The sequence below is a fragment of the Paenibacillus polysaccharolyticus genome (assembly GCF_900102085.1).
In the GTDB taxonomy this organism is placed as follows: domain Bacteria; phylum Bacillota; class Bacilli; order Paenibacillales; family Paenibacillaceae; genus Paenibacillus; species Paenibacillus polysaccharolyticus.
Genome location: NZ_FMVM01000024.1, coordinates 1 through 57,671, shown reverse-complemented (window position 1 = coordinate 57,671; position 57,671 = coordinate 1). Strand labels below are relative to the sequence as shown.

At 47.1% G+C, this 57,671-nt stretch carries 45 protein-coding genes, 1 rRNA gene and 1 riboswitch (1 of these 47 running past the window's edge); of the genes, 33 read left to right on the top strand and 13 right to left on the bottom strand.

The genetic code is table 11. The annotated features are described in order from the left end of the window. The 6 genes from BLQ13_RS25750 to BLQ13_RS25715 form a co-directional block, all read left to right on the top strand. Positions 1-182, top strand: partial view of a response regulator transcription factor gene (locus BLQ13_RS25750; protein ID WP_090924565.1) — the final stretch only. Its footprint begins 517 nt before the window's first position; the window shows 182 of its 699 coding nt (coding positions 518-699); its start codon lies beyond the left edge, outside the window; it ends in the stop codon at positions 180-182. Beyond that, the gene (locus BLQ13_RS25745; protein ID WP_090924564.1) at positions 175-1,281 is read left to right on the top strand and encodes a HAMP domain-containing sensor histidine kinase; all 1,107 of its coding nucleotides are present in this window, start codon (positions 175-177) and stop codon (positions 1,279-1,281) included. Before BLQ13_RS25750 ends, BLQ13_RS25745 begins: the two co-directional genes overlap by 8 nt. Positions 1,282-1,360: 79 nt before the next feature. Beyond that, a complete protein-coding gene (locus BLQ13_RS25740) occupies positions 1,361-2,230 on the top strand; it encodes a M15 family metallopeptidase (RefSeq protein WP_090924563.1) in 870 nt (289 codons plus the stop codon). A 53-nt stretch (positions 2,231-2,283) separates the two neighbouring features. Further along, on the top strand, positions 2,284-2,925 hold the full coding sequence (locus tag BLQ13_RS25735; protein ID WP_090924562.1) for a VanZ family protein: 642 nt from the start codon (positions 2,284-2,286) through the stop codon (positions 2,923-2,925). Between the two features lie 977 nt (positions 2,926-3,902). Beyond that, the gene (locus BLQ13_RS25720) at positions 3,903-4,310 is read left to right on the top strand and encodes a hypothetical protein (protein WP_090924560.1); all 408 of its coding nucleotides are present in this window, start codon (positions 3,903-3,905) and stop codon (positions 4,308-4,310) included. A 12-nt stretch (positions 4,311-4,322) separates the two neighbouring features. After that, entirely contained in the window at positions 4,323-4,637 is a 315-nt protein-coding gene (locus BLQ13_RS25715; RefSeq protein ID WP_090924559.1) for a hypothetical protein, read from the top strand. 116 nt (positions 4,638-4,753) lie between these two features. Here BLQ13_RS25715 and acnA read toward each other — a convergent pair whose 3' ends face one another. Continuing rightward, the gene (gene acnA, locus BLQ13_RS25710; RefSeq protein ID WP_090924558.1) at positions 4,754-7,468 is read right to left on the bottom strand and encodes an aconitate hydratase AcnA; all 2,715 of its coding nucleotides are present in this window, start codon (positions 7,466-7,468) and stop codon (positions 4,754-4,756) included. A gap of 665 nt (positions 7,469-8,133) precedes the next feature. Between acnA and BLQ13_RS25705 the strand changes: the two genes are divergently transcribed. From BLQ13_RS25705 to BLQ13_RS25635, 14 genes are all read left to right on the top strand, one after another. Beyond that, complete coding sequence (locus BLQ13_RS25705) at positions 8,134-9,132, top strand: amidase domain-containing protein (protein ID WP_420848969.1); 999 nt, start codon at positions 8,134-8,136, stop codon at positions 9,130-9,132. 138 nt (positions 9,133-9,270) lie between these two features. Beyond that, entirely contained in the window at positions 9,271-10,371 is a 1,101-nt protein-coding gene (locus tag BLQ13_RS25700) for a D-alanine--D-alanine ligase (RefSeq protein ID WP_090924556.1), read from the top strand. A gap of 59 nt (positions 10,372-10,430) precedes the next feature. After that, complete coding sequence (locus BLQ13_RS25695; RefSeq protein WP_090924555.1) at positions 10,431-10,754, top strand: hypothetical protein; 324 nt, start codon at positions 10,431-10,433, stop codon at positions 10,752-10,754. Between the two features lie 193 nt (positions 10,755-10,947). Beyond that, entirely contained in the window at positions 10,948-11,949 is a 1,002-nt protein-coding gene (uvsE, locus tag BLQ13_RS25690; RefSeq protein ID WP_090924554.1) for a UV DNA damage repair endonuclease UvsE, read from the top strand. Positions 11,950-12,058: 109 nt separating this feature from the next. Further along, positions 12,059-12,922, top strand: coding sequence for an inositol monophosphatase family protein (locus BLQ13_RS25685; protein ID WP_244159478.1), 864 nt, complete (start codon positions 12,059-12,061; stop codon positions 12,920-12,922). Positions 12,923-13,215: 293 nt separating this feature from the next. Continuing rightward, the gene (locus BLQ13_RS25680) at positions 13,216-13,533 is read left to right on the top strand and encodes a hypothetical protein (RefSeq protein WP_244159477.1); all 318 of its coding nucleotides are present in this window, start codon (positions 13,216-13,218) and stop codon (positions 13,531-13,533) included. A gap of 269 nt (positions 13,534-13,802) precedes the next feature. After that, positions 13,803-15,128 carry an SGNH/GDSL hydrolase family protein gene (locus tag BLQ13_RS25675; protein WP_090924552.1) on the top strand — a complete coding sequence of 442 codons (1,326 nt, stop codon included), beginning with the start codon at positions 13,803-13,805 and terminating at the stop codon, positions 15,126-15,128. Positions 15,129-15,564: 436 nt separating this feature from the next. Further along, positions 15,565-17,352 carry a sensor histidine kinase gene (locus BLQ13_RS25670; RefSeq protein WP_090924551.1) on the top strand — a complete coding sequence of 596 codons (1,788 nt, stop codon included), beginning with the start codon at positions 15,565-15,567 and terminating at the stop codon, positions 17,350-17,352. After that, the gene (locus BLQ13_RS25665; protein ID WP_090924550.1) at positions 17,327-18,880 is read left to right on the top strand and encodes a response regulator transcription factor; all 1,554 of its coding nucleotides are present in this window, start codon (positions 17,327-17,329) and stop codon (positions 18,878-18,880) included. Before BLQ13_RS25670 ends, BLQ13_RS25665 begins: the two co-directional genes overlap by 26 nt. A gap of 256 nt (positions 18,881-19,136) precedes the next feature. Continuing rightward, a complete protein-coding gene (locus BLQ13_RS25660) occupies positions 19,137-20,426 on the top strand; it encodes an ABC transporter substrate-binding protein (RefSeq protein ID WP_090924549.1) in 1,290 nt (429 codons plus the stop codon). A gap of 139 nt (positions 20,427-20,565) precedes the next feature. Continuing rightward, positions 20,566-21,468 carry a carbohydrate ABC transporter permease gene (locus tag BLQ13_RS25655; RefSeq protein ID WP_090924548.1) on the top strand — a complete coding sequence of 301 codons (903 nt, stop codon included), beginning with the start codon at positions 20,566-20,568 and terminating at the stop codon, positions 21,466-21,468. 2 nt (positions 21,469-21,470) lie between these two features. Further along, entirely contained in the window at positions 21,471-22,310 is an 840-nt protein-coding gene (locus tag BLQ13_RS25650) for a carbohydrate ABC transporter permease (RefSeq protein ID WP_090924547.1), read from the top strand. Between the two features lie 191 nt (positions 22,311-22,501). After that, positions 22,502-23,686: a rhamnogalacturonan acetylesterase gene (locus tag BLQ13_RS25645; RefSeq protein WP_090924586.1), complete on the top strand. Its 1,185-nt coding sequence runs from the start codon at positions 22,502-22,504 to the stop codon at positions 23,684-23,686. A 910-nt stretch (positions 23,687-24,596) separates the two neighbouring features. Beyond that, on the top strand, positions 24,597-24,992 hold the full coding sequence (locus BLQ13_RS25635) for a sensory rhodopsin transducer (protein ID WP_090924545.1): 396 nt from the start codon (positions 24,597-24,599) through the stop codon (positions 24,990-24,992). 141 nt (positions 24,993-25,133) lie between these two features. Here the strand turns inward: BLQ13_RS25635 and BLQ13_RS25630 are convergent, their stop codons facing one another. The 4 genes from BLQ13_RS25630 to BLQ13_RS25615 form a co-directional block, all read right to left on the bottom strand. Further along, positions 25,134-26,288, bottom strand: coding sequence for a Ger(x)C family spore germination protein (locus BLQ13_RS25630; protein WP_090924544.1), 1,155 nt, complete (start codon positions 26,286-26,288; stop codon positions 25,134-25,136). Next, positions 26,288-27,763 carry a spore germination protein gene (locus BLQ13_RS25625; RefSeq protein ID WP_090924543.1) on the bottom strand — a complete coding sequence of 492 codons (1,476 nt, stop codon included), beginning with the start codon at positions 27,761-27,763 and terminating at the stop codon, positions 26,288-26,290. Before BLQ13_RS25625 ends, BLQ13_RS25630 begins: the two co-directional genes overlap by 1 nt. Continuing rightward, positions 27,738-28,853 carry a GerAB/ArcD/ProY family transporter gene (locus tag BLQ13_RS25620; protein ID WP_090924542.1) on the bottom strand — a complete coding sequence of 372 codons (1,116 nt, stop codon included), beginning with the start codon at positions 28,851-28,853 and terminating at the stop codon, positions 27,738-27,740. The genes BLQ13_RS25625 and BLQ13_RS25620 overlap by 26 nt, the downstream gene beginning before the upstream one ends. Before the next feature lie 128 nt (positions 28,854-28,981). Further along, positions 28,982-29,917: a DMT family transporter gene (locus tag BLQ13_RS25615; protein WP_090924541.1), complete on the bottom strand. Its 936-nt coding sequence runs from the start codon at positions 29,915-29,917 to the stop codon at positions 28,982-28,984. Between the two features lie 159 nt (positions 29,918-30,076). On the opposite strand from BLQ13_RS25615, the gene BLQ13_RS25610 reads away from it, so the two are divergent. Further along, the gene (locus tag BLQ13_RS25610) at positions 30,077-31,468 is read left to right on the top strand and encodes an aminotransferase-like domain-containing protein (RefSeq protein WP_244159476.1); all 1,392 of its coding nucleotides are present in this window, start codon (positions 30,077-30,079) and stop codon (positions 31,466-31,468) included. A 68-nt stretch (positions 31,469-31,536) separates the two neighbouring features. Here BLQ13_RS25610 and BLQ13_RS25605 read toward each other — a convergent pair whose 3' ends face one another. After that, on the bottom strand, positions 31,537-32,853 hold the full coding sequence (locus tag BLQ13_RS25605) for a glutamate-1-semialdehyde 2,1-aminomutase (protein WP_090924540.1): 1,317 nt from the start codon (positions 32,851-32,853) through the stop codon (positions 31,537-31,539). Between the two features lie 186 nt (positions 32,854-33,039). Beyond that, positions 33,040-34,080, bottom strand: a complete 1,041-nt coding sequence (locus tag BLQ13_RS25600; protein WP_090924539.1) for an LCP family protein — start codon at positions 34,078-34,080, stop codon at positions 33,040-33,042. 228 nt (positions 34,081-34,308) lie between these two features. Between BLQ13_RS25600 and BLQ13_RS25595 the strand changes: the two genes are divergently transcribed. The 4 genes from BLQ13_RS25595 (at position 34,309) to bcp (ending at position 37,476) form a co-directional block, all read left to right on the top strand. Continuing rightward, the gene (locus tag BLQ13_RS25595) at positions 34,309-35,355 is read left to right on the top strand and encodes an ABC transporter ATP-binding protein (protein WP_090924538.1); all 1,047 of its coding nucleotides are present in this window, start codon (positions 34,309-34,311) and stop codon (positions 35,353-35,355) included. Between the two features lies 1 nt (position 35,356). Beyond that, positions 35,357-36,151: an ABC transporter permease gene (locus BLQ13_RS25590; RefSeq protein WP_090924537.1), complete on the top strand. Its 795-nt coding sequence runs from the start codon at positions 35,357-35,359 to the stop codon at positions 36,149-36,151. 4 nt (positions 36,152-36,155) lie between these two features. Then, on the top strand, positions 36,156-36,941 hold the full coding sequence (locus BLQ13_RS25585) for an ABC transporter permease (RefSeq protein ID WP_090924536.1): 786 nt from the start codon (positions 36,156-36,158) through the stop codon (positions 36,939-36,941). 64 nt (positions 36,942-37,005) lie between these two features. After that, complete coding sequence (gene bcp, locus BLQ13_RS25580; RefSeq protein WP_420848968.1) at positions 37,006-37,476, top strand: thioredoxin-dependent thiol peroxidase; 471 nt, start codon at positions 37,006-37,008, stop codon at positions 37,474-37,476. Between the two features lie 113 nt (positions 37,477-37,589). On the opposite strand, the gene BLQ13_RS25575 is transcribed toward bcp, so the two are convergent. The 6 genes from BLQ13_RS25575 to BLQ13_RS25550 all read right to left on the bottom strand — a co-directional run bounded on the left by BLQ13_RS25575 (position 37,590) and on the right by BLQ13_RS25550 (position 43,677). Continuing rightward, the gene (locus tag BLQ13_RS25575; RefSeq protein WP_090924534.1) at positions 37,590-38,714 is read right to left on the bottom strand and encodes a GerAB/ArcD/ProY family transporter; all 1,125 of its coding nucleotides are present in this window, start codon (positions 38,712-38,714) and stop codon (positions 37,590-37,592) included. A 25-nt stretch (positions 38,715-38,739) separates the two neighbouring features. After that, entirely contained in the window at positions 38,740-39,849 is a 1,110-nt protein-coding gene (locus BLQ13_RS25570; RefSeq protein WP_090924533.1) for a GerAB/ArcD/ProY family transporter, read from the bottom strand. 19 nt (positions 39,850-39,868) lie between these two features. Beyond that, entirely contained in the window at positions 39,869-40,105 is a 237-nt protein-coding gene (locus BLQ13_RS25565; protein ID WP_090924532.1) for a hypothetical protein, read from the bottom strand. 6 nt (positions 40,106-40,111) lie between these two features. Then, complete coding sequence (locus BLQ13_RS25560; RefSeq protein WP_090924531.1) at positions 40,112-41,311, bottom strand: Ger(x)C family spore germination protein; 1,200 nt, start codon at positions 41,309-41,311, stop codon at positions 40,112-40,114. Between the two features lie 20 nt (positions 41,312-41,331). After that, positions 41,332-42,846, bottom strand: a complete 1,515-nt coding sequence (locus BLQ13_RS25555) for a spore germination protein (RefSeq protein WP_090924530.1) — start codon at positions 42,844-42,846, stop codon at positions 41,332-41,334. A 174-nt stretch (positions 42,847-43,020) separates the two neighbouring features. Continuing rightward, positions 43,021-43,677: a DedA family protein gene (locus BLQ13_RS25550; protein WP_090924529.1), complete on the bottom strand. Its 657-nt coding sequence runs from the start codon at positions 43,675-43,677 to the stop codon at positions 43,021-43,023. A 339-nt stretch (positions 43,678-44,016) separates the two neighbouring features. On the opposite strand from BLQ13_RS25550, the gene BLQ13_RS25545 reads away from it, so the two are divergent. The 8 genes from BLQ13_RS25545 to BLQ13_RS25505 all read left to right on the top strand — a co-directional run. After that, on the top strand, positions 44,017-45,234 hold the full coding sequence (locus BLQ13_RS25545; RefSeq protein WP_244159474.1) for a polysaccharide deacetylase family protein: 1,218 nt from the start codon (positions 44,017-44,019) through the stop codon (positions 45,232-45,234). A gap of 104 nt (positions 45,235-45,338) precedes the next feature. Beyond that, positions 45,339-46,331 carry an AAA family ATPase gene (locus BLQ13_RS25540; protein WP_090924527.1) on the top strand — a complete coding sequence of 331 codons (993 nt, stop codon included), beginning with the start codon at positions 45,339-45,341 and terminating at the stop codon, positions 46,329-46,331. Beyond that, positions 46,328-47,713, top strand: a complete 1,386-nt coding sequence (locus tag BLQ13_RS25535) for a DUF58 domain-containing protein (protein ID WP_090924526.1) — start codon at positions 46,328-46,330, stop codon at positions 47,711-47,713. Before BLQ13_RS25540 ends, BLQ13_RS25535 begins: the two co-directional genes overlap by 4 nt. After that, positions 47,655-50,318 carry a DUF4129 domain-containing transglutaminase family protein gene (locus tag BLQ13_RS25530; protein ID WP_139168947.1) on the top strand — a complete coding sequence of 888 codons (2,664 nt, stop codon included), beginning with the start codon at positions 47,655-47,657 and terminating at the stop codon, positions 50,316-50,318. The genes BLQ13_RS25535 and BLQ13_RS25530 overlap by 59 nt, the downstream gene beginning before the upstream one ends. Positions 50,319-51,226: 908 nt before the next feature. Further along, positions 51,227-52,765, top strand: a complete 1,539-nt coding sequence (gene guaA, locus BLQ13_RS25525) for a glutamine-hydrolyzing GMP synthase (RefSeq protein WP_090924524.1) — start codon at positions 51,227-51,229, stop codon at positions 52,763-52,765. Between the two features lie 173 nt (positions 52,766-52,938). Then, a complete protein-coding gene (locus BLQ13_RS29120; RefSeq protein ID WP_167375849.1) occupies positions 52,939-54,810 on the top strand; it encodes a flagellin N-terminal helical domain-containing protein in 1,872 nt (623 codons plus the stop codon). 386 nt (positions 54,811-55,196) lie between these two features. After that, positions 55,197-55,296, top strand: a riboswitch (purine riboswitch). 187 nt (positions 55,297-55,483) lie between these two features. Next, positions 55,484-56,860 (top strand): NCS2 family permease, encoded by a 1,377-nt coding sequence (locus tag BLQ13_RS25510; protein ID WP_090924523.1) that lies wholly within the window; start codon positions 55,484-55,486, stop codon positions 56,858-56,860. A gap of 647 nt (positions 56,861-57,507) precedes the next feature. Then, a 16S ribosomal RNA gene (locus BLQ13_RS25505) occupies positions 57,508-57,671 on the top strand; the annotation flags it as partial.

Sequence of the window (57,671 nt, the reverse complement as noted above, 5' to 3'; positions counted from 1 at the left end):
ATCCCAAACAGGTATTCAGCACAGAAATCATTTTTGAAAAGGTATGGGGCGAGGCTTATTTCGAGAGCGGTAATACCGTCATGGTACATATTCGAACACTGCGCAAGAAACTCGGAGAAGATGTGAATAAGAACAAGTTCATCAAAACCATCTGGGGTGTGGGGTACACGTTCAATGACTAAACGGAGAAGTTTTCGCACAACGATGATTATGATGCTTGGTCTGAGTATGTTGGCTTCTGGCGTCGTAACATTTATCGTGTATAAGCTGTTGCAGATGTACTACGCAGGGGTGAGGCGGGAAGACCCGCTGGCGGAATATCGCAATATCATGAGAAGTATTGGCGATTTATATGTCTTTATGCTGCTCTTCATCCCGCTTGCGATTTTATTTTTCTACTTGTTTACCAGGCGCTATGTCACGTATTTCAAAGAGATTTCCGCGGGCATTAATCACTTGGCTAACGGGGATTTTGATCATCAGGTACAGATTGTGGCCAAAGACGAATTGGGTACGATTGCGGAAAGCGTCAATATGGCGAGCCAGAAGCTGCGAGAAGCGGTGAAACGAGGGGATTTTGCCGAGAACAGCAAAGACCAGCTCATCGTAAACCTTGCGCATGATCTGCGCACACCGCTGACCTCCGTACTGGGATATCTGGATTTGCTGATGAAGGATGAGCAGTTGACAGAGGAACAGGCGCGGCATTTCATCGCGATTGCGTTCACCAAGTCCCAGCGGCTTGAGAAGCTAATTGATGATCTGTTTGAGATTACACGAATGAACTACGGCATGTTACCTGTACGCAAAACGAGGCTGGACCTAAGCGAGCTGTTGAAGCAGATGAATGAGGAACTTTATCCTGTTTTTGAAAAAAACAATCTGGTCACCCGTTTACATATCGATAACGATCTTACCGTATCCGGAGATGGGGAGCTGCTCGCCCGTGTGTTCGAGAATCTGCTAATTAACGCTGCCAGACATGGCAAGGACGGGATGTACGTTGACATCAAAGGATTTCACGATGGAGGTCAAGTTGTCATTCAGGTGACGAACTATGGGGGACATATTCATCCCGATGATCTGCCGCACATCTTCGACATGTATTACACCGGAGATCGGGCACGGACCGTGCAAGAGGGAGGTACGGGGCTTGGACTGTTTATCGCACGTAATATCGTGGAGCAGCATGAAGGTATAATATCGGCTGTAAGTGATGTGGTGCACACGATGTTTGAGGTTCGTCTACCTGTTTTCCAGCAGGTTTCTCATGAAACTTAAGAAAAATTTAAACATTGCCCTGCGTTTTCTTTAAATTGTTTTGTCTATCCTTGAATCATGAGAGGAAGGAGGAACAATCATGAAAAAGTGGGGCTTTCTACTATGCATCATTTTGATTGGATATATCGTAACGCAATCAACGGCAGCTTTACAGCAAAAAGAGGGGGTGCCGATTGTTATTTTGGATACCGATGAGAAGTACAGGGGGTACCATGAAGCTACAACTCAAGATATGAAACAGCAAATACATAAAGGCAATCTTGTTTTGGTCAATTCCAAACATCCGATTCACCCGGAGGGTATTCGCTCCGATGTTGTATATGTAGCTGATGAAGAAGACTTGCTTCAGGGTTATGGCATCATGGATCAGACGTTGATGCTGTCCCGTGAGGTCACAGCAAAATTTCAGAAGATGGTTGAGGCTGCGGGTAAAGAGGGAGTGCGCTATTTCCTGATGAGCAGCGGGTACAGAGATTTTGAGAAGCAGGACGAGCTGTATCGGCAAAAGGGTTCAGACTACGCTTTGCCTGCAGGCTACAGCGAGCACAATCTGGGTTTATCCCTGGATATAGGTTCAAGTCTGGCCGCGATGAGCGAAGCTCCTGAGGGGGCATGGCTGGAGAAGAACGCGTGGAGATACGGTTTTATTTTGCGATATCCGAAAGATAAAGTGAACGTGACCGGTATTCAGTATGAACCCTGGCATTTCAGATATGTTGGCATGCCGCATAGTGCAGTGATGTACAAGAACCATATGGTTTTGGAAGAATATCTGGAGATGTTAAGAGAAAAGAAGGATGTAAGCGTCGACCTGGACGGCGTTACATATGATATCCATTATTATCAGGTGTCTCAGGATGCGAAGATATATCTGCCAGAGAATGATGCCTATGACATCTCCGGTGATAATATGCAAGGAGTTATTGTTACGGTTGATAAATCATCTTGATGATGAGTATCAACCTAAGAGGACGGCCTGACGGAGGAGGAGGGAGAGACAGCATGAGACAGAACAAGCCGGACGAGCAGGTTAGGCAACAGGGTCAAAAAAATCACCCAAAAATCAAACTTTTTGATGACAACCAACGTCATAAGAATCATAGTCCCCATCGCAATGGGATCAACCCCAGTCCGCTTCGAATCGTCTGGATTGCCCTATTCGTGGTCTACCTCTATATGCTAACCAAGCTGATTTTATTTAAAGGAGGGCCCATGGATGTAGGGCTGGTATGGGACAGACTGATGGCATTACTGCGTCAACCAGATCTGATTCATACACGAACTGTAAATCTGACGCTTTTTCAGGAGATCAAACGAGACTGGCATAGTCTCTCCGTTCATCACCGATCAGGAACAGCCATTCATTTGGTGGGTAATATTCTTGCATTTGTACCGTTTGGTGTATGGATTACAGGTCTGGTACGCCATTCTTTTTTCGCCGGGATTCATGTGCTGTTCCTATCCCTTTTACTTAGCCTGGGGTATGAAGTGACACAGTTGCTGACGGGGATGGGCATCTTTGATGTGGATGATCTTATGCTGAATACACTTGGTGGAATGATCGGATATGTGTTGTATATCGTGTTACTGATATTGAACAGGCTATTCACTGGAGGAAGATCGAGAGTAGTGGTGAATAATTAAGCGAATGAGTGATCGTGATAACTGTGGAAGAGAGGCCCATGTTTCGTGGCCTGCCTAAGGAGGGATTACACTGATTATTATCGCTGTGCTGTTGATTAGTGCAGGGTTTATGTTTCTGGTATATCCGCAGAGTACAACAGGTGCCACAGATCAGCAAATCAAGGATCGTCGTTTTCTAGCGAGGTGGATAGGAGCACCTTTGATCGTCATGTCGTGTTTATTTCTGATGATGGGAACCATGCAACTGTTCGATCAATCCTCACATTATATCGGGCATTAAGCAAATCTCCCTATGAACGCACAGCTTGTAGCGATGCGTGAGAGGGAGTTTTTTTATAAAGACACGAAGGTGGCGGGGATTTTTAAAAACCCTGGAAACTCGAAAACCAAAAACCAAAAACCAAAAACCAAAAACCAAAAACCAAAAACCAAAAACCAAAAACCAAAAACCCAAACCCAAACAACCTAACCCTATAGTTATCAATGTTCTGTCTCTCTCGTAGCGCTAACGATCATGACAGAGCTTATTGGGCTGATTTAGCCAGCTTATAACTTCTAACGATCACCAGGAACGTTATTTGGCTGGATTTCAGCTGGAACTAAGATAAATCGAAGGAATATACTTCAATAGCGTTCCTACGGATCGTTAGAATTTCACAAGTCCTATTTGGCGCCCAATAAGGCTCCTCATGATCGTTAGAGTCGTTAGCATTTTGGCTGACGGTGTCATTGACATTGATTTCTTAACTTCAGAAACGTTCCTGCGACGGATACAATTTTGCTTTGTTCGCCAGTGGGGATTTTCACCTTAAAGTTACACTCTAGAGCATTGATTTGAGTAGTTTTTAGCGGAGCATTTTGTGATACTTCTTCAACGTTTAGTTGCGAGACACCAATGAGATGCTCATTTCTTATCTTAAAGAAAAGCCGATTCACCTATTACCTGTTTGTTCACTATACTTGGAGGAGGGCTCGCTTTGATTGTGTTAGCTAAACAGCTTGCCGGAAGAATGAGAGCGCTGATCGCTATCGAAAGTGAGATCGCAGACGCAACACATAGACAAGAAGAGGAACAGGCGATACAAGCGTTGGAAAAGGAGAGATCCACACAGATTCGTAGCTTCACACGTGATGAATTATTGGTTATCAAAACGGTTATGAATATTGGCCGATGCGAAAGAGGTTATCGTTATTATGCCAACTCAGAGAACACAGATTATTATGAGATCATTCACCTGCCCATTGAGTTGAACGAGCATGAGTTGATGCAGAAGTATTCATATTATCTGGTACATAAAACAGAACACGAGCTTGCAGATAGAATTGATTATTATACGGCTGTTTCTGAACAACTGAAGGAAGGTATGGCTATTCTGAAACTCTAGGAGGCAGATCGGATGATTATGAAAATTTCGTATTGCACCCCTGACGGTTTCTATTATTATGTCCCTGACCAGCATGCAGAGCAGATCGAAGCGTGGAGAAATGAATTTTCTGATTTTCTGCAAAGCATTGAAGGTAAACATCCGTTCACTCAATATATGGAATCGATTAATTTCGATGATGAACTGGAATATGGGGTGTTTATTCGCAGTTACGGCGGGGATGATTTTATGGATTGGATCAACGTCGAAAAGTTGAAAAGCAGGGGAATCTATCGTATTCCTGCACCGCTGGATGATTCAGAGGTGGGAATCAGGATTGATTTTTGAGTAGATTGGGGTCCCAACTCAATAAATCAAAAATCAAAAGCCCCGCTTCATCGTGCAGCCTGCACGATGAAGCGGGGCTTTGCTATTTCATTTTATCCCATGAAAGATTAAGGGGATTACGCTTTTTTCATCATTTGACGCAGTACCGTTTGCAGGATACCACCGTTGTGATAGTAATCCACATCAACCATACTGTCCAGACGAGCGATAACAGGGAAGTCGAACTGTGTACCGTCTTCACGAGTTACGGTTACTTTCAATTCTTGACCTGGTTTCACATCGTTGCTCAGACCTGTGATGTCAAACGTCTCACGTCCGTTCAGGCCGAGGCTGGACCAGCCGTGACCTTCCTGGAATTGCAATGGCATAACGCCCATACCTACCAAGTTACTGCGGTGGATACGCTCGAAACTTTCCGCGATAACGGCTTTGACGCCGAGCAAGAACGTTCCTTTGGCTGCCCAGTCACGGGAGCTTCCTGTACCATATTCTTTACCTGCGATAACGATCAGGTTCTGTCCTTCATCCTGATACTTCATGGAAGCATCGTAGATGGACATCTCTTCGTCTGTTGGCAAGTATTTCGTAATACCGCCTTCAGTTCCTGGAGCTACCTGGTTACGAATACGGATGTTGGCGAATGTACCACGCATCATGACTTCATGGTTACCACGGCGTGAACCGTAGGAGTTGAAGTCTTTGCGCTCTACGCCATGCTCTTTCAGATACAATCCAGCTGGACTGGACGGAGCAATGTTACCTGCTGGTGAAATATGGTCCGTTGTTACGGAGTCACCCAGCAATGCCATTACACGTGCAGCGCGGATATCGGAGATATCGTTCAGCTTGTCACCAAGCTCTTGGAAGAATGGCGGGTTCTGGATATAAGTGGAGTTCGGGTCCCACTCGTACAGTTCGCCTTCCGGTACAGCAATTTGGTTCCAACGCTCATTGGCAGTAAATACGTTCTCGTACTTGTTGCGGAACATCTGTGCATTCAGGGAGCTTGCAATCGCATCCTTGATCTCTTCGGAGCTAGGCCAGATGTCTTTCAGGAATACAGGTTGATTATTTTGGTCGTGACCGATTGGATCGGTTTCGAAGTCAATATCAACTGTACCTGCCAGTGCGTAAGCAACAACCAGCGGTGGAGAAGCCAGATAGTTGGCTTTTACTTGTGCGTGTACACGGCCTTCGAAGTTACGGTTACCGGACAATACAGCCGCTACAGTCATATCGTTGGCAGCAATCGCTTCACTCACTTCATCCGGCAGTGGACCGGAGTTACCGATACATGTTGCACAGCCGTAACCGGCTACGTTGAATCCGAGTTGGTCGAGATAAGGGATCAGACCTGCTTTTTCCAGATACTCGGTAACGACGAGGGAACCTGGAGTCAAGCTGCTTTTCACATATCCTGGTTTAGTGAGACCAAGTTCAACCGCTTTTTTCGCGAGCAAACCAGCACCGACCATAACGCTAGGGTTGGATGTATTCGTACAGCTTGTGATCGCCGCGATGACTACAGCTCCAGCTTTCATCTCAGTAGTGGAACCGTCAGGGTGCTTCACAGGCACTTTTTGTTCAATCTTCTCATCGCTCAGTCCATATCCGCCTTTGTCGACAGGAGTACGGATGATGCTGTTGAAGCTTTCTTTCATTTGAGTCAGCTCGATACGGTCTTGTGGACGTTTTGGTCCTGCAAGACTTGGTACAACGGAGCCGAGATCCAGTTCAATTACATCCGTGAATTCTGGATCAACGGTGCTGGAAGTACGGAACATGCCTTGAGCTTTGTAATAAGCTTCAACCAGTTCTACTTGCTCGTCGGAACGTCCAGTGCTGCGCAGGTAGTTCAACGTTTCGCTGTCTACCGGGAAGAAACCGATCGTTGCGCCGTATTCCGGTGCCATGTTGGCAACTGTTGCACGGTCAGCAAGACCGATGTTGGCAAGGCCTGGTCCGTAGAACTCAACGAATTTGCCGACAACGCCTTTTTTACGAAGCATTTGAGTAACGGTGAGCGCGAGGTCAGTTGCTGTTGCGCCTTCGCTCAGGCTACCTGTCAATTTGAAACCGATAACGTCTGGTGTTACAAAATAAAGCGGTTGGCCAAGCATACCTGCTTCGGCCTCGATACCACCTACACCCCAGCCGACAACGCCGAGACCGTTGATCATAGTGGTGTGGGAGTCTGTACCCACGAGGGAATCCGGGAATACAACCGTTTCGCCATCAACTGTTTTGGTTGCAGCCACGGAAGCAAGATACTCCAGGTTAACCTGGTGAACGATCCCTGTGGATGGCGGAACAGCACGGAAGTTATTGAATGCCGTTTGTGCCCAACGAAGGAAGCGGTAACGTTCTTCGTTACGCTCGAATTCAACTTTGATGTTGTAATCGAGTGCATCACTGGTTCCGAAAGCATCAACCATAACGGAGTGGTCAATAACGAGATCAACGGGAACGAGCGGGTTGATCTGTTTTGGATCTCCGCCTGCTTTTTTTACAGTGTCACGCATTGCTGCAAGGTCAACAACAACCGGTACACCCGTGAAATCCTGCAATACGATCCGCGCAGGGATAAACGGAATTTCCTTATTATTATCACGGCCTTCAGCCCAGCCAGTCAGTTGTTTAACGTGTTCTTCGGTGATAGCACGTCCGTCGTATTGACGAATCGCTGCTTCAAGCAGAACTTTAATCGAGAAGGGAAGCTTGGAAAGGTCGCCGTGGCCGCCTTCCTGAAGAGCGTCAAGACTGTAGTAGCGGTAAGACTTGCCTCCAACCTCAAGCGTACGAGCGGCGGAGAAATGGTTCTTGGCTGACATACATGTACCTCCTTAAAATGTGTCGGTGAGATGAAGAAAACGTTCATTTCTAAATGAAGAACAGGCCTTCACCGTTCCGTGTTCTTGTTCAGTGGTTTCATCAGATGAAACATAATTTCAAAATCATAACTTTGTTCTAAGTATACCGTTTTCACATCCGTACGTAAAGGGCTTTTTGCCTGTTTAAGCAAGCGTTTGAAAGGATGAAGGCGTTTTCTACATTCTGGTATGAGCGTGGATGATTTTGATCTTTTCAGGTCACAGATTTAGCTGCGTTATTTGAGCTGTGCACATACAACCGAGGTTCCTTTCATATGAATAATAGGAGTTTACTGTATCGATTGAGCAGTAAGGAGAGTATTCATAGGATTAGCGAATTGCATTTATCCAAACTTAGATGTAAAACATTGAATTTATTTAATTTGAACTGCTTCAATTACACAGTAACGGAGAGGACAGAAAAAACCTGGAAAAGCGAAGCGGTCGCCTTTATCACCGGATTTTTACCTTGAAAAAGGGAATCTAAAAAATCTGGGGATAACAGCGATTGTAAGGTTATTCTGTCATCGGAGTGCTCCGTGTAAACATGCTTTAGTTCAATTTATATAAATGAAGTGCATCCACAGGTGATCCAGACTGAACTCATGCCAAAGGGGGACACAAGCTTGGAACGCGAATGGAAGAGTGCCTTATATACGTACGTCAACCAGTACAATCGCTGTGAGATCGATTACCGTCCACAGACGAGTGAACGGATCGTAACCGATCCCGAATTTGTGGTGGAACGGGGAGAACGCATGGCAAGGCTGGATGAATGGTATCGCAAACGGCGCGCCGTACCTCTTCGCAGCGAGACCAGCGCCAAGCTTGTGCGTACACTCATTGATGGATCTGAAGAAGCGGTGGTGGAAGTGCAACTGTACAGCAGGTTGTTCTATGAGAAGAGTGGCATCACTCACCGGGAAGATCGGATCGAACGGGAGCGATTAACCTTTTTGCGCGAAAATGGCCATTGGAGTATAGCGCGTGTGGAACGAGAAGTGCCGGAGCGCCGTCCAGCGGGGGAAGGACGGCCGTATCAACAAGCTGATTTTGTACAGGCGGTGAATCGACCGCTTCTGAATCGGGAAGTATTGGGTCAAGGCAGAAGTGCCAAAAGGCATATATATCGTCGGGATCTGGCTGTGGCCTACGCAGATCGATGGTGGAATGCGGGTAATCCGGCGTATGAAGAATTCGATGTGGACTGCACGAATTATGTGTCCCAGTGTCTCTTTGCAGGGGAAGCACCCATCCACTATACTGGTAGAAGAGAAGCGGGCTGGTGGTATAAAGGGTATGTGAACGGCGCGGAAATGTGGAGTTATAGCTGGGCTGTGTCCAACAGTCTGGCAAGATATCTATCGGGTAGCAGCTGGGGGCTGACGGCCACCGAGGTGGATCGTCCTGAGCAGCTTATGCTCGGAGATGTCATTTTCTATGATTGGGACGGCGATGGAAGGTTCCAGCACAGCACGGTTGTTACCGCTTTTGACGCGGGGGGAATGCCGCTGGTGAACGCACATACGGTGAGCAGTCGCCATCGTTACTGGGATTACCGGGATTCCTATGCCTGGACGGAGCGGACGGTATATCGACTTTTTCATATCGCGGACGAATTTTAACAGGGAAAGATTTGCGAGATTCGGTGACGCAGACAGCCCGTTCCGTGTAAAATAAGAACAGAGACCGGAAGCAGCAGGACAATAGCCTGTAACGGCTGCGCAGATAGCATCACGTACAGATATAATCGGAGGTTACGCATGAGTATGGATAAATTAAAAGTAGGCGTCGTATATGGCGGAAAATCAGGTGAGCACGAGGTATCGCTGCAAACGGCGTTTGCTGTAACAAATGCATTTGATTACGAGAAGTATGAACTGGTTCCTTTTTATATCTCCAAGCAGGGGACATGGAAAAAAGGAGCCGTGATGAATGAACCTTTTGCACGTATTGAAGATCTTAAACTGGAAAACTTTGCGGGCGGCACACAGGACGCACTGAACGCATTATTCGCACGATTGTACGGTGGAGCGGAGGCACTGGACATTATGTTCCCGTTGCTTCACGGCACGTTTGGTGAAGATGGCACGATCCAGGGTATGTTCGAGATGGCGGATATGCCGTATGTTGGCGCAGGGGTGCTAGCTTCGGCAGGCGGCATGGACAAAGTAGTTATGAAAAAACTGTTCGCTCAAGCCGGGATTGACCAGTGTGCCTTCACGTATTTTAACGCGACACAATGGAAACAGACGGAACACGAAATGATCGTACAGGTCGAAGACCAGCTGGGTTACCCGTGTTTCATCAAACCGGCTAACCTTGGCTCTAGTGTAGGCATTTCCAAAGCGCGTAACCGCGATGAACTGAAAACAGCGATTGAGTTTGCACTCCGGTATGATACCAAAGTAGTCATTGAGGAATTTGTGGAAGCACGTGAGGTTGAAGTTAGTGTGCTCGGAAATGATGAACCGATGGCTTCGGTTCCAGGCGAGATTGTATCCTCTGGTGAGTATTACGATTATGCAGCCAAATACATCGATGGCCAGTCCCAGATGCTGATTCCTGCACCGCTCGACCCTGAGGCAGCAGATCGCATTCGTGAAGCGGCTTTGCAGGCGTTCCGTGCCATTGAGGGTAACGGTATCTCTCGCGCAGATTTCTTCATTCGCAAGTCGGATGGAGCGCTGCTGATTAACGAAGTGAACACGATGCCTGGCTTCACCCCGTACAGCATGTACCCGCTCTTGTGGCGCGAGACAGGTGTGTCATATGCTGAATTGCTGGATCGCATGATCGAACTGGGACTGGAGCGGTATAACCGCAAACAGGCACTGAATTACGAAAACGGCGTTCAGGCATAGCCTGGACGATCCGCTATCCAAGCTAGATTTCCACTATCAGGAGATTGGGAGGAATGTGCATGGGATTTCAGACAGAGTTTAATTCCGTATGTAAATTCAAGAGCGAACAAGAGTTATTTGAACTGCTGGAATACGGCCGCGGCAAAATGGTCAAACAAGGCTTTCGGGTATTTCCTACCGGGCAGAAGGTCATTGCTTACACTCCGGACAATGTAGCGGTGGCTATTGTGAAAATTGTGGCTTCCATTGCGGAAATCAATTTTCAGAACCAAGAAGTAACGGAAGTAGAGATGCAGCTTATTCGCAAGCTGACCGAGGAAGAATCACGCATCCAGACGGCGCTTGCCGATGAGATGTTCTTTGGGGAACAGGCTGAGGGTTAGAGTCTACCGTTGGGTACAATCATAGAGCCTTATAGGGTTTATCTCCTGTAAGAGAGCGATCGGCCGGATTTGCAATCACGGGATTACGCTCCCCTGTTTAGGGTAAAACTTGGTTATATACCATGTCGGCTTAGCTTCGCGGCTGTCTTCAGTCGTGCAAGTCTGTCCGTCCTAAACAGAGAGGAAGAAATTCATGCTTGTACGTTTCGGTTACGTGGCGATGTCGGTGCTGGTGGAGAATGCTTCGCCTTCCAAGACGATGACAATGGCTAGTTTTAATAAAATCGGCGACAGGGAAGCGGCGATTCGCAAGCTGGAACGCATTGCAGCCGAGAACCTGCACAATACCTTACGTTTGCTCCGGCACAATAAAGGAAGTCATATTCATGTATATCGCTTTTCTTCGAAATTAATTCCACTGGCTACCCATGAAGATTTGAGTGACTGGGACCCGTTTCCGGCACTGAAACCGGATTTCGAAGCCATTGGCGACTTCGTGAAGGAAAATCAGATGCGCGTATCCTTTCATCCAGATCATTTTACCGTACTAAGCACCCCTCGCGAAGAGGTGTTGCGTAACTCGATGAAGGATCTTCGTCATCATGTCCGAATGCTGGATGCCATGGGCCTCAATGCGACAGCGAAGAATAATATTCATATTGGTGGTGCATACGGGGACAAGCCTTCAGCTGCACGGCGTTTTGAAGAAAATTTCCTGAAGCTGGATCGGGATATTCAGGAGCGACTGACGCTTGAAAATGATGATAAAACGTTCAATTCACCTGAGACACTCGCGGTATGTCAGAACATTGGGTTACCGATGGTGCTGGATATTCATCACCAGTGGGTGAATAACGAAGGCGAGCAGCCATGGGAGCTGTGGCCGGATATTTTAAAGACCTGGCAATCACCGCTTGCCCAGGCCGATGCACCTCCAAACCAGCCATTAGTCCCCAAAATCCATGTATCCAGCCCGAAGAGCGAAAAGGACCCTCGTGGTCATGCGGATGGAGTGGAAGTTGAGCCCATACTTGATTTTCTGCGCCATATTGCAGCGGATACACCGGCCCTTGATGTCATGATTGAGGCGAAGCGCAAGGATGAAGCCCTGGTGCAGCTGATGCAGAAACTGGCCTTTTATCAGGATGAAGGTGTTGAATGGGTGGACGAGTCCACGGTACGAATTCATCCGTGAAGCCAAAAGGGGCTTGGACAGCAAGAAACTTTACGAATGCTCAGACGTATACTTCTAACAAGTATTTTTAACTTTTTCGTAGATTGATATAGAAAGTAGAGTGAACGCTTTGAGTGAAAAGGAAAAGGTACCTTATGTCGTGACAAGCAAAAGCTATACTGCCGTTGCCATTAATGCTGCGTCCAAAGCGGGCGAGTGGATCAAGAGCCGTCTGGGTACGGTAAGTGAACTCGGAACGAAGTATTCTCCTCAAGATCTGGTGACCGAAGTGGATAAAGGGGCAGAGCAGATGATTCGGCGCCTGATTCTGACCCATTTTCCAGACCACGCCATTCTGGGGGAAGAGGGAGTTGAACCGGGGCCGGAAGCTTCAGCAAGAGCGCTGAAAGAGGCAGCAGAGGAAGAGTACCTCTGGATTGTTGATCCGGTGGATGGAACGACGAACTTTGTGCACGGATTCCCATTCTATTCAGTTTCCATTGCGCTTGCACATAAGGGCGAAGTAATTGTGGGTGTCATCTACGATCCTTCCCGTGACGAATTATTTGTTGCGGAAAAGGGAAAAGGAGCCTATGTGCACGGAAACCGGATGACAGTATCGGGTGAGGAAACACTAACGCAGAGCCTCGTGGCGGTAGGCTTCCCGGCGGATACAACGTTTGCGTTGCCACTGAATATGGCCGCTGTTCAGGCCCTTGCTCCGCAGGTGCGCAATCTGCGTGCAGGTGGTTCTGCTGCCATTCATCTGGCTTATGTTGCTGCTGGGCGCCTGAGTGCTTATACGGAAGTGGGGCTCAAGCCGTGGGACATTGCCGCAGGTGCGCTACTCGTTGCGGAATCCGGTGGTAAGGTGACGGATACGATCGGAACACCATATACGCTTGCTGTGAACCACATCGTTGCCAGCAATGGCAAGATTCATGAGGCGTTGACGGATGTACTTAAAGAAGCTAAGGCTACCGGACTGGAGTAATCTGAAGGCAGCTTTGGTTTGGTATAAGTTACTTATATAATTTGAACTATTCTTTTACACGTTAACGAAGGGGACAGAAAAAACCTGGAAAAGCGAAGCGTTCGCCTAAAAGCTTTCTGCAAGAAAGTTGCATCGGAAGCATACGCTTATCACCGGATTATCCCCTTTGGAAAAGGGAATTCAAAAAATCTGGGGATATAACAGCTACCCTCAAGGTTATTCTGTCATCGGAGTGGACTGTGTAAAATCTTTAGTTTAACTTATATACTATTATATCAAAGGAGCGAATAACGATGGATGAATCCAAAGAACTGGAACGACGGCTTAGCGACATGCTGACGGAAGGAGATATGGAAGCGTCCGGTGATGCTGAAGAGCAAGAACGTCAGCTCATTCCTCCGAAGTACGAGGTGCGTATTCAGACAGAACGAGATCCGATTGTGGAGGAAACGTTAAAGTTTCGTACGATGGCTCGTGAACTGGATGATCGATATGACCGGTATTTGGATCGTGCTGCCGGACTGAAATCGAAGGCGGACGGCGGACTGAAGTCAGGTCAGCGTGCAGATCGAGAGCAAGTTAGAAATTCAGTATCGGATAGCGAAGCGTAACATACAGGAAACATATGATCATTAATGGACATACCATCATAAGGATATACATTCTCAATAGGATTGCTCTCATACGATAGAGACGGATTCTAACAATAATAGACTTCCCGGCATAGGGAAGTCTATTATTTTGCGCGCACATTTAGGCAAGAGGACAAAGCTATATTTGAAGTGATAGAATAGAGGTACACAAGCATATGTCATCGGAATGAATGGTGTACTATATAATCGTGTAAATGCTGGATTTAACTAAAGGAGTGTTCACAAGAATGAAGCGTAAACGTATTTGGAAAAACACCGCCGCAGGGCTGAGTGCCAGCATGCTGGCAGGTATGCTGCTACTTACGCCGTCCACATTACCGGCACATGCTGCCGATGCCAAAACGGGCGTATTACCTGTGGCTTCAAATGAAGCATCGCTTACGGCAACCAAGAAAGATGCTACTGCGGTAACCAAAGAGTTCCGGATCGTCACATTGGGTGATTCTATTACCGTAGGATATGAGCCAAAAATGACTACGTTGCCTTACGGTTACGTTGAGCGTTTGCAAGAACAAGGCTTGCTCCATGGGCGCACACAAGTAGATAACTTCGGCATCGCTGGACTTAAAACGAGCGGTTTGAAGAACTTCACCGATGCGATTAAGGAAGGCAAGACGCTGACTTCTGAAGCCATTCAACCGAGTCTGCCTGATCCAAGAGCAGGACAGATCGGAGCTAATACGGCTGCGATCCGTGAAAGCATTGCACAGGCTAATCTCGTTGCGATGACGATTGGCGGCAATGATGTTTCGGAGCTCCTTGGTACAGCGACTATGATGAGCGACCAAGAGCTGCAAGAGAAAGTGAAAGAGCTGCTATCAACGTATACAACCAATGTTACTACTATTATTAATGATATTCATGAGATTAATCCATCTGCCCGGATTGTTATTGCTGACCAGTATCAGCCGATGCCGGAAGTAGCCGGCAAAGAGCTGTATACCAAGCTGATGCAGGCTTCCCAGGGATTCACACAAACGATTGATGGCATTGCTGCTCAGTTCACAGCTAAGGGTGCTGATGTGAAAGTAGCTCATGTAGCCAAAGATTTTGTGGGCGGTGAAGGCACGATGACACATATGATCAAAAATCGTGATTTCCACCCGAATCAGCTTGGATATGCTGCTATTGCTGAAGAGTTTGCGAAAACAATCTGGGGCGACTACACGAAACTGACCGCGCCAGATGCAGGCCAGCCGATGAACATCATCGTGAGTGGCAAGATGTTGAACACACCATATAAACCGGTTATTCGTAACGGCAAAAACTTCGTCGCGATCCAGGATATCGTAAATGCGGTGGGTGCCAAAACCGTTTGGGATAACAAAACGTCAACGGCAACCATTACCTACGGTGACCGCACAGTAGCTGTGAAGATCGGAGCGAATGCCGTGAAAGTGAACGGCGCATCCGTTGCAGTGGACACTCCGGCCTTCCTGAACAAAGTAGGCAAAGAAGCCAAAACGTATGTACCTGTGGCTATGGTAGCCGAAGGTCTGGGCTTTGATGTGCAGTATATCGCGAAGCTCAAAACGGTATTTGTAAATCCATAAAGTTTTTAATAGGGTTAAAAGTGATAAGGTGAACTCGTAAGGAGTGACCTTTATTCCAAAGATATCATTAGTGGCGAGGAGGGACTTGTTCCTGACTCGCCATTTTTTTGTTTTTGTGCTATACCTAACATTGCTCTCCTGAGTAACGCAACTCTCCTAGCATTATAATTCACTCACACGCTAACCAACGTTGCCACGCAGATAAACAAGTTCCACTAAAAAGTGTTATAGTCAGCTATCTTGATGATTGTATACCTTCTCAGATGACCCAAAATGTTGTATAAATATGACTTGTCATCCGACCATGGATGTGTAAATATGAAAATAACTTACAAGTAAACTGCATATGCAATCCAATTCAGACCCTTATCAGCTTCATCGTAGGCCGGTATCCCTCTAATCCAGCAACCCTTCGCCAAGCAAAGGAGAGCTCCGAGTGAGTAAATTTAAAAACGCTTTCACCACACTACCCATTCACCACAAAACGATGTTGCTGATTGGATTTTTAATGCTGATCAGCTTTGCTTTCTACGTATCTGTCATGCAGTACGTGTTGAATATTTATGACCGTCAGATCTACGAGAAGTCATCGCAAGTACTGAATATGTCTTCGGTTGGCATCGAGAACAAGCTACGCGAGTTATCCAATCTGTCCTTCAAAGTAATGTCGGATGAGCCGCTGCAACAGTATCTATTGCAACTGGAGAAGGCGGAGACCGGATATGAGCGGAATAGTCTTCGTAAAAAGATTACAAACCGACTCGTTGCCTACGCTGGTTCCGAGAAATATGTGTACTCCATGATCTTTATCGACAATGATAACAATGTCATGGCGGCAGGTAATCGCGAAGGCATCTCAGGGACGAAGCAACAGGAACTGATTTCGCTCGGTGAGCAGTATGCCGGTTCCAACGTATGGCTGGCAAGTGGAGATCAACAGGCGAGGTTGCTGTCGGTCAGACAGGTGAAGTCCTTTACAGGTGGATCATTTACGCTGGAAAAGCTGGGGACCCTGATTATCCGTGTACGGCTGGATCGTATCGTACAGGATCAGATGCAGGAACCGGCAGAGGACTCACAGTTGCTGATCGTTGATGGGACGGAAGTCATCTACCCAACCGAATCGACCGTAAGCAAATCCGAAATTGCGGAAGAAATGAAGCGGACTCAACCTTACGGAATTGCCACGTTGGAGCAGGGCAAATATTTTGTTGCAAGAGCCCATTCATCCTATACCAGCTGGAATTATTTATATACCACGCCATTTGATCAGATGTTCAAACAGATTCAATTTGTCAAACAGTTAGTCATGGTCATTTTTATTATGATCTTTCTGGTGGCCCTTGTGATTGGAGCTAAATTCTCTCGCAGCATCACCCATCCGATTGCTCAATTAATCAAGAAAATGCGTAATATTGAAAAAGGGGATCTGGATAAACTTGAGGAAGCAGCCCTTGGCAACATTCCCGTATCTCCGCAAAATGAAGTCGGACTGTTACATCGAACGTTCAAGATGATGTTACAGCGGATTCGAGAGCTGATTGATGAGAATTATGCGAAGCAACTCGTCATTCGTGAAACAGAGTTGAAAGCGCTTCAAGCGCAGATCAACCCGCACTTTTTATATAACACGCTTGAATCCATTAACTGGCTTGCCAAAGTGCAGAAACAGCATCAAATCTCCGAGATGGTCGAAGCGCTTGGCTTCCTGCTACGTAGCTCGGTCAATATGTCCGAGAAGTGGATCACGCTAGAACGGGAGCTGGACATCGTGCGTAGCTACGTTACTATTCAGCGTACCCGGTTCGAGGAAAGACTTGATTTTGACATGCATATTGCGCCTGAGGTCGGAACAGCTCGAATTCCCAAGTTAACATTACAGCCGCTTGTAGAGAATGCCATTCACTATGCACTTGAACCAAGCATCGAACCTTGCCAGATTCGAATCCGTGCCAGAGCAGAAGGGGAGCATATTCGGATCGAGGTGGAGGATAACGGGCCGGGCATGACCTCCGAATTTATGGAACGTTTACAGGAAGGTCAGATTCAGACCAGAGGACAGGGCATAGGGCTTACGAATATTCAGGAACGTCTAAGGTTGACCTTTGGCGATGAAGGCACCATGAGCATAAATAGCAAGCCTGGATCAGGAACTGTAGTATCGATCAGCATACCTTGGATCAGAGAGGACGATGACGATGTACAAAGTGATGCTCGTAGATGATGAACGTGTCATACTGGAGGGGATATCTCAGGTGGTTGACTGGGCAGCTGCTGGGACAGAGCTTGTAGATACGGCCAGAAATGGAGTGGAAGCACTGGGCAAAATCGAAAGCGTCAAACCCGATATCATCATTACTGACATTTCCATGCCGGGTTTGGATGGACTGGGGCTGATCGAGAAGGCGTCCGAGGCATATCCCGCGGTACGATTTATTATGTTGTCCGGCTACAAGGAGTTTGAATATGCTCGCAAGGCGATGCAATATGGGGTTAAGCACTATCTGCTGAAACCCTGTAACGAGAATCAGATTCATGATGCCCTGGTTGAGCTCTTGCAGGAGCGTCAGGATGCGCAGGTGAAAGAACATGTTGCAGGAGAGATCAAGCAGCGTCTGCAGCGAGTACTTCCCCATGTGAAGGAACAGTTTCTGCTGGAGTTCATGACCAATCGTACGTATGGACCTGTGGATTTGGCGTATTATCAGGATCTGTTTAATATGGAGCTTCAACAGAATAGCGTCCGTTTACTGTTGCTTCGGATTGTGGATGAGCTTGATTACAGCCATTTATTTGCGATTAAAAATATAGCGGCTGACCTGCTTCCGGGTGTACTGTTAAGCACAACGATTGAAGGCAAGCTCTTGATTGTACTAGCAGAACCAGCAGATGTGCATATGTTGCAGGAGCGGATTGAAGCGGTTCGCCAGACGTTTACCCGTCTGTACAGATTAGAGCTGACGGCTGCGCTCAGCGAAGCGGATCATATGACTCAGTCCCGGCGGTTGTTCCGCGAGGTGATGCAGTACTTGAATCATCGCTTTTTCATTGGAGAGGGCAAACTTATAACCAAGAATGATGTGGTGCTGGCAGGGGAGTGTGACGGTGTGAATGTGGAGCAGGATGCCGAGCAACTGTGCCAGTTAATTAAATCGGGGAATACGGAGGAGGCTGCGTCCGAGGTACATCGTCTGTTCGAGCAACTGGCAGACCAAAAGCTGGATATTGAGGTGACACGTGCTTATGTGGTGCAGTTATACTCTGCCATGATTCAAGTCTGCCCGCCAGAGGAGGCAACAGATTTCACGCAGCGGATGGCGGAACTGACGCATATGGATACGCTAGCTGATTTAAATACATTTGTAGCAGACAGTGCTACCCGTTTAACTGCTGGTTATTATAAAAATTACATCAGTCGTCAATCATCGGCAGTGGAGAAAATGATGGACATCGTGGACCGTCACTATGGTGAGGCTGACCTTTCCCTGAGCGGAGTAGCACATCAAATGTTATATATGAATCCAGACTATCTCGGCAAAATTTTCAAAAAAGTCACCGGCGAAAATTTCTCCAATTACGTTAATCGTCTTCGCATCGAACGGGCGTGTGAACATATCCGTAGAGGCGGGGATGTGAAGGTGTTTGAGCTGGCCGAATTGTTCGGTTTTGGAGGTAACTCGCAATATTTCAGTCAGGTATTCAAAAAATGGACCGGCATGACGCCTACGGAATACCGCAGATTCGGCATCTAACAGGGGATTAGAAATGGCAAAGCTATGATAATACGAGGTCATACCATATCTCAAGAGGAGGATAACCGGCGCTTGGAGCGTCAGGGATGTCCTCCTCTGTTTTTTGAACCAACAAGACGGTTTTGTGTATTCAACTTGGATCGTACTTTTGCGAAAATGACAATATCAAGTTTGTGAAAGCGTTATCAGAATATCATTAACAAGATGGAGATAACCCGTTCACAATACCATATCAGCATAAAAAGGGGAGATTGGCATGGTGAAAAAGGCAATATTCCTGATGATGGCTGCGTTACTTGTGTTTACAGCAGCGTGTAGCTCAGGTGGAGGCAGCGAACAGGGGTCCGGGAGCAAGGGTGATTCGGTAAATCTTCGTATCGCATGGTGGGGCTCGGATACACGGCATGAATATACACAGAAGGTCATCGACCTATATAAAACGAAAAATCCAAACGTCAAAATTGATGTGGAATATGCTTCTTTTGACGACTACTGGAAAAAGCTCGCCCCGCAAGCCGCAGCCAACCAGCTGCCTGACATTATTCAGATGGATATTTCCTATATCAGCCAATATGCACAGAACGGTCAGCTTGAAGATCTCGCACCGTATCTGGGCAATCAGATCAAGGTGGATGATGTGGCTGAGAATGTCATCAGCACAGGTGTAATTAACGGCAAGCAATATGGTGTACCTGCCGGGGTTAACGTACTAGGGTTCCAATATGATCCTGCGTTGCTCAAGAAAGCTGGCGTAGATGCCATGCCTGAAAATCTGACATGGGAATCTTACGAAGCGCTTGGTAAACAAGCAGCAGAGAAGGGACTGTATCTGGATGGTGGCGTAGCTCCGGATATCTTCTTCCACTATTTCCTGCGTACCAAAGGCAAATCGCTCTACAACCCGGAAGGAACCGGGCTTGGATATGATGACGATGCTCTGTTCGTAGAGTTCTTCGGATTAATGCAACGCATGATCGAGCAGAAGGCAGCGCCATCACCGGATGTGGCTAACCAGACGAAAGGCATCATTGAAGAGTCGGATCTGGTCAAGGAAAAAGGCATCGGTGTATGGCAATGGTCGAACCAGTTTGTCGCTCTGCAACAGGTAGCTAACCGTCCGCTTGCCTTTGCACCAATGCCGGGACCGGATATGGAAAAAGGACTTTATATGCAACCAAGTATGTACTGGGGTGTAACGTCCAACTCCAAGGTGAAGGAAGAAGCAGCGAAGTTCATTGACTTCTGGGTGAATGACGAAGAAGCGAACAAACTGATCAAAGGGGAGCGCGGTGTACCGATCTCCGGAAAAATCAAAGAGGCTATTGCTCCTGAACTGAGCGATGCAACGAAACAGGTATTTGAATTCGTGGCATCGATGGAGCCGAAAGCTTCTCCAATGAGCCCACCACCACCGGTTGGATCACCTGAGGTAATCTCCTCCTTGGCGGATGTAGTGGAAGAGCTGAACTTTGGCAAAATTACAGCCGAACAGGCAGCACAGACCTTCCGCAAAAATGCAGAATCCGTGCTTGCCAACAACAAATAACAATTGAATGATGGCTTGCTCGTCCCGCTTGCAGGGATGGACGGGAACCGGGCTGCTCGCTGAAGGCGAGGGCCTTTCCCCGTCCTGTCTGCAACATGAAGACGGTAGCAAGCTGATCCATGAAGGAGGTACGTTCCACTTGAGGCAGTATTCTTCATTGCGCAGAAACTTGACGGGATATGCTTTTATCAGCCCATTTATTATTGGTTTTCTTGGATTTACGCTCATCCCGATGTTCGTTTCTCTCTACATGTCGTTTACGAGTTATAACCTGTTCACCTCTCCCAAATGGATCGGGATGGACAACTATACCAAGATGTTTTTTGATGATCCGAAATACTGGAATTCGGTTAAGGTTACGTTTTTATATGTATTCATCGGGGTGCCGTTAAGGCTGATCTTTGCCCTCTTTGTCGCAATGATTCTGAACACGGGCTCTCGTATGGTGGGAACGTATCGTACATTGTACTATCTACCTTCCATCATCGGCGGTAGCGTGGCTGTATCCATTATGTGGCGTAACCTGTTCAGTAACGAAGGTGTCATTAACAGTGCGATGACCGCCATCGGCATTGGGCCGATCAGTTGGTTCGGTGACCCGGATGCGGCGCTTGTGATGCTGATCTCCCTGTCCGTATGGCAGTTCGGTTCATCGATGCTGATCTTCCTGGCAGGACTCAAAAACATCTCTCCCGAGATGTATGAGGCTGCAGGGGTAGATGGCGCGAATCCGGTTCGGAAGTTTTTCAGCATAACGCTACCCTTGCTCAGTCCAATCGTGCTGTTCAATCTGATCATGCAGACGATCGGTGCATTTATGACCTTTGTGCCTGCGTACATCATCTCCAAAGGGGAGGGCGGCCCGATGGATGGTACGATGCTGTACTCGTTATATCTGTTCCGTCAGGCGTTTATGTTTAACAACATGGGTTATGCTTCTGCCATGGCTTGGGTGATGTTGATCATGATTGGTGTGCTTACAGCGGCTGTGTTCCTGACATCCAAGTTCTGGGTATTTTATGAATCCGAAGGAGGGAAGTAATCATGGTGTGGAGAAATGTAAAATGGCCAATCTATCACCTATTCGTTGCCGCACTTGCCCTCCTGATGCTCTACCCGGTGCTGTGGATGTTATTCAGTTCTTTCAAGGAGAGTCGTACGATCTTTGTAACGGCAGAAAGCCTGTTTCCGACCGAATGGATCTGGTCCAACTATGTGGACGGCTGGAAAGGAACGGCTGGAAGGCCGTTTATGGACTACATCACCAATTCACTGATCATAGTGGTCATCTCTACGATTGGGGCAGTGCTTTCCTCGTCACTGATCGCGTTTGGTTTTGCCAGACTGAATTTTAAAGGACGTACCTTCTGGTTCTCTCTGATGATGCTTACGCTGATGTTGCCGCACGACGTCGTACTGGTTCCGCAGTATATTATCTTTACCAAGCTGGGCTGGCTGAACACGATTCTGCCGATTGTTGTACCTACATTCTTCGGGATGCCGTTTTTCATCTTCCTGATGGTTCAGTTTATTCGCACGATTCCGAAAGAGCTGGATGAGGCCGCAACGATTGATGGCTGTAACAAATTCAGGCTGTATATTCAGATCATCATGCCTTTGATCAAATCTTCGCTGGCAACAGCGGCAATCTTCTCCTTTTACTGGAGATGGGAAGACTTGCTCGGGCCGGTGCTGTATCTGAATTCGCCTGACAAGTACACCGTATCCATGGCGCTCAAAATGTTCCTCGATAGTGAATCTGCCTCCAACTGGGGGGCGATGTTCGCGATGTCGATTGTCAGTCTGGTGCCGGTTGTGGCTGTATTCTTCATCTTCCAGAAGCAGATTGTGCAAGGCATGAGTACGAGTGGTTTGAAGGGGTAACGAGGCGAGCGCATCAAACCAATAATACATGGAGGAGAAAATTAGTGGATGCTGCAGACTTGGAAAACGCAGAACATGCAGAAAAAGTAGAACAAGTAGAACAAAAGAGATCCTCGTGGAAGTTTAGTTTTGGCCCGATCACGGCTCAATCTGATCGTAGATCAGAAATCGTATCGGAATCTACTTTAAGCATGAGGAAGTCCGATAAGGAAGCTTGCAGAGAAGGCATCCATACGAATGTAAGAAAAGCAGATGGCTATGTGGCCGTTTCGTCTACAACGATATACGATGAGAGCCAAGGATTCGGATTTGAATCCGGTTCACTGGTGTATGAAAAGCAACGGGTTGAAGAGCAGGGAGATGGGTCGCCTTCTTCAAATGGGGGTTATCCATCGCAAGGGCAGGCAACAATGTCTGCCCGCTTGCGTTCCAGCTTTTGCATCCCGCTTAAGGCATCGTTTGTCGTAGATGTGCCCGACGGGACGTATCAGGTGTTACTGATTGCCGGAGATCCGCTTGCGGATACAATCACGCGTGTCAAAGCAGGAGAAGGTCGGCTGATGTTACCCACGATTCGCACGGTGGCGGGGCAATGCGCAGAAATGCGGTTTGCCGTTGTTGTTCGCGGGGGAAAGCTTCGCCTGACCTTCTCGGGACCTGCACCTCGGATCAATGCAATGGAAATAACGCTGGCCAATCAAACGATGACCGTGTTTCTCGCGGGCGATTCAACGGTAACAGATCAGCCAGAGAGCGGATACCCGTATTGCGGCTGGGGACAACTACTGCCTGCACAGTTCAAACATGACGTTGCCGTGGATAACCATGCACATTCAGGGCGGAGTTCCCGTAGTTTTATTCATGAAGGCCGCTTGGATGCAATTAGGGAGCAAATAAAGCCCGATGACTTTCTATTTATTCAATTTGGACATAACGACGAGAAGCCTGACCCGGAACGGGGGACAGATCCTTTTACCACTTATAAGCAGTATTTGAAAAAATATATTGATGCCGCACGCGAGGCTGAGGCGCGTCCGGTGCTGATCACACCAGTGCATCGCCGATACTTTGCGAAAGACGGCACATTGACCGATACACACGGCGATTATATCACTGCCGTACGTGAACTTGCGGCAGATGAAGAAGTGCCGCTAATCGATCTGGCCGAACGCAGCCGCCTGATGTTTGAGCAGGCGGGTGAAGAAGGAACCAAAGATGATTTTATGTGGGTGTTGCCTGGCGAATATATCAACTTCCCAACCGGGATGGAAGATAACACACATTTTCAGGAGCGAGGCGCACGCCGCTTGGCAGAGCAGGTAGCTGAAGCTATCCGCGAGATGCATTTGCAACCATTGCAAATGTACCTCAGATAAGAGCAAATGTAGTGAGTAAGGAACAAACTGTTTTGGTGAGGCTCTGATTTTTAAGTTGCTGAAATTTGATACCGCAGGATTTTAAGTCCTGTGCGTCTGAGAGTTAACTTGAACTGCATCTGTTGAAAGATAAAACGCGAGTTCAGCGAAGCAACGAGCACAAAAAAATGGCCCAACGAAGCGAAGGCCATGCCTTTTAAAAGCAGTGGAGGGTGAGCGAGGCAGAGAGGAGGGCGGAATCGGGAAAAGGGAGCAAAGCGCCCGCGTTTGGCACGGGATTTCCCCCTTGGAGGGGGAATAGAAGAAATCCCGGACCAACAGCGGCCCAAAGCCCGATCCGCCCACCGAGCGTCCGCCCGCGAGCCACCGAGGGGTTTAAATGAAATGCGAGTTCAGCGAAGCAACGAGCACAAAAAAATGGCCCAACGAAGCGAAGGCCATGCCTTTTAAAAGCAGTGGAGGGTGAGCAAGGCAGAGAGGTGGGCGGAATCGGGAAAAGGGAGCAAAGCGCCCGCGTTTGGCACGGGATTTCCCCCTTGGAGGGGAATAGAAGAAATCCCGGACCAACAGCGGCCCAAAGCCCGATCCGCCCACCGAGCGTCCGCCCGCGAGCCACCGAGGGGTTTAAATGAAACGCGAGTTCAGCGAAGCAACGAGCGCAAAAAAATGGCCCAACGAAGCGAAGGCCATGCCTTTTAAAAGCAGTGGAGGGTGAGCAAGGCAGAGAGGTGGGCGGAATCGGGAAAAGGGAGCAAAGCGCCCGCGTTTGGCACGGGATTTCCCCCTTGGAGGGGAATAGAAGAAATCCCGGACCAACAGCGGCCCAAAGCCCGATCCGCCCACCGAGCGTCCGCCCGCGAGCCACCGAAGGTTTTAATTTTCAGGGCGTATCGCAAAAAGGAGGAGAATCATGCCAGATCAATCAAGCCTTCCGAAATCCTCATCCCACGGTCATACGTACTGGGTTATCCCGGATGGGTACATCCCGCCGGATAGCTCAGGCTCGCTGGAGAGTCACGAGAGCATCTGTGTGTTAAACACAGGAGGTGAGGATGCAACGCTGGAGATTACAATTTACTTTGAAGACCGCGATCCGCTGGAACATATGCAAGCGGAAGTCCCGGCTAGAAGAACAAAACATATCCGTACCGCATCGCTACGTGCCGGGGAAGAAAGCATCCCTTCCGGTGTACCATATGCCATCACGGTTTCAAGTAATGTTCCTGTCATCATTCAGTACAGCCGCCTGGATACAACCCAGCCGGAACTGGCCCTAATGAGTGTCATGGCGTACCCTTTGGCATAAACGAAGTGAGCAACAAAAAAATAAAAGAATATTGTATGGTGCCTTAATCATCTTGCCACGCTAACAAGCACTGACCAAGCACAGAAAGACCTGTAATCTGCATCTGGTTTGATGCCGGATTACAGGTCTTTGCTCTTCGGTTTACTCCCCATATTTATACGTACTGGCATTTAGAATCTTCACGTCGACCTCAACTTTGCCGAGATGAATACGAGCAAGAGGTTCTGCCCGCTGGGCAACCTCAGCTCTCCACCAATCGGGATGATGCCGGTAGAGATGCTCTACAAGACCGAATGAATCTACTTTGCGCGCTTTGGTTGTGGCAAATGTGCTCCGAATTTGAGCTTCCATCTGCTTGCCTGCCTCTTGCTCCATTACACGGGGAGAACGAAAAGAGCCATGATCCTCAGCAATCGTACCTTTCACCGAAGTGAACAGATCAAAGGTGATACCGCTAGTACTTTTTTTCGCCTTTATACGCGTTTTGGGTTTGTGAAGAGTCAAAGTAAGGTCAGGAGTACCGCCATGCTTCCCATAGACGTACAGCGGATATTGGTACACATGGTCATAATTCACGTAACGGGCGCCGTCTGCTTCGGCACCAGAGACTTTCCCCTGACTTTTTCCATTGCTCACGACGTAAAATCCATCCATTCGAATCAGCGGCGGGGTCTCTTCGCCGTTATGCCATGTCTGATTTTTAGTGGAAACGGAAGGCAACAACACCACAGATGCAGGTTCTCTCAGACTATCAAGTAACTGATGCAGGCGAATGGGCTCATACCCGGAATGCTGCCTGTACAGTCTCATCGGTTCAAACAACTCAATCGTTTGAGCCGACTGGTTCAGGATCGCGGAGGGAGAGAGCAAAGTGGACATATCTTGTTCTGTCGCATAGATCCATGGTGTATATCGCAGTTGTCCGGAATGAAGTAACGTGTTAAAAACATCCTCCAGTCGCCCTTCCAATGCATTTTTGGATAGCACAATTGCTTTCACATGAGTCCACAACGTCTGCTGCTGCGATGTCTCATACAGATTGTTGATTGCCATACTTAACGTTGTACCGGTACCTTTTCCGATCCATATTTGACTACCTTCTCTTGGTGTCGGCCCTTCCTGCTTTGCAATGCTGGAAAAATCGATTAACTGGGCGTATGTCGTATATTGATTATCCGCATAATCGATGCCAATGGCTGTAATAAAGTTAATGCTTTGCACTTCCTTGGAATCCCAGCATCCTGTCAGCAGCATGACACAAACCGCAACGATGCTACTTACGCAAGTCCATCTCATCAAGGTTTGTCCTTATGGCGGGTAGAATCCTGTGTGCGTAACACAGCTGGGCGTTTGGTGCGTGTCATGGAAGGTGGCATTGATACGGCCTGTGTGAAATCTCCCGGAATGTAAGGTGATACAGGGGAGAGGTAGGATACGCCGTAACACTCCAGAGATACGAGATGAACTAACAAGGCAAACAGAGCAACCATAAATCCGAATAACCCCAAGATCGAAGAAGCAATTAACATTCCGATGCGAACCTGGGATGTGGCTCCCCCCAGAACCGTATTCACCAGAATGTAGCTGGAGATGACGGAGATCGCTACCGTGACAATTATAGTGGGAGATGTAATCCCGGCACGAATGGCCGCATCCCCGATAATTAAGCCGCCGACTACGCTGACGGTCTGTCCCAACGCACGCGGTAGCCTTCTTCCAGCCTCATTGAACAGTTCAAACATAAAGATCATGAGGAAAGCTTCAAGCGTAACCGGCATGGGCAATCCCATCCGCGTTCCTGCGATCGTTGCGAGCAGGGGCAGTGGAATTTGCTCCAGATTAAAGCTGGTCAGACCGATGTAGAAGGCCGGAAAAAAACAGGCAATGAGCAGCCCGGCAATCCGTAATATCCGTTCAAAGGTCACGATGAAAAAGGGAGTGCTCTCGTCTTCAGGTGATTTTAACTGATTGAACAGTGTTGTCGGTGCGATGACGGCTACAGGTGACCCATCCGTGAGCACAGCAAAACGCCCGTTGATTAAGGAGTCCGCGACATAATCTGGACGTTCAGAATTATCCGTGAGCGGAAAGATGCTTCGCACGCCTCCCATGACCGCGCGTTCCATGATGGACGTGCCCATGATTCCGTCGACGTTAATCTGATTCAGATTGCTACGAGCAGTCTCTAGAATTTCGGGGTTAATAATATCTCTAACGTATAAGAGACCGATCGTTGTCTGTGTGCGATCTCCTTTTATGATTTTCTCATAACACATGGATGACGTTTTCAATCGTTTGCGAACCAAGGCGATGTTGGTGGAAAGCTCTTCGGTGAAACCATCGCGCGGTCCTTTTACGGACGTCTCGATGGCAGACTCTTCTGGTGTGCGTCCCGGAATATTGGCAATATCCAGACTGCAGGCCTGTACACCATTTTCAAAAATAAGTAGAAGCTGCCCGCTAAACAGGAGCATGTTTATGTTTTGGAGATCAGAGATGTCATCTATGGGTTTCAGGGTTAGCCCAAGCTCCTTGGGTACAGCCTCTTCCATAATTAATGTATGTTTTTCTAACCGTGGAATGATGAACTGATTGATTTGTTTACTGTCCACCAGCCCGTCGCAATAGAGCAGAATGACAGAACGAACGGTCTCATCTTGGGCAGAAAACGTCTGGATGACTACATCCGCACAGGATTCAAAGTTTTTTCTCAGGGAGGCAAGCAGGTTCTCGTAGGATGTTGTGTCAATCGGGTGTTTCTCCTTCTCCATGGCGTTGTTTCCTCCTATGCTGGCGTGAATGGATGAAGGCAACGATTGTTGCCAGAACCGCAAATCCGCTCAGATACACGAGATTATATGGAAAGATGTAATCAACCAGAATCTTCGTGAAAGTAATATCATCCAGAGGGTACAGCATGGATAGAATAAAAAATATAGCCAAAGACGCACAAGTAACCATCCTTCTGGAAGTGCTCTTAATATTCCATATTTCTACCACAATATACATGGCCAGACTAATCCGGGTGAAAGAACCTGCGAGCCACTGATAGATGGAAAAGAAATCGGTCTGCGCAATATATTTGCCCAGGGAGGCAATGCGCCATTCTTCAAAAGCAGGGTATCTCATCTTGGCTGCTTCATAAGGGTCAAATTCTACGATCGCTCCAATGAGCGGACCTGTCGTTAAACCAACCATGATCAATGCAAGCATTAGATACTGCCATAGCTTGATACGTTTGGCGAGATGAGGCTGAATGTACCAGAGGAAAAGCAGTTCAAACATGCCTGCGAGACTGTAAATCATGCCCTGAAATACGGGTGACCATCCATGCTCCAGCACAGGCAGAAGACGGTTGTAATCTTTATACTGGGAATTGACAATGGCAACGTAGAAGCCGAGCAACACAACTAATGGCAGAATCAGTCCTGCTGTGAAGGCGAGCGAGCGCATACCCTTATAGGCAGCATATCCGCACAAAGCCATAAGTGCGATCGTTGTTGCGATCACAGGCGTTTCGGTGAGATAGTTCGTTTTGGCCCAATTCGTGGTGTCACGCAGTGTAAAGTAGATGACGCATAGAAAAAAGAGACTGTTCCCCACCCGCAACAGAAAACCTACGGGTTTACCAAGATGGGAAGACAGCCAATCATGTAAAGTCTGATGTTGTAGAAAGCGTGACACGTAGGCCAGCATTAGTGCAAAGATCACGAGTGGACCGGCAGATAATAAAACAGAAATCCATGAGTCCCTTTTTGCCGCACTGAGAAGGGCGGGAATAATTAATACATGGCTGATGAGGCCTACAGATAACATGATTAACATCATGGCTTGCAAGAACGAAGGTTGTGTACGCTTCATGCTGAGAACTCCTTTTCAGATTAGAGTATCCTCAGCAGTGTTAACGTGTTTGGGAAGCTTCATACAGGATCATCGCCTCAGGTACGTTAATCATCGTACCTTTTGCGGTATTTCTGGCTTGACGGGTATCATGCTTTAGCATGACTGACCAGCGCGCGTTTGCGACCACTCATGTTGGTGCCAAGTACACCGATAATGATCAGGATTGCACCTACATAGTGATAATTCCGGACAGGTTCATGTAGAATCAGAGCACCCCCAGCGATGGAGATGAGTGTAGACAGATTACTGAACACACTGACACGTGAAGCCTCCAGATGAGTCAGGGCGTAGCTGGACAACAGGGTGGATACCATGGTAGATAAGATAGCCAGATAAGCGAGTGCTCCCAAGTAGGATAGATCTCCAAGCGGCTGAACATAATCAGCCATCGAGCCTGTGAATGCATGACGTATTAGTGCAATCGCATTAAACACAACACACCCTACCATTAAGGTCACCCAGGTCAGTTCCAGCGGTTTATATTGCCGAGTAAGTGGTCTGGCCAGTACCCCGTATCCTGCAAAACTGATGGCCGAAAGGACCAGTAGCACAATGCCTTGCATATTACTCATCGACATACCGCTACCTTTCATGGCAAAGATAAAGATGACGCCAGCGACAGAAAGGAGCAGAGACATTTTTTGCACAATAGACGTACGTTCCTTCAGAAAGACCGAGGCCAGAACAAGGGTAAACACAGGCACCATCGCCTGAATAATTCCCGCTTCCGAAGAATTGGAGGTTACCAGTCCGAAAGCTTGAAAGGCAAAGAAGAGTACGGGCGAGAGCAGTCCAAGCGGAATGATTCGCCACAGGTCAGCCCAATGGAGATTGATTTTAATCCAGCCGAATAGCACAGGAATGCTGACCACAATGAGTGACAGAGCGAAACGATGTGCAAGCACATCTAAGGGATGAGCAATGGTGACGGTCATTTTCACAAATAAAAAAGATAGTCCGATAATGGCAGCATATACAACAGAAGCAATATAAGCATAGGTTCGGTTATGTGTAGTATTCATTCCTTTTACCTCCAATAATGCGATATGAACTAGATTTACTGTTACCTATCAAGCGATGGAATATATTAGCCTTATTTAATATACTTCTACATCCGCTGTGCTACAATACGGAAAACAAGCGATTGTACCGGTACAGTTTTGTAGATAAGGGGTGGAAAGGTGAAAAAATATGAGGTAATCGCTCATGCATTGCAACAGTGGATACAGGAGCAAATGGTTCAGCAGGGAAGCCGCCAGTGGGATGACAAAGGAATAAGGTTGCCAGCCGTCCGTCGTGTTGCGGAGCAATATCAATGCAGTGTGAGTACAGCGATTCGTGCGTATGAATGGTTGGAACAGCGACATTTGGTGTACGCCGTGCCCCAATCCGGTTATTATGCTGTTCAAAATGGTCTAGGTGTACAGGATATGGACTGGCAAGAGCCGCTGGATTTTGCGTCCGCGGCTCCTGATCCAAGGGTATTTCCTTATGCGGATTTTCGGCATTGCGTGGAAGTGGCGATGAAACAGAAGCAAGATGAGCTTTTTTTATATGGCACGCAGCAAGGATTGCCCTCGCTGATTGAGCTATTACAGAAACAGTTTGCGGATTATCAGATATTTGCGCGAGCGGAACAGTTTTTCATCACATCGGGTGTGCAGCAGGCGCTTGCGGCGCTGGCCTTGATGCCCTTTCCCGGTGGAAGAACCAAAGTCATGGTGGAGCTGCCTACATATCACAATATGCCTACCTTGTTGAAGAGCTTGAACGTACCGATTGCTGGTGTACGAAGAACGTTTGAGGAAGGACTGGACTGGGATTCACTTGAACGCCAGTTTGCGGAGGGGGATATCAAGTTTTTCTATGTGATCCCACGGTTCCACAATCCGATCGGGACTTCCATGAAGGCGGCGGAAAAGAAGAGACTCCTTCGGTTAGCACAGCGATATGATGTTTATCTGGTCGAAGATGACTATCTGGCCGATTTGGAGGACAACGCGAGACAAGATCCTTTATGGGCTTATGATACACATGACCGCGTTATTTATCTGAAAAGTTATTCCAAGATTCTGTTCCCTGGACTTCGTATGGGTGTAGCCGTAACGCCTGTGGCCTTGATCGCCTCTTTCGGTTCAATGAAAAGAATGCTGGATATCGACACCTCACTGTTATCTCAAGCTGCGCTTGAGGTGTACATTCATAGCGGAATGTTTGCCCACCATCGCAAAATCATTCGTAGCCGCTATGCCGCGCGGATGGAAGTTGTGCAAGAACAGCTGGAGGCTTATTCCGATTTCGAACCATTTCGTATTGCGCCACGAACCGGTGGGGAACATACCGCCCTCCCTTTGCCAGGGAATATACCTGTCCGTACCTTGCTGTCCCGTTTACAGAACCGCGGAATTATTGCTGATACAACAGAGAGATATTATCCCGAAGGGACGTACCGCGCATTTACAGATCAGATGTTGCGACTGAACATCTCTAATGTTCCGAAACAGCGTATTGCAGAGGGGATGCAGATCATCCGGGAGGAGATATTGAAGCTGCAGATCAGATCGACAACGTGAAGATAGACCAGCCTTTAATGGGCTGGTCTATCTTGAATTTTAAATTATGTTGCCGCCGGCTCCAACTCTTACTCCTCTGCCATTGCTTTAAAAGAAGCTTCAGCCGCTTCAAGAGTGACAGCAATGTCTTCGTCCGTATGAGCGGTGGTCAGGAACCAAGCTTCATACTTCGAAGGAGCCAGATTGATACCGCGGTTTAACATGTGGCGGAAGAGGGACGCGAAGCGTTCGCCGTCCGTGTCTTGTGCATGATCATAATTCGTCACCGGATGATTGCAGAAATGCGTGGAGAATGCACCACGAATGCGGTTGATCGTCAGATCAATGCCGTGACGGTCCGCGGAAGCTTGCAAGCCAGTGGTCAGATCGATGGCGAGACGTTCCATTTCTTCATATACGCCAGCACCGTGCAGTACTTCAAGACAAGCGATACCCGCCGAGATTGATGCCGGATTGCCTGCCATCGTTCCGGCCTGATACGCCGGGCCGAGTGGAGCAACCTGCTCCATGACATGTTTACGTCCGCCGTAGGCACCGATCGGCAAGCCACCGCCAATGATTTTCCCAAGTGCAGTAAGGTCAGGTTCAATCTCCGCATGATTATCCAATCCGGCATACGTCTGAGTGGAACCGTAGTGGAAACGGAAAGCGGTAATAACCTCGTCATAAATAACAAGTGAACCGTTCGAGCGTGTCATTGCACAGAGACCTTCCAGGAAACCTGGCTCTGGCATAACCATACCGAAGTTACCAACGATCGGCTCTACCATAACAGCGGCTACATCGTCACCCCAACGTTCGAGCGCTTCCTTCAGACCATCCAGGTCGTTATATGGAACGGTAATGACTTCATGAGCAATGCTGGTCGGGATACCTGCACTGTCGGGAATGCCAAGCGTAGATGGGCCTGAGCCTGCAGCGACCAGTACGAGATCGGAGTGACCATGATAACATCCGGCAAATTTTACGATTTTATTTCGTTTCGTATATGCCCTAGCGACGCGAATCGTCGTCATCACGGCCTCTGTACCGGAGTTCACAAAGCGAACCTTGTCCATGGACGGGATCGCTTCTTTCAGCATTTTGGCAAGCTTGATTTCAAGCTCCGTTGGTGTACCGTACAGGACACCATTGGCAGCTGCTTCCGTTATGGCTTTGGTAATATGAGGGTGGGCATGTCCAGTCACAATCGGTCCGTATGCCGCGAGATAGTCGATGTACTTGTTGTCGTCGACATCCCAGAAGTGGGCGCCTTGCGCTTTTTTCATAAAAACGGGTGCCCCGCCGCCCACCGCTTTGAATGAGCGAGAAGGGCTGTTTACGCCGCCTACAATATGTTCCAGCGCTTCTGTATATAACAACTCCGAGTTCGTACGTGTATTCATGAGATAACTTCCTTTCGTAATTCCATTAGTTTAAACCAGCAAAACAATAGCATGATATGATTATTTTCGCATACTTTGGCGAACAGGCATAGCGAAAGGGCAGCATATAGGCTGCCCTTCTGAGAATGAATGAGATCATCGTTATAGTATATACCAAGTTAGCTCAGAGCTGTATTAGTGGCTCATTTACTCTGCCGGTTGCTGTGTGTTCTTCTCATTACCGCTGGCGGTCTTGTCTTCTTTGGCTTTTTCGTCTTCCGTCTTGGCTGGTGGGTGAATGATGTCTTGAACATGCTGTTTCAACTTTTCTTCACTGGTTACCGACAAGACTTGTGCTCCGCCAGGGGTGCGTTCTTCTTTCAACAGGTTCATTGGTGGAACCTGCTCACTGCCATTCATGCTGCTTTGATAACCAAGCCCGCCCAGCTTCCACATGTCGGAAAGCGTCAGGTTGGTATCTACATACGGGCTAACTTGTTCCAGAATGGAAGGTAGCTTGGCAATCGTTGTTGTGGACTGCATTTTGGCCGTCACGGCTTTGAGCAGCTCCCGCTGACGTTCCGAACGTGCGAAGTCGGACATCGCATCATGACGGAAACGAACATACATCAAGGCTGTTTTACCGTCGAGATGCTGGTAGCCTTTTTTCAGATCAATATCGTACTCGTTGTTGTCGGCTTTACTCACATAATGCATGTCCTTCTCGACATCAAAGTCTACACCGCCAACCGCGTCAACCAGTTTGATGAATCCCTGGAAATCGGTATACACATAATATTGAACAGGGATACCGAGCAAGTCACTTGCAGCTTCCATCGCTACGTTCGGGCCATGGGTAATCGCGGTGTTAATGCGATCTTTACCATATCCATCAATGTTAATGTACGTGTCACGCAGAATGGAGAACAGGTTAATCTTTTTGGTCAGCGGGTCAAGTGACACCACCATCATGCTGTCGGAACGTGGCACTTCACCCTTTTTCAGACCGCGGGCATCAACACCCATAACCAATATGTTCACGGTCTCGGTACCTTCCCATTTCGGAGGGTCGGGTGTCTTCACTTTCTCTACATTTTCAATATTGGCAAATGGCGAATCCTCGCCTTTCTTCTGCAATCCATCCAACTGATTAAGAATAGAACCGAAATAGTAGGCCACTGCCCCTCCAACAATTAACACGAAGGCGGCAAGAGAGATCCATAGGGTTCTCTTCGTCTTTCTGGTCATGCTAGCGCTCCTTTGTATTTGAGATAAAAAATAAACGATTTCAGTACATGTAAAGTTGCGTTGAGTTTGCGTATAAGTCGAAGCTTTCCGTTCGCCTTCCCTCCAGACCTCAAGGCAGAGGAGGCCACTTCGAACTATTTTTTAAAGCTTGCTGAATTTTGACTGTTACTATTATAATTTCTTTTTGGGCTACAAGCAATTTCAACAAAATCCAAGTGAGGTATAAACATGCTGGCGATTGATGTAAAAGATTTGCGAAAGTCGTTTAACGTCCAGAAAAGCCGCGGTGGGCTGAAGGGCGCGTTTCAGGATCTGTTCAAACGTCAATACCAGGAAGTATTGGCTGTGAATGATATTTCATTTCAGATACCGCAAGGTGAAATCTGCGGATATATTGGAGAGAACGGTGCCGGCAAATCAACAACGATCAAGATGTTGACCGGCATTTTGGTGCCTACATCCGGGCATTTATCGGTAGGTGGGTATGTTCCGTATCAGGAACGGGAGAAGTTTGTCAAAAATATTGGTGTAGTGTTTGGACAACGTAGCCAGTTATGGTGGGATATCGGTGTCATTGAATCTTTTCATCTCCTACGCAAAGTATATCGTGTTGGGGAGCAGGACTTCCGTAAACGGCTGGACGAGCTCGTTGAGCGTTTGCAATTACAGGAGTTGCTGAGTCGCCCGGTGCGCAAACTCAGTCTCGGTCAGCGGATGCGCTGTGAACTGGTGGCGGCCTTACTGCACAATCCAGGCATTGTGTTCCTGGATGAGCCAACCATTGGTCTGGATATCGTGGTGAAGTCGGAAATTCGCGAGTTCCTGAAAGACATGAATGAGCAACATGGTACAACCATCCTGCTTACGACACATGACTTGCAGGATATCGAAGCCTTATGTTCGCGAGTCATCATGTTGGATGCGGGAAGTATCATCTATGATGGAGGTCTGGATCACCTCAAGTCCCAGTGGGGCACAGAGCGTGAGGTTCGGTTCAAATTCGGTACAGGTCACACGATGACTCAGATGCAGGAATGGACAGCGGCGATGCCTGTGCGGTGGACCGTGGAGAACGAATTGTCGGCCTCCGTGTGGATTCCGCTGGAACTGAACGTTTCGGATGTACTGGCACGTGTGGTAGGTCAGGCAGATATTACGGATATTCAGATCATTGAGACCAACACGGATGAGATTGTGCGTAGTATCTACCAGTCCGGTTCGGCTGAGCGCCCGGAGATTGTGTCGGCAGATAAAGAAGCGGTAGGTGCTACCTAAGATGAACAGTGCATTTATCGATTTCATGCGTATTCGTTTTCTGACGATGCTCGCGTATCGAGTGAATTATTATTCGGGCATTTTGATATATACGCTGAATATTGGCGTGTATTACTTTACGTGGCAAGCTATTTATGGAAGCAGCGGAGAGATTGGCGGTTTTACGGCAGCACAGATGACAACGTATGTTGCTGTCTCTTGGATGGCGCGTGCGTTTTACTTTAACAATCTGGACCGGGAGATTGCCGCCGACATTCGGGATGGCTCCATTGCGATTCAGTTTATTCGGCCGATTAACTACGTGATGGTCAAAATGATGCAGGGGCTTGGCGAAGGTATCTTCCGCTTCTTGTTGCTCATGATTCCGGGCATGATCATTGCCATCCTGCTGTTCCCGGTGGAACTGCCAACAGCGCCTTCGGCGTGGATCGGTTTTCTCGTCATGCTGTTCTTCAGTTTCATCATTAATTCCCAGATTAATGTCATTACGGGACTGGCGGCGTTTTTTGTGGAAAATAACGAAGGCATGATGCGCATGAAACGTGTGGTCGTTGATCTGTTTTCGGGCCTGATCATTCCGATCAGTTTGTATCCGGACTGGTTGTCCACAATCATGAAAGTATTGCCGTTTCAGGCGATCACATATCTGCCCGGCTCGGTTTTCACTGGCAGGGTGGAAGGTACAGGCATCTGGAATGTGCTCGGGATTCAGGTGCTCTGGTTTGTCCTGCTTCTCATACCCATGGTGCTAATCTGGCGGCAAGCGCGCAAGCGTCTGTTCGTGCAAGGGGGATAAGCGAATGTACTATATGGGTCTAATCTGGGAATATCTGAAAAATTATATGAAGACACGTCTGACGTACCGCGCCGACTTCTGGGTAGAGATTATCTCGGATCTGCTCTTTCAGGCGACCAATCTGATCTTTATCTTTGTCGTTTTCCGGCATACCGACAACCTTGGCGGTTGGAGTGAGGCGGAAGTATTATTTGTTTACGGATATTTTATGGTGCCATACGGCATCTTTAGCTGTTTTATCAACCTGTGGGGGTTCAGCGAGCGTTATATTGTCAAAGGTGAGATGGATCGCATTCTGACAAGACCGGCACACAACCTGTTTCAGATTCTGCTGGAAAATGTAGACCCGCCCTCTCTCGTAGGTTCGTTCATCGGGTTAATCATTATGATCTTCAGTGGTGCAGAGATGGGGCTCGTGCTGGAATGGTGGCACATCCCTGCATTGATTATATTGGCACTAAGTTCAGTGCTAATCTACGCGGGTATCTATACTACATTGACGTCACTATCCTTTTACTCCGATGCGCCGACAGGTATTTTGCCGCTGATGTACAATATTCAAGGATATGGACGTTATCCGGTAACAATCTATAACAGAGCCATTCAGGTATTGCTCACCTGGATTATCCCGTTTGCCTTTGTTGGCATCTATCCGGCAGCGCTGTTCCTAGAGCGAGCAGAGATGCATCGGATGGCTTTGCTCACTCCGGTCATGGGGCTGGTCTTTGCAACGATTGGGCTTACCCTGTGGAACTTCGGTGTGAAGCGGTATCGGGGAGCGGGGTCTTGACCCTGCTTACAGGATTACTTCACGCAAATCTGAAGGATCATATAACTTGAATTCCAAGGAGGACATGAAAATGACTTTAACAGAAGGTGTACAAGTTCCGGATTTTGAATTGCCATCAAGCACGGGTGAGTCTATGAAGCTGTCTGATTTTCGCGGCAAGCGAGTTCTGATTTACTTTTATCCGAAAGATATGACCTCGTCTTGCACGCAACAAGCCTGTGATTTTCGAGATCGACATGAGGATTTTCAAGGGTTGAATACAGTCATCCTGGGGATCAGCACTGATCCGATGAAGCAACATGATAAGTTTATTGCCAAATACGGACTGCCTTTTATCCTGTTATCGGATGAGGAGCACACGGTTGCCGAGCAGTTTGGCGCATGGCAGCTGAAGAAGATGTACGGCAAGGAGTACATGGGCATTGTGCGTTCCACCTTCCTGCTGGATGAAGAGGGCAAGCTGATCAAGCAATGGACGAAGGTGCGTGTAAAAGGGCACATTGAAGAGGCGCTGGACACGGTAAAAGGGCTGTAATTCATCGGTTACGATCCTGTGAAAATAAAACGAGCCATGCACGAAGTGTGTATGGTCAAAAATAATAAACAGGCTGCATCTATGGACACCACTCCCATTGAGATGTAGCCTGTTTATTTCTGCGAAAGAGTACCTGCATTATTACGTTGTTTAAATCGATTTTTCATAAGGTGAATCAGTAGTAGGAAGGCAGGAATGACAATACTGACCGTAAAATCCCAATTGAACCAGGCGTACATGATGCCTAGGGTGTAGAAGAGGACATCCGGCGAAATCACAATAGCCATACCGAATAATAAGAGCATCGTTGGCAGAATTAACGGCTGGTAAGATTTGAGACGACACAGTTGTGCAAGTCCAAGAATGAATCCAAACGTGTATAGCGAAGTTTTAAAGTAGGTAGACACGAGCCAAGCTGTCGAAGAGATGGCTTCAATTCGTTGAACGAAGCCGCCAATGTTAATCTTTTGTGCAAGAATATACGATACATAAATATTATGCTCTGTCAGTTCAGCTCCAAGCACAAGTAGAGAGGTAAGGAGAATGAGGGTTAACATGATTCCTGCAAGTAATGCGGCCAATAACAGCTCTCGCCGCTTATGCACGCCGTGAGTAATATAGGGGTAAATCATGGTGATGATAATGAGTTCTCCATATGAAGCTGTAGCCCCTCGAACACTCCCGCTTATAAATGAAAACAGGGGAGTATCAAAGAACGGCTGGATGTTCGATACTTCCATTTTGGGCAACAAACAAAGCATTAGGATAATCAAGCTGATCATAACAAAGGGGGCCAGAATCTCTGCCATTTTACCGAACGTGCCCAATCCTTTCAGTACGGACCAACCTAGGGCTATAACAAAAAGAAGAATGATAGCCCGAATGGGAGTATGGAGATAAACCTGAGTTGTCATAAAATCTCCAACTTCACGGATACATATAGCTGAACCCATCAGAAAATAAAACAGATATGCGGCAGCCAAAATTGCACCTATCCATTTACCAAGTGCTTTGGAACAGATCTCGATGAGTGTAAGTCCGGGGTAAGCTTGATGCAGCTTATAGGAAAGCCATAAGATCGACATGCCGATACCTTGGGAGACGATCGAGCAAATCCAGGCATCCTGTCTTCCAGAGTAAGTAAGTAATGTCGGGTAGATTAGCATCATATCTCCAATCATGCCCATAAAGGCAAGGACTGCAAATTGCCGCACGGTAAGTCTCTCTTTGATGAGCATGATCTGTACCCTCCTTCGATTATCTTTAAGTTCTGCCTTTATTAAATGATAATTTGGACTTGATTTGATGAATGATTAACAGCAGGACAGGTAAGATCAGACTCACCGTTAAATCCCACTCCAGCCAATAGGGAATGACCGTTGTGTTAAAAAAAACGATATTGGGTGTCACAAGGTTAGATAGCGCATATACAATCAGTACGCATGGCAGAATGAGAAAATGGTAGCTCTTAAGGCGAAAAAGTTCAGCGATACCAAGAACAAAGGCATACAGATAAACGGTGGATTTAAAATAGGTGGATATCAGCCAGGACGAGGCCATAAGCACTTCAATTCGTTGAAAGAAGTTGGCTATATTGATTTTTTGGGATAATACAAATGAACCAAAGATCGTGTGCTGTGTAAGAAAAAGTCCCATAACCAACATGGAGATCGTCACCAGAATAGCCATGAGCAGATTGCCAAATCCGGCAGATATCATAAGATCACGAGTACGATGGGCTTGTTGATTTGCATAGGGGAGGATCATCAGAATGGGAAGGGCTTCACCAACCGGATAGATAAAACCGATCACAATCCCATGCGTAAACTGGCTGAAGGTGGTGTCCGTAAAGGGTACAAGTTGGTTTAATTGTACCTCGGGCAACAAAAAGACCACTAAAATAAACATGAAAGTAGTAATAATAGGTACGAGTATTTCACTGCTTCGACCAATATTCTCTAGTCCGTTATATAGAGCCCAACCGATGGGGATTACAAAAATAAGAAGCACAACCCGAATGGGCGTATACAAAAAAATCTGACTGGTCATGAAATCACCAACGACCCGTGATTGTGCTGCAGAGCTAAAAATAAAATACATCAGGTAGAACAGGGCTAACACCGTACCTGGCCAAAATCCAAGGATTTTGCGAAATACGCCTATCAAATTTTCATTGGGATACGTGTCTGCAAGTTTGACGAAAAGATACATCAACCCCATGCCAAGAGGAACACCGATAAAAGCATAAAGCCAAGCATTTTGCCCCGAAAAGGTTGCGATAACCGAGGGGTAGATCATCATCATGTCACCGGCAATGATCAAAATGGTCAAGATACATAATTGTCTAATGCCAAGGCGACCTTGTTCCAGCATGTTGTCAACTCCCTTTTGGCTAACTCCCTGTAATATAGGCCAGTAATTGATTCACGGGTTTGTAAATCCAGATGATAATGTATAGCGGGCTTGGAAACTCCCATAGATTCACCGCGACAATACCAAAAAAGATGCTTGTCAGCAGTAAACAGGAATAGACGGTGACTTCTTTCCATTCCTTCTTTCTCCATAACTTGGGTAGATCAATCACCCCCATCAGGCACCCGACAATGACAACTGCAATCGATAGCAGCAAGCGTGCTCACTCCTTGGCTTTTTTATTAAATGAATTATCCAACGTCCCTATACGACGGATCTGTACGTTTGCTTCATATGTGACGTCTAAATTTTGAAAGTACTTGTCCCAGTTCTTTTCTTCTCTTTTGTAGATTTTCGGATATTTATGATAGATGTCTTGTCCAAAACCGAAGATGTCCACTTTATATTTACTGCGAACGAGACTTACTGTACCTTTCATCAATTCGATAATCCGATCCTGTGCCAGTTGCTCCAATTGCTTGATGGCCTCCATTGAACCGATCTCCATCTCACAATCTACGGAACCAATGACAGAGACCGTGTTCACTTTCAGACTGATTTGAGGTTCGCCCCGCACCATTTTGACTTTGTGATCCGTGGAGGTACGCAATGTTTTTAGCGTGACATAACCCCCTTTTGGACATTGGGTGGGGCCAATCGTTGTTTTCACGTTGTCACGAATATAGTTGTAGCCTTTAGAGTCATCCTGATTCAGCCAACCGATCAGTTTGTCTTTTTGAAACACGCTGAGACCAGCGAATTGAAGAGTAGCCGGAGGTTCGATACTCTGGACATTTTTGGTCTCACCGCTTTTCTCTTGATCTCCAACAAGCTCAATACCAGTAATAACAGGGGACATGCTGGGTGTGAGAATATACTGCATCAGCTTGTCACTGGTCACGGTTGTCGTTGGAGCCCAGCTTTTAGCAGAAATATCGAGTGCATTGAACAGTTTTTCTGACGGAAGATTTTCTAGTGGTGTGAGTACGTTCAAAATGTTAGAGGCCGTGTTTTTTCGCGCCACCATTACATAGTAATCGGGTCTGACGTCTGGTTCTCTGATGAGGGCTTCAATGACGTCATATATGCCGTTTTTTCGTGCGAATTCTTCTCCGAAAACCAATACCCGGATATGAGCCATAAAAATGGCACGAGGGCTTGTCTGGGTAAGCTTCTGAATAGCCTCGAGCAGTGTGCGAGCGCTGGCTTGATATTGGGTAACGGGTGTTCCATTGCCGCCTTGACCTTTGGCGACTTCACGAGGCACAACAACCTGTGCACTAACCCTGATCTGGTCACCGTCTCGATCTACACCCAGACCCAGCATTATTCCGAGCTGATTCAGCTCCTGGCGATCCCAACATCCGCTCAGCAACGGCAGTATAACGATGATGGATAGCATGACACGTAAACATTTCATCATAACCTTTTCTCCTGCCTTCACTAATGCTTGGTTTTTTTACGTTTCTGCCTCGTTACGTTCGAAGTACCGTTTGATAATGGGCGAGTTCTCATATGCGACCAGGGAACACGGAACAGCGTATCTTTCAGATCATTCTTAATGAAGGGTGCAAAAGGAGACATGTACGAGATCCCAAAAGAGCGCAAGCTGCAAAGATGAGTTAGCGTAATGAGCAGTGCAATCAGAATGCCATAGAAACCAAACGCCGCCGCCGCTATCATCAGAATAAAACGCAAAATACGAACCGAAATAGATAATCCGTTCTCCGGAATGACATAGCTGGAAATGGCAGTGATAGAAACAATAATAACCATCGCTGCAGACACAACGCCTGCCTCTACCGCGGCCTGCCCGATAACAAGTGTGCCTACGATGGATACGGCCTGTCCGACCGTTCTCGGAATTCGAATGCCCGCTTCTCGCAAAATTTCGTAGGTCAGTTCCATCAGAACGGCTTCAATAAAAGCTGGAAAGGGGACGCCTTCTCTTTGTGCAGCCAGACTGATCAACAAGGTAGTTGGTAACATCTCCTGATGAAATGTCGAAATAGCGATATAAAAGGATGGAGCTAGCATGGCAATCAGAAACGACAAATATCGCAACAAGCGAACAAGAGAGCTGATGTCAGCACGCTGATAATAATCTTCAGGAGATTGAAAAAAGTGCATGAATAATGCAGGCACAAGCAGTACAAAGGGTGTACCGTCTATAATGATTGCAACACGTCCTTCGAGCAGTGCTGCAGAAACCGTATCTGGACGTTCGCTATTGTAAACTGTCGGAAAGATTGTCGTGGTTTTGTCCTGAATAAGTTCTTCGATGTACCCGCTCTCCAGAATACTGTCGATATCAATCTCACCCAATCGTCTGCGAAGCTCATCAACGACATCTTCATTGACGGTATGTTCCAGATATACGACAGCCACTCGAGTTTTGGTGACACGTCCAATCTCACGCTCCTCGATCCAAAGCTGCGGGTCACGAATACGCTTGCGAATCAGTGCGGTATTCGTACGCAAATTTTCCGTAAAACCTTCCATTGGACCACGTACAACGGTTTGAGAAACGGGTTCACCTACAGGACGGTCTTCCCAACCGGCAGCGCCAATTTTGAGTCCCCGAGTAGAGCCGTCCAGCAGCAGAATGACTTCACCGGCCAGCATCGCTTTCAACACATCATCCATATCATCAATGAACAGCACTTCGCTAGCGGTAAGAACATCGTTCTGAAGATAGCTCAGGTGTTCATCGTCCGCTGAGAAATCAGGCAAGTTACGCACTTGCATCAAGGGTTGCAGGACAGCCTGATTGATCACCTGTGTATCGACAAGCCCATCAATGTATAACAGCATCGAAGGCCATTTGTGCAGGCTTTGTAATGGACGAATCATCAAGTCATTGCTATTCCCCATCATCTTTTTGCAATAAGCAATATTATCAGCCAGATCCGGATGAATGGCATGCGTTTCGTGTGCAATTTGAGTATCTGTAGCCATCCATGTCTCCCCCTCAAACATCCTTTATTTGCAAGTAGTATGACCGGGAGTGTTTTAGTTTATGAAAAAAATATGAATGAAAGGATATCTGGTCTTCATATCCCAATAAAAGCAAACAAAAAGAAGCCGTATGTTCACGGCTTCTATATTTATAAAGGGGAGATGGACTCATCATTAGTCCGCATTTTGTTTTTGACGCTGACGAGCGGGGGAATGCTTGCGACGGGAACGAGCGAACAAGGCGTTGCAGTAACGATAGACGATGCCAGCAATCACAAGCAATGCAACTAGGGCAAGAATGTATGCTGTATATTGATGAGCGAGTGTGAATACAGCGCTCCAGCTAGGACCGAACACCTTACCGATCCCAAGGAATAACACAACCCAGAACAAGGCTCCAGAGTAAGCATATAGGGCGAATTTGCGAAACGGAATTGCAGCAATACCAGAGAAATACCCTGTGAAATGACGAACACCTGGAATGAAATATCCGATAAAAATCAGACCGTATCCATACTTAGCAAACCATTTTTGCGTTTTGTCCAGCTTGTCCGGTTTAAGTAAAAACCATCTTCCATACTTCACAATAAAAGGTAGACCGGCTTTGGCTCCGATGAAATACGTAATAGTCATGCCAATCGTTGTCCCGAGAAACGCTAAGACGACAAGTGTACCGAAATCAAGCTGACCTCTGTAGGACAAATAACCCGCATATGCCATCGTCGTTTCGCCTGGGAAGGGAAGTGCAATAAACTCCAGTAGCAGGCCGAAGAACAATACACTGTATCCGTAAGACCCAAATAGCTGCTGGACCTTCTCAAGTAATTCCAATAGATTCACACTCCTGATGGTGTCATATGAATCAGGCTTTAGAAGTAGTTGGTTGCCCGTTTCATGTTCGTTATTTCCTAATGCTACCGAATTGCTGATTAAGAATCAATAATCCCATATCGAAGCCAAGGTTATTTGTTGCAAAATAATAGATAAAATGATGTCTTTTTTGCGATCTGCCTCCATATAATTCTAACAAATCTGCTGAAGTCTATCAGCAAATTCAATAGAGTGCTGGAGGGTGAATTACAAATGGCGCAGGAATCTCACGAAATGATGCAACGAAATGGGCAACTTATGGAGCAGCAAACTTCAACTCGTTCCTGTAGGAAGGTACGTATGTGGAAGTGTTTATCGATATGGTTCACTCTCGCTACATTACTGCTGACAGATATGTTCGGAGCAAGCGTGCCGTCTGCCGCAGCAGCGGGGAAAAGTAAAACATCAGACAAGGTTGTCTATTTGAGCTTTGACGATGGCCCGGGCAAACATACGTCTGAGGTATTGAATATTTTACGCGATGAGCATGTTCCTGCTACTTTTTATGTGCTGGGAGAGCATGCAGAACGTATGCCGGGAATGATCAAACGAATCGTAAGTGAAGGACATGCCATCGGCAATCATACATATAACCATGAATATAACGAGTTGTACCGGAACTTTGAAACGTTCTGGCAGCAGATTAAGCGCACGGAAGATATCATTAACAACATTGTAGGCTCTCGTCCTGCACTTGTCAGAGCGCCTGGTGGAACATACGGACATTTTGATCATACGTATTTTGATCTGTTGAAAAAGGGAGGATACGCTGTCATGGACTGGAACGTAGACAGCGGTGATTCCAAGCGGAGAAATGTGCCCGCTAGCGACATTGTCGCTCGTGCAACAGATGTGCCAGCAGGAATGTCTTCTGCTGTTGTGCTGATGCATGATGGAGGTGCGCATGCCGAGACAGTAAAGGCACTGCCGGATATCATTCAATACTACAAACAGCAGGGGTACCGTTTTGAAGTGATGCAGGCTTCAGACAAACCTGTTCAATTCCAGGTCAAACCTGCGGTGAAATATAAGGTTCGCCAGTCTCCATCTGCTAGCTGGATTGCCAAACATGTAAACGCAAACGCTGCGCAATGGATCGTAGCCAAACCGCTCAAAATTGAATTGGGATATATGACCGTCGAACTCAAGCCGGACGAATATCGCTTCAAAGACCAGACGATAATGGTTCCCTTGCGAAGTTATATGAACCAGCTGGAAGGCAGTATAAGCTGGGATCAAACCTCAGGTACTGCAACCACATGGTGGAAAGATCGCATAGTCCAAATTAACCCGGCGATGGGTACATTGACGTCCAAGCGATTGCATGATCAGGATGGCCTGACGGTTCAAGCTGTGATGGAGAGCCGTGAAGGCACGATCTGGGTGTCAGCAGGTGATTTGATAGAGCAGCTTGGAGCAAAGCAGTATACAGTCCAATCCAAGGACAGTGAGTGGGTAATCACCGTGGAGCCACCTTGGACGTCTATGGAGCATGGACATTTTTATAGCATAATTTGAAAGAAACAGCAGTTTATCTGACTATTCTCTCTACTTCCGGGCAACAATGAATCATAGATTATGATAATTACGATTCATAGGCAAGGAAGGAGAGTGTGGTTCAGATGACCAGAGTGCGAATAGAGCATGATCATGCTACCGAACTGTTAAAAAGGCTCAGCAATCGAATTGCTGATGTAATCATTGGCAAGAAACAGGAAATTCAATATATCATTGCTGCAATGCTTAGTGAAGGCCATGTTCTGTTGGAGGATGTACCGGGTACAGGAAAAACGATGCTGATTCGCACCGTGGCTTCATCATTAAGCTGTGCGATGGGGCGCATTCAATGTACATCCGATGTCATGCCAGCCGATGTGACGGGTGTATCTATATATCACGCCCCTACAGGAGAGTTCAGCTTCAGACCGGGGCCGCTGATGAACAATATCGTGCTTGCGGATGAGATTAATCGGGCATCTCCCCGTACACAGTCTTCGTTATTGGAAGCCATGGAGGAACGCAGTGTGACCGTAGACGGCACAACTCACGTATTGCCGAAGCCGTTTCTGCTGCTTGCAACACAGAACCCGTTGCAGTTTGAAGGCACCTATCGTTTGCCGGAAGCACAGTTGGATCGCTTCATGATGCGGATTACACTGGGATATCCTGAGCCGGAGCAGGAGGTAGAACTGCTTTCTCGTGAGCGTAGCAAGGATATGCTGGAGAACATGCGTCCGATTATGCTGGCTGAAGAAGTGGTGGCCATGCAACGTGAAGTGAGGCAGGTACATGTGGATGCCGTGATCAAGCAATATCTTGTCGCTGTCGCTGTGGCTACGAGAAGTCATGACGCCGTAAGACTGGGCATCAGTCCCCGGGGAACGCTGGCCTGGATGACGGCTGTGCAGGCTTATGCCTACTTACAAGGTCGCAGTTACGTTGTGCCGGATGATGTGCAATCCCTCGCTGTACCGGTTCTCGCCCACCGAATTCAGTTGAAATCAATGAACAGAGCGGACGGAAGCGCAGTGCAAGAGCAAGTCATCCGTGAAGTGTTGTCGTCTGTGCCTGTACCCGTGCAGATGAGTGGGCAGGGAAGGGGACGACGCGCATGAGAGGGTTTCGCGGAAGTATAGCTCATATGTTAATGGCTGTTCTTCTGGGTGGTCTCTATTTCTGGCATGGTGGAAAATCAGCGTTGTTCTTGGCAACGGTATCCGTGCTTGTTGTGATATATGGAATACTCCTGCGAGTGTTTGGTCCCCGTCAGATTGTTATCAACAGACACTTACGACAAGGGCAGATCACAGCAGGAGAAAGTATCCGCGTCCGGGTTGAGTTACAGATGAGGTGTCCGCTTCCACTATTATGGCTCGTGGTATGCGATAACACCCCTGGGGGTATACATCGTAAATTGCTTTTTCCAGGCTTGAAAAGACGATGGTCTTATCAGTATGAGATAACAGGTCTTACCCGAGGAGTACATGCTTGGCAGGAAGGGCGAGTATACTGGGGGGATATTTTTGGGTGGAGCAGAGCCTACACCACAATTAAGGGTGAAGAGCCTGTTGTGGTGGTGCCCGGGACCGGGAATGCTGCAACATCAATCTGGCCGGAAGTCTGGACGGATCATGGCGAAGGCGTGGGAGTGCAACATCCATTGCAAGGTATACCAGGAATAGAAATTCGTGAATATCAACAGGGGGATTCGTTTAACCGAATTCATTGGAAAAGCTCAGCGAGAAGCGGAAAGTTGCATACGCTGCTTCCTGATATGCCGCAAAGTACCTCACTCGCAATCATGGTATACGAAGAGTGCTCAGGATATGAGGGGGTTGGGGCGGGAGAACGTAGTCAGGAAAGTCAGGAAGTGTTCGAACGAGCAGTGCTCGGTGCGGCGAGTTGGGTACGTGAGGCAACAGATGCACAAATGCCTTGTGAGCTTTGGTTGAGTGGAGATGAGCTGGCAAGTAAACAGGACATGCCGTTAGAAAAGGACGCAAGGCATGAAGCACAAACAAACCGTAGTCGTAATGAAGCTGGTGGAATCCGGAGTGTTCATGGGCAACAAGCCGACAGTGTGGACTGTGCGTTAAGACGGCTTGCTTATGCACGTTTGCATCAGGAACAGGGATTAGTTGGCGAACGACTTGGCGTTGACAGACTGGAGCATCTTCCATACGGGTCAAGTATTCTGGTCTTTACCGGACAGCTGGATGAACGATTGGTTGCATGGCTTGAATATGCGTCAGCACTTGGCTTCCAGGCGAGAGTCTATCTATCCATGAACGGACAGATGAGAGGCACGGCGGGTGACGGGAAGGAACAATTCGGAACATCGGCTGTGTTGAATTCGTCAGTTGTACAGGCGAGCCGTTCGCAATCATGGACTGAACGCCTTGTATCCAAAGGGGTAAAGATTGTCTATCAGGAGTCTGTTGGAACCGTTGGGTCTTGGCATGGCGGAAAGGCAGGGATTGTTGATGTGGGAGCATAAAATGAAACAGCAGCCCGAATCTGCAGTTCTGTCTGCACAGGCAGTGCAGACACAGCGATCGGAATTGAATTCGCCGTTATTTTCGTCTATGTATCTAACAACTCCTGTGTTATATCTATGGCTTATCACAGCGGGATTGCTCGTATTGTGCATGGAATGGATAGATCCTGTGACATCTGATGGTCAAGCAGGCAGTGAGCGATTTTCGGCTGTCATGGTTGGCTATTCAGCCATCCTTCTATCCGTTGGCCTGCTGCGTACAGGCTGGATGGCCAGTATTACGCTACGCATCCCTATGATATACGTTGCACTGTGTGTAATGTACGGGGGCAGTCATCCGATCGAATGGGGCTTATCCTACCCGGGGATACTTAATGCTGATCTGGGACAGTGGATCGATACAGGACGTTTTCGTGTGATAAGCAGGGAAACCAGAGGGTTATTTATGTTGTGCGGCTGGAGCATGCTACTCGCCTCGGTACAGTACCTGGTATTGCTTCGTCGTAGCATATCTCTGTTTGGCACGGGAACATTAGTTTATCTGATCCTGCTGGAGACTGTTGTCGGATATGATGCTTATGGCTCGGTGGTTCGTTCGGTATGCTGGCTGCTGTGCATTCAGGGCATGCTTCACCTGCTGCGCCTTTCGGAAGGCACAGGTCATGAACGGAATGCGCAGGATCAGAAAATTGCACATGAAACTGAAAATCGAGGCATGATCCAAGGTGTACTTCAAGGTATAAAACAAGGTACAAACGAAGGTGCAAACCAGGGCATAAAGCAAAGTAAACACCAGATTACAAACCAAGGCGAAAACCAAGGTGTACATCCAAACACTCACAACAAGGCGGCACGAAGTAAAAAGAACAGCGCTCATCGGATACGGAGTAAGATTTATCTATATTGGATGGCTGTATCTGTGGGCACGGCGGTCTGTGTGGTGTTGATATCTACACTTCCTGCACGGCTCAGTGTTGTGTTGCCTGCCGGACAACTCTCTGTTATGGATACGGTCGAACGTTTGGCTAGATGGGCAGGATACATTCCTTCAGGCAGTGTACCGGCTTCTCTGAGTGTGACGGGATATAGCACCGTTGATGCACCTATGGGGGCACCTCTGGTACAAGGGAATGAACCTGTATTTTTAGCGAAAACGCCTGTCTCTACGTATTGGCGTGGGGAGACCCGTTCTTACTACAATGGCAGTGCCTGGAGTGATACGGAGCAGCGCTTCCGTTATGTTAACTCATCGGATCTGCTACGTTCCGATGGATGGGAGGAGCATCCGTACTGGCAGCGTGTTCGTCAGATCATCACGATGGAACGGGAGTGGCGTGGTCCGAATCCACTTTTTACGGGAGGGTTACCGGTAAGTTTGTCTTTTCAAGATGGTGATGTCCTTAATAAAAAGAATGAGAAGCGACTGCTCTCTAATGAAGATACGGGCACCTTGTGGCTTGCAGGAGGAAGGGACAGGAATGAGCTTGTCCAGCATTATACGGTAGATGTGATGGTGCCGAATGTGACACCGGAACAGCTTCGGCAACGTGCAGGATTGGATGGGAAGAGTACTGCCAAGGAAGGCAAGGACTCTAGCGTGAGCGAACAGAATCATGCTGGCGGGAAAAATACATCCGATCCTGCCTCTATTCGCCGAAAGGATCTACAGCTTCCGGATACACTTCCGCAAAGGGTAAGGGACCTTGCTACCGAGATCATCGGTTCAAGTACAACACGGTATGATGCTGTGCAGGCCGTGCGCAGTTATCTGAAAGCGAATGCCCGTTACTCGCTGGATACCCGAATGCCGCCACGAGGGACGGATTTTGTGGATGATTTTCTGTTTGTGACCCGTGCGGGGTATTGTAACCATTTTTCCACCGCCATGGTTGTGTTACTTCGTGCCGAAGGGATACCGGCACGTTGGGTGAAAGGCTACGCCCCAGGACAGGCGGACCCGCAGAACCCGGGGCAAGTGGTTGTCACCCAGGGGGATGCCCATTCCTGGGTGGAGGTGTATTTTCCCGGCGTGGGCTGGGTGCCGTTTGAGGCTACGCCGGGGTTTGATTCGGCGCAGGCTGTCGATGCCAGCGCCGCAGGGGTCGCCTCGGCACAGCCAGGCGACGAAGCCCCGCTGCCGGATGCAGGCAGCGGGCTGGAGCGTGCGGGCGCGTGGCTTGCCGCGCACGCACGTGCCCTTGTCGCGGCGCCGTGGCCGGCCGCGACGGCACTTGCGGCAGCGGCGCTGCTGTGCGCCGCTGCATGGGCCTGCACGCGGCGGCTTCGCCCCGCGCTGCGGCTTGGGCTGCTGCTGGCGTGGCCGCGCAGCAGCTTCCCGGACCGCGAGCGGCTGCTGCATGCTGCCGCTCCGGTCTGGCACGCGCTTGCGCGCCGGTACGGCCCGCGGCCGCCGGGCATGACGCTGCGGGAATACGCAGCGTCACCCGCCGTGGCCGCAGGCACGGACGGCGCGGACATCGCGCGCTTTGCAGCCGACTGGGAGCGGCTGCTATACGGGCCAGACCGTCCGCTGCGTGCAGACAGTCTCGATTTCTTGCGTCGGGCACTTCGTCTGGCCCGGCGTCCCCCAAGACGCCAGCGCTAAGTTCCTGACGAGTCTCGTTTGCCCAAGGGTGAACGAGATTTTTTAATTTACACCACTATACTCTATTGAGATGCCACGGAGCGGATGCTAACGAACCTGGTTGGAGGTGAATAGGAAGATTACTACTTTGAAATGTGAAGAATCTGTTGTCGTTGGTGGAAATTCCAATCTACATATAACATGCAGAGAAGTGAGTTTAGATTGACACACGTTACCTTCCTAACGTCAGCCCATGAAGTTCGTGCCTCCTCCATCTACTTGATCATGAGAGGCGTACCCTTATTTTTTTTACGAGCAGACAATATTTCAATTACCAAACTTCGTGGGGCCAAAATTAGGATTTACGATTCTTAACGATCACCAGTGACGCTATGTAGTCCTTTTTTGCCATTTTAAAATTCTAACGATCACGAGAAACCTTATTTACTTGAAAAGACGACATTTCCGCTGGATTTCGGGAGTTTTATACCAAATAGCGGTTCTGAGGATCGTTAGAATTTCAAGCACTGCCTAGAGCGCATAATAAGGCTCAGTGTGATCGTTAGCATGTTCCAATTCATGTTGTGCTGCCGATTGCATATTTGCTTTTCTATATTGCCACTGGAACTTAATACCAACTTACCATCTTCACTGATAACGATGACTTTACGATGGCTTTTAATCTACGCACCCGACGGATGAAATCGGTTCTTTTATCCAATTATAAGAGTACACACGAGGTGGAGCATATGTGCATGTTATATTGAACAAAATTTCATCCTGTAGACCCGCCTTAAGGAATGGCATCGACTGTCGCTTTGTGTCACATCTTCCCGTTACTTGCCTGAAAAATGGAGTTTCGTCTTTCCTTGACGGTAGGTTTTGTCGTTGCGTATAATTAGTTTCATTGAATTGAGGGAGGCACGGTAATGAATAAGCAAAATGAAATTGTGGTTGTCCTTGACTTTGGAGGCCAATACAACCAGTTAATCGCCAGAAGAATCCGGGATCTTGGCGTATACAGCGAGCTTTTGCCGTATAACACACCAGCGGAGAAAATTGCTGAAATGGCGCCAAAAGGAATTGTATTCTCGGGTGGCCCATCTAGCGTATATGCTGAAAATGCACCACACGTTGATCCGGGTGTCTATGATCTAGGCTTGCCAATCTTTGGTATCTGTTATGGTATGCAGCTCATGGCTCAGCAGCTTGAAGGGAAAGTAGAACGTTCCGAGAAGCGTGAGTACGGCAAAGCAGATCTTGAGTTTGCTGCCGGTGCAGCACTTGCTCAAGGTATTGAAGGTGAACATACTGTATGGATGAGTCATGGTGACCACGTTGTCACATTGCCTCCGGGCTTCAAACTGGATGCAGGTACGGAAAGTGCGCCAATCGCAGCGATGAGTAACGACGAGCGCAAATTGTATGCAGTGCAGTTCCACCCGGAAGTACGTCACTCCGTTCGCGGTAACGACATGATTCGCAACTTCCTGTTCGAAATCTGTGGTTGCGAAGGCAACTGGACGATGGAAACTTTCATTGATGACACGATTAGAGATATTCGTGAAAAAGTGGGCGACGGCAAAGTGTTGTGCGCACTCAGCGGCGGTGTGGATTCTTCCGTTGTCGCAGCATTGTTGCACAAAGCAATCGGTGATCAGCTGACATGTATGTTTATCGACCACGGTCTGTTGCGTAAAGGTGAAGCAGAGAGCGTAATGGAGACATTTGTTGGCAAGTTCGATATGAAGGTTGTCAAAATCGATGCACAAGAACGTTTCATGTCCAAGCTGGCTGGCGTGGATGATCCGGAGCAAAAACGTAAAATTATCGGTAACGAGTTTATTTACGTATTTGATGAAGAGTCCAAGCAATTCGATGACTTCGAATTCCTGGCTCAAGGTACACTTTACACAGACATCGTAGAGAGTGGTACAGCTACAGCACAAACCATCAAATCCCACCACAACGTGGGCGGTCTGCCAGAAGACATGAACTTCAAACTGATCGAACCACTGAACACCCTGTTTAAGGATGAGGTTCGTAAAGTAGGTACGGAGTGTGGACTGCCAGACGAAATCGTACACCGTCAGCCTTTCCCTGGTCCAGGTCTTGCGATCCGTGTACTTGGGGAAGTGACGGAAGAGAAGCTGAAAATTGTTCGTGATTCCGACTACATCCTGCGTGAAGAAATCGCCAAAGCCGGTCTTGACCGTGAAATCTGGCAATACTTCACCGCCCTGCCTAACATGAAGAGTGTTGGCGTTATGGGTGACGCACGTACGTATTCCTACACTGTAGGTATTCGTGCCGTAACATCCATTGACGGTATGACTGCAGACTGGGCACGTATCCCTTGGGATGTGCTGGAGAAAATCTCTGTACGGATCGTTAACGAAGTGGACAACGTAAACCGGATCGTCTACGATGTAACATCCAAACCACCTGCAACGATCGAGTGGGAATAGGTCAGGTCAGGATATTCAAATGTTATGAAAAAGCGGTACAGTCTTGAAACATAGGACTGTACCGCTTTTTTTGATATTGTAACCATGAAAAAAAAGAGCCGTTAGTTTCAATTGACTTCCAATATGTGAACAACTAGTATAATAAGTAACAATACATACAGAGAGGTAAAATTATGCGAATTGCGTCTAATATAGTTGGATTAGATACGTTGAATAAATTGAAAATAAACAATAAAGCAAAAGAAAAAGATATGGAAAAGTTGTCCTCAGGCCTAAAAATAAATCGTGCTGGTGATGATGCTGCTGGACTCACCATATCGGAAAAGATGAGGGGACAGATCAGAGGACTGGAGCAGGCCTCAAGAAATGTTCAAGATGGTCTTTCATTAATTAACACGGCTGAAGGTGGACTACAAGAAATTACAGAGATTATTCAAAGGCAGAGAGAACTGATTATTCAAGGTTCAAATGATACATATACCGAAAGTGATAGAAAAAAGATCGATCAAGAGATTAGTAAGCTTACCGATGAAATCAATAGTCTTGCCAATAGAACTGATTTTAACACAACAAATTTGCTTGCAAGAAGTGATTTTCAAGTTTTAAAGGATAGATCGAGTCATAATGTTGACATCTCTAATGTAGGACCACTACCTAAAACCACAGATAGACAAAGATATCTAGGATTCTTGCCTATAGGCACAAATGATGAGCCTCTTAATGTAAAAAGTTCAACGACCAAAACCGAGATTAATGACACTTATAATCAGCAGGCTCAAACTACACCTATTACTTCTCAAGATGGAAGACAAGGTTATAATGATTATGAGAAAAAGGAGCATGTGCATACGGAAACAACTTCTACGAAGGAGTACTTATTTGCAAGAGAATTATATACGGATACTGCTTATAAGGACAGGTATAAACAACTTGATATAAGAGACTCAACTGAAAGAAATATTTTGTTCCAAACAAACCTTATTCCAAATGTACAAACGGTCGGTATTCTCCCTAACTTTGGGAGATTTTCAGATGATTCAATTTCGATAGAGATTGATGGAAGCTTGACGACTTTGGCTAATATTAACATAAAAAGTTCGACCAAGGAGCTAGGAAAAATTTCCGTTCTTTATGAAAAGGATGGATTTGAGATTGAGAAGGTCATCACAACAGATGGGAGTTCTTTCAAGGCAGAGTTTAAGGTCAGAAACAACTCTGGAGATGATCATAGAACAATTAATATTCGCACTGCTTTCTCTGCCGGACACAGTGCTCATTATACGCTCTCTTCTTCTAGCGGCATACCTATCGGTGGCACAGCTTCTGGAGCACAAATACCGAACACAGGAACGGCTTTTGAAATATCAAATAGCTTAGTAGATTTTAATCTTTCTTTTTTAAGTGATGGTGCCAATACAAAACCTTCCTCATTAACAACCCCTAGCACGCGATTTGGCGTTGATGGTAGCGTTATTACTTCGACATGGGAGAATAATGATATTAGTGACGGTGAGGTTTTGGAATTTGGAATTTCATTGGATAATTTTAATTTCAAGCAGGATATTTATCTTTTTACTGAACAACACACAAACCAAATAGACTCAATCATAGAGACAACTACAACTGACATCAAAGACATAGACTATATACCTCCTAATGTTTCTATTCAGACCGGGGCAAATGAAAATCAATCCGTTAAGATTCCTTTGTTTAAGTTAGATGCAGATGGGCTGGGACTTGCCAACGTAGGACTCTTACCACCGGCTATTCCTGAGCAATCTATCGCTTCAACAGATAACGCTTTAAACAAAGTTTCAAGTTACAGAGGTTTATATGGAGCGTTGCAAAACAGAATGGAACATACTTTGACAAATGTTGGTAATGCGTTTGAAAACTTAGCATCTTCAGAATCTCTAATCAGGGATGCAGACATGGCAGTCGAGATGATGAAGTTTAGTCAAAAAAACATTCTAACTCAAGCGGCGCAAGCTATGCTAATACAAGCTAATTTAGAACCTCAAGGAGTATTACAATTACTGAAGTAACTTGATTGTCTATAACAGTGTAGAGCTACTGTTAATTACTGAATCAACGGAAGTTTTTTGTCTAGAATAAGAAGCAAGGACGATTTAATTGATTGATCAGTGAATCTTAATTTGTTATTATCAAAAAATTACATGAATGCGGTCACTTTCATGCTATTAGTATGATGGAGGTGGCCTTTATTTGTATTTAGATTCAGATTACATTTGAAAATATGAACATATTCTCGTTGTGTTTTATTATTAAACACGCTTACAAATGGATTGGTAACCGCTGAACTGGTTCGATCTGTCATATAATACGAACGTTATTTAGAGGGTGTTGTATAAACATTCGTTTTTATCATTGACAAAGTTGAAGCTCCCTCCTAAAATGATGATGGGAAACAAACAAATAGCGCATACTAATTCGTATAATCCTGGGGATTGGCCCGGGAGTCTCTACGAGATCACCCTAATGATCTGGCTACGAAGAGGAGCAGGCTAAGCACATGAATTCTACATGACTGCGGCGGGACATCACCCGTGCACATTAGAATTTTTTTTGTTCTTGGTCAACGGGCCGTCTGCCTGCTTCTGGTCAAGCTGAACTCTGGGGAAAGTACTTCTCAGGGTCATTTGTCGTTTTTCAATATAACTTATGGCTTCAACATCTCTAAGGAGGAGTTAGTGAATTATGGATCGTTTCTTTAAACTCAAAGAAAACGGAACAAATGTTAGAACGGAGATTGTTGCGGGTCTGACCACCTTTATGACAATGGCTTACATTCTTTTTGTAAACACATTGTTCTTAGGACAAAATGGGGCAGGGATGTCCGACAATGCAGTATTCTTTGCAACAGCCGTCGGCGCTGGATTGATGACAATTATTATGGGGTTGTTCGTGAACGTTCCGATTGCTCTTGCTCCGGGTATGGGGTTGAATGCATACTTTATGACTGTGGTTTTGAGCTCCAATGGTGCAATTAGCTGGCAGGCAGCCCTCGGTGCTGTTTTCCTTTCGGGTATCGTGTTCATTATTCTGACCGTGACTCGAGTTCGGCAAATGTTGCTTGTTGCAGTTCCACAATCCATTAAAATGGCAATCACCGTAGGTATCGGTCTTTTTATTACGATTATTGGTTTTAAACTCGCCAATCTGGTGGCAGTAACCGTGAATGTTGCACCGGATGCAGATTTGAGCCAGCCGATTCCAGGTAGCAGCTTCAACTTGTCTCTTGGAAACTTTATTACACATCATGATGCATTACTCGCTTTGATTGGTTTGCTACTGATTGCGGTCCTTATGGTAATGCGTGTTAAAGGTGCTTTGTTGATTGGTATCGTAGTAACAACGCTGATTGGTATTCCAATGGGGGTAACCAATTTGAGTGGTCTGTCCAGTGCAAGCTGGCTGCCTAACTTCAGTGACCTAGCTGTCGGGCAACTTGATCTGAAAGGTGCAATTAGCCTTGGATTGTTCGAAATCATCTTCATTTTCACATTCGTTGAACTGTTTGATACCTTCGGTACGATGGTTGGGACGGCAACACGCATGGGGATTATGAAGGATAAAGCTAAAGGTGAGAAAACGATTGGTAAAGCCATGCTCGTCGATGCTGTCGGTGTCAGCGCAGGTGCGGCACTGGGTACAAGTACGATCACGGCATACGTTGAGAGTGCTTCAGGTGTTGAAGCTGGTGGACGTACAGGTTTAACCTCGGTTACGACAGGTTTGCTGTTCATTCTTGCTTTGTTTATCGCGCCACTTGCTTTAGTTGTCCCTTCTGCTGCAACCGCTCCAGCTTTGATTATTGTAGGTGTACTTATGATGAGCCAAGTTCGTAGTATTGAGTGGGATGATTTTCTGCAGGCTTTCCCTGCATTCCTTACTATTGTACTGATGCCATTTACAGGCGGGATTGCGAACGGGATCTCTGCAGGTATCGTATCCTATGTTATTTTGGCTGTGTTCAGTAACTTGGTTACTGAGCGTAAAGTGAAAGTGCATTGGTTGATGTGGGTGCTGGCCGTTATCGTTATATGCCGTTACGTGTTTATCGGTGGAGAATAAGTTTGGTTTATATATGAAGAAAGCGAAGCTACGATATCACATCGAGCTTCGCTTTTTTTGTTTCTTCTATATAAGAGTTTGAAACGTGAGATGAAAAGTGGATCAGTTCAGAACCTTTTAGTTGATCCAACTTAGAGATAGAGAGTCGTGTATGAAATGATATGGTCATTCAAATGGAAAAGATAGTTCCGGACAAAGTTAACCTGAAATGCATGTTCTCGTGAGAATGATAAATTATTCAGATGTTCTTAAAATAATGCTTTACATGTGGTGGCGATACATGGTATATTCTAATTCCTGCCAAGAAAACACAGTTAAGACGGTGCGGCAAGCCAATAAAAACAAGCTTCGAAAGAAACTTAAAAAAAGTGCTTGCAAAGTTGGTTTGGAAATGGTATGATATAAAAGTTACTGAAGCGAATGAGTAACGGTGACTGAATATGTTTGATCTTTGAAAACTGAACAACGAGTGAGTAAACATTCTGCTTGCAGAATGACGTGAAGGTTTTTGGTACATGCCATCTGGCTGTATGGAAACTGGAACACAAATGAGATTTTTAATCTCGTCAGATTCAAAATGAGCTTATCGCTCTTTTCAATACCCCGATGAGTTTCACCGCGTTTAACGACGCTGACGAAATTCATCTTTATTGGAGAGTTTGATCCTGGCTCAGGACGAACGCTGGCGGCATGCCTAATACATGCAAGTCGAGCGGATTTGAAGAGAAGCTTGCTTCTCTGATAGTTAGCGGCGGACGGGTGAGTAACACGTAGGCAACCTGCCCTCAAGCTTGGGACAACTACCGGAAAC

Excerpts from the sequence above, each read along its gene's own strand:
- BLQ13_RS25745 (WP_090924564.1), top strand. The coding sequence starts at position 175 with ATGACTAAACGGAGAAGTTTTCGCACAACGATGATTATGATGCTTGGT.
- BLQ13_RS25740 (WP_090924563.1), top strand. The coding sequence starts at position 1,361 with ATGAAAAAGTGGGGCTTTCTACTATGCATCATTTTGATTGGATATATC.
- BLQ13_RS25735 (WP_090924562.1), top strand. The coding sequence starts at position 2,284 with ATGAGACAGAACAAGCCGGACGAGCAGGTTAGGCAACAGGGTCAAAAA.
- BLQ13_RS25715 (WP_090924559.1), top strand. The coding sequence starts at position 4,323 with ATGATTATGAAAATTTCGTATTGCACCCCTGACGGTTTCTATTATTAT.
- acnA (WP_090924558.1), bottom strand. The coding sequence starts at position 7,468 with ATGTCAGCCAAGAACCATTTCTCCGCCGCTCGTACGCTTGAGGTTGGA.
- BLQ13_RS25700 (WP_090924556.1), top strand. The coding sequence starts at position 9,271 with ATGAGTATGGATAAATTAAAAGTAGGCGTCGTATATGGCGGAAAATCA.
- BLQ13_RS25695 (WP_090924555.1), top strand. The coding sequence starts at position 10,431 with ATGGGATTTCAGACAGAGTTTAATTCCGTATGTAAATTCAAGAGCGAA.
- uvsE (WP_090924554.1), top strand. The coding sequence starts at position 10,948 with ATGCTTGTACGTTTCGGTTACGTGGCGATGTCGGTGCTGGTGGAGAAT.
- BLQ13_RS25680 (WP_244159477.1), top strand. The coding sequence starts at position 13,216 with ATGGATGAATCCAAAGAACTGGAACGACGGCTTAGCGACATGCTGACG.
- BLQ13_RS25675 (WP_090924552.1), top strand. The coding sequence starts at position 13,803 with ATGAAGCGTAAACGTATTTGGAAAAACACCGCCGCAGGGCTGAGTGCC.
- BLQ13_RS25665 (WP_090924550.1), top strand. The coding sequence starts at position 17,327 with ATGTACAAAGTGATGCTCGTAGATGATGAACGTGTCATACTGGAGGGG.
- BLQ13_RS25660 (WP_090924549.1), top strand. The coding sequence starts at position 19,137 with ATGGTGAAAAAGGCAATATTCCTGATGATGGCTGCGTTACTTGTGTTT.
- BLQ13_RS25650 (WP_090924547.1), top strand. The coding sequence starts at position 21,471 with ATGGTGTGGAGAAATGTAAAATGGCCAATCTATCACCTATTCGTTGCC.
- BLQ13_RS25645 (WP_090924586.1), top strand. The coding sequence starts at position 22,502 with ATGAGGAAGTCCGATAAGGAAGCTTGCAGAGAAGGCATCCATACGAAT.
- BLQ13_RS25635 (WP_090924545.1), top strand. The coding sequence starts at position 24,597 with ATGCCAGATCAATCAAGCCTTCCGAAATCCTCATCCCACGGTCATACG.
- BLQ13_RS25630 (WP_090924544.1), bottom strand. The coding sequence starts at position 26,288 with ATGAGATGGACTTGCGTAAGTAGCATCGTTGCGGTTTGTGTCATGCTG.
- BLQ13_RS25625 (WP_090924543.1), bottom strand. The coding sequence starts at position 27,763 with ATGGAGAAGGAGAAACACCCGATTGACACAACATCCTACGAGAACCTG.
- BLQ13_RS25620 (WP_090924542.1), bottom strand. The coding sequence starts at position 28,853 with ATGAAGCGTACACAACCTTCGTTCTTGCAAGCCATGATGTTAATCATG.
- BLQ13_RS25615 (WP_090924541.1), bottom strand. The coding sequence starts at position 29,917 with ATGAATACTACACATAACCGAACCTATGCTTATATTGCTTCTGTTGTA.
- BLQ13_RS25605 (WP_090924540.1), bottom strand. The coding sequence starts at position 32,853 with ATGAATACACGTACGAACTCGGAGTTGTTATATACAGAAGCGCTGGAA.
- BLQ13_RS25600 (WP_090924539.1), bottom strand. The coding sequence starts at position 34,080 with ATGACCAGAAAGACGAAGAGAACCCTATGGATCTCTCTTGCCGCCTTC.
- BLQ13_RS25595 (WP_090924538.1), top strand. The coding sequence starts at position 34,309 with ATGCTGGCGATTGATGTAAAAGATTTGCGAAAGTCGTTTAACGTCCAG.
- BLQ13_RS25590 (WP_090924537.1), top strand. The coding sequence starts at position 35,357 with ATGAACAGTGCATTTATCGATTTCATGCGTATTCGTTTTCTGACGATG.
- BLQ13_RS25585 (WP_090924536.1), top strand. The coding sequence starts at position 36,156 with ATGTACTATATGGGTCTAATCTGGGAATATCTGAAAAATTATATGAAG.
- bcp (WP_420848968.1), top strand. The coding sequence starts at position 37,006 with ATGAAAATGACTTTAACAGAAGGTGTACAAGTTCCGGATTTTGAATTG.
- BLQ13_RS25575 (WP_090924534.1), bottom strand. The coding sequence starts at position 38,714 with ATGCTCATCAAAGAGAGACTTACCGTGCGGCAATTTGCAGTCCTTGCC.
- BLQ13_RS25570 (WP_090924533.1), bottom strand. The coding sequence starts at position 39,849 with ATGCTGGAACAAGGTCGCCTTGGCATTAGACAATTATGTATCTTGACC.
- BLQ13_RS25560 (WP_090924531.1), bottom strand. The coding sequence starts at position 41,311 with ATGATGAAATGTTTACGTGTCATGCTATCCATCATCGTTATACTGCCG.
- BLQ13_RS25555 (WP_090924530.1), bottom strand. The coding sequence starts at position 42,846 with ATGGCTACAGATACTCAAATTGCACACGAAACGCATGCCATTCATCCG.
- BLQ13_RS25545 (WP_244159474.1), top strand. The coding sequence starts at position 44,017 with ATGTGGAAGTGTTTATCGATATGGTTCACTCTCGCTACATTACTGCTG.
- BLQ13_RS25540 (WP_090924527.1), top strand. The coding sequence starts at position 45,339 with ATGACCAGAGTGCGAATAGAGCATGATCATGCTACCGAACTGTTAAAA.
- BLQ13_RS25535 (WP_090924526.1), top strand. The coding sequence starts at position 46,328 with ATGAGAGGGTTTCGCGGAAGTATAGCTCATATGTTAATGGCTGTTCTT.
- guaA (WP_090924524.1), top strand. The coding sequence starts at position 51,227 with ATGAATAAGCAAAATGAAATTGTGGTTGTCCTTGACTTTGGAGGCCAA.
- BLQ13_RS29120 (WP_167375849.1), top strand. The coding sequence starts at position 52,939 with ATGCGAATTGCGTCTAATATAGTTGGATTAGATACGTTGAATAAATTG.
- BLQ13_RS25510 (WP_090924523.1), top strand. The coding sequence starts at position 55,484 with ATGGATCGTTTCTTTAAACTCAAAGAAAACGGAACAAATGTTAGAACG.